Annotated in this window: 51 protein-coding genes and 1 pseudogene (2 of these 52 only partly in view); 23 read left to right on the forward strand and 29 right to left on the reverse strand. The window is 65.7% G+C overall.

Annotated features, from left to right (window positions below):
* The 5 genes from AC6CHL_RS14325 to AC6CHL_RS14345 form a co-directional block, all read right to left on the reverse strand.
* On the reverse strand, positions 1-186 hold the beginning of the coding sequence (locus AC6CHL_RS14325; protein WP_498294960.1) for a GAD-like domain-containing protein. The gene continues 486 nt to the left of window position 1, outside the view; only the first 186 of its 672 coding nucleotides appear in the window; it begins with the start codon at positions 184-186; its stop codon lies beyond the left edge, outside the window.
* Positions 187-191: 5 nt separating this feature from the next.
* Positions 192-2,045: a PAAR domain-containing protein gene (locus tag AC6CHL_RS14330; RefSeq protein WP_498294962.1), complete on the reverse strand. Its 1,854-nt coding sequence runs from the start codon at positions 2,043-2,045 to the stop codon at positions 192-194.
* Between the two features lie 236 nt (positions 2,046-2,281).
* A complete protein-coding gene (locus AC6CHL_RS14335) occupies positions 2,282-2,929 on the reverse strand; it encodes a DUF6988 family protein (RefSeq protein WP_498294963.1) in 648 nt (215 codons plus the stop codon).
* Between the two features lie 226 nt (positions 2,930-3,155).
* On the reverse strand, positions 3,156-3,488 hold the full coding sequence (locus AC6CHL_RS14340) for a hypothetical protein (RefSeq protein ID WP_498294965.1): 333 nt from the start codon (positions 3,486-3,488) through the stop codon (positions 3,156-3,158).
* 201 nt (positions 3,489-3,689) lie between these two features.
* Complete coding sequence (locus AC6CHL_RS14345) at positions 3,690-3,989, reverse strand: SymE family type I addiction module toxin (RefSeq protein ID WP_137191215.1); 300 nt, start codon at positions 3,987-3,989, stop codon at positions 3,690-3,692.
* 333 nt (positions 3,990-4,322) lie between these two features.
* Between AC6CHL_RS14345 and AC6CHL_RS14350 the strand changes: the two genes are divergently transcribed.
* Entirely contained in the window at positions 4,323-4,499 is a 177-nt protein-coding gene (locus AC6CHL_RS14350; RefSeq protein ID WP_498294967.1) for a hypothetical protein, read from the forward strand.
* Between the two features lie 106 nt (positions 4,500-4,605).
* Here the strand turns inward: AC6CHL_RS14350 and AC6CHL_RS14355 are convergent, their stop codons facing one another.
* On the reverse strand, positions 4,606-5,529 hold the full coding sequence (locus AC6CHL_RS14355; protein ID WP_498294969.1) for an HNH endonuclease: 924 nt from the start codon (positions 5,527-5,529) through the stop codon (positions 4,606-4,608).
* Positions 5,530-6,679: 1,150 nt separating this feature from the next.
* Here AC6CHL_RS14355 and AC6CHL_RS14360 point away from each other — a divergent pair.
* From AC6CHL_RS14360 to AC6CHL_RS14370, 3 genes and pseudogenes are all read left to right on the forward strand, one after another.
* Positions 6,680-7,243, forward strand: a complete 564-nt coding sequence (locus AC6CHL_RS14360; protein ID WP_498294971.1) for a hypothetical protein — start codon at positions 6,680-6,682, stop codon at positions 7,241-7,243.
* Positions 7,240-7,623 carry a hypothetical protein gene (locus AC6CHL_RS14365; RefSeq protein ID WP_498294973.1) on the forward strand — a complete coding sequence of 128 codons (384 nt, stop codon included), beginning with the start codon at positions 7,240-7,242 and terminating at the stop codon, positions 7,621-7,623. Before AC6CHL_RS14360 ends, AC6CHL_RS14365 begins: the two co-directional genes overlap by 4 nt.
* A gap of 186 nt (positions 7,624-7,809) precedes the next feature.
* Positions 7,810-7,953 (forward strand): annotated as a pseudogene (locus AC6CHL_RS14370) (integrase core domain-containing protein); the annotation flags it as partial.
* 283 nt (positions 7,954-8,236) lie between these two features.
* Here the strand turns inward: AC6CHL_RS14370 and AC6CHL_RS14375 are convergent.
* The 3 genes from AC6CHL_RS14375 to aceE all read right to left on the reverse strand — a co-directional run bounded on the left by AC6CHL_RS14375 (position 8,237) and on the right by aceE (position 14,197).
* Entirely contained in the window at positions 8,237-10,990 is a 2,754-nt protein-coding gene (locus AC6CHL_RS14375) for a KGGVGR-motif variant AAA ATPase (RefSeq protein WP_498294975.1), read from the reverse strand.
* A complete protein-coding gene (locus AC6CHL_RS14380) occupies positions 10,990-11,403 on the reverse strand; it encodes a hypothetical protein (protein WP_498294977.1) in 414 nt (137 codons plus the stop codon). Before AC6CHL_RS14380 ends, AC6CHL_RS14375 begins: the two co-directional genes overlap by 1 nt.
* A 106-nt stretch (positions 11,404-11,509) precedes the next feature.
* Complete coding sequence (gene aceE, locus AC6CHL_RS14385; protein WP_159495571.1) at positions 11,510-14,197, reverse strand: pyruvate dehydrogenase (acetyl-transferring), homodimeric type; 2,688 nt, start codon at positions 14,195-14,197, stop codon at positions 11,510-11,512.
* A 459-nt stretch (positions 14,198-14,656) separates the two neighbouring features.
* Between aceE and AC6CHL_RS14390 the strand changes: the two genes are divergently transcribed.
* Together AC6CHL_RS14390 and AC6CHL_RS14395 are read left to right on the forward strand one after the other, a co-directional pair.
* Complete coding sequence (locus AC6CHL_RS14390) at positions 14,657-15,160, forward strand: PadR family transcriptional regulator (RefSeq protein WP_141058573.1); 504 nt, start codon at positions 14,657-14,659, stop codon at positions 15,158-15,160.
* Positions 15,161-15,262: 102 nt separating this feature from the next.
* Complete coding sequence (locus AC6CHL_RS14395; RefSeq protein WP_313246081.1) at positions 15,263-16,060, forward strand: siderophore-interacting protein; 798 nt, start codon at positions 15,263-15,265, stop codon at positions 16,058-16,060.
* An 80-nt stretch (positions 16,061-16,140) separates the two neighbouring features.
* Here AC6CHL_RS14395 and AC6CHL_RS14400 read toward each other — a convergent pair whose 3' ends face one another.
* Positions 16,141-16,617, reverse strand: a complete 477-nt coding sequence (locus tag AC6CHL_RS14400; RefSeq protein WP_498294980.1) for a hypothetical protein — start codon at positions 16,615-16,617, stop codon at positions 16,141-16,143.
* Positions 16,618-16,848: 231 nt separating this feature from the next.
* On the opposite strand from AC6CHL_RS14400, the gene AC6CHL_RS14405 reads away from it, so the two are divergent.
* On the forward strand, positions 16,849-17,286 hold the full coding sequence (locus AC6CHL_RS14405; RefSeq protein ID WP_448135153.1) for a hypothetical protein: 438 nt from the start codon (positions 16,849-16,851) through the stop codon (positions 17,284-17,286).
* A gap of 153 nt (positions 17,287-17,439) precedes the next feature.
* Here AC6CHL_RS14405 and AC6CHL_RS14410 read toward each other — a convergent pair whose 3' ends face one another.
* The 3 genes from AC6CHL_RS14410 to AC6CHL_RS14420 all read right to left on the reverse strand — a co-directional run bounded on the left by AC6CHL_RS14410 (position 17,440) and on the right by AC6CHL_RS14420 (position 19,898).
* Positions 17,440-18,243 carry a hypothetical protein gene (locus AC6CHL_RS14410; protein ID WP_498294982.1) on the reverse strand — a complete coding sequence of 268 codons (804 nt, stop codon included), beginning with the start codon at positions 18,241-18,243 and terminating at the stop codon, positions 17,440-17,442.
* Positions 18,244-18,510: 267 nt separating this feature from the next.
* Complete coding sequence (locus AC6CHL_RS14415; protein WP_137191224.1) at positions 18,511-19,218, reverse strand: YceI family protein; 708 nt, start codon at positions 19,216-19,218, stop codon at positions 18,511-18,513.
* 89 nt (positions 19,219-19,307) lie between these two features.
* Complete coding sequence (locus AC6CHL_RS14420; RefSeq protein WP_038690839.1) at positions 19,308-19,898, reverse strand: malonic semialdehyde reductase; 591 nt, start codon at positions 19,896-19,898, stop codon at positions 19,308-19,310.
* Positions 19,899-20,028: 130 nt separating this feature from the next.
* Here AC6CHL_RS14420 and AC6CHL_RS14425 point away from each other — a divergent pair, with 130 nt between their 5' ends.
* The 6 genes from AC6CHL_RS14425 to AC6CHL_RS14450 all read left to right on the forward strand — a co-directional run bounded on the left by AC6CHL_RS14425 (position 20,029) and on the right by AC6CHL_RS14450 (position 24,355).
* The gene (locus tag AC6CHL_RS14425) at positions 20,029-20,997 is read left to right on the forward strand and encodes a mitochondrial fission ELM1 family protein (protein ID WP_498294984.1); all 969 of its coding nucleotides are present in this window, start codon (positions 20,029-20,031) and stop codon (positions 20,995-20,997) included.
* 37 nt (positions 20,998-21,034) lie between these two features.
* Positions 21,035-21,898 carry a DUF2145 domain-containing protein gene (locus tag AC6CHL_RS14430; RefSeq protein WP_428710799.1) on the forward strand — a complete coding sequence of 288 codons (864 nt, stop codon included), beginning with the start codon at positions 21,035-21,037 and terminating at the stop codon, positions 21,896-21,898.
* Positions 21,899-21,966: 68 nt separating this feature from the next.
* Positions 21,967-22,485: a hypothetical protein gene (locus AC6CHL_RS14435; protein WP_038690842.1), complete on the forward strand. Its 519-nt coding sequence runs from the start codon at positions 21,967-21,969 to the stop codon at positions 22,483-22,485.
* Between the two features lie 37 nt (positions 22,486-22,522).
* Positions 22,523-23,038, forward strand: a complete 516-nt coding sequence (locus AC6CHL_RS14440; RefSeq protein WP_498294986.1) for a hypothetical protein — start codon at positions 22,523-22,525, stop codon at positions 23,036-23,038.
* A 76-nt stretch (positions 23,039-23,114) separates the two neighbouring features.
* The gene (locus tag AC6CHL_RS14445) at positions 23,115-23,669 is read left to right on the forward strand and encodes a queuosine precursor transporter (RefSeq protein WP_038690846.1); all 555 of its coding nucleotides are present in this window, start codon (positions 23,115-23,117) and stop codon (positions 23,667-23,669) included.
* 59 nt (positions 23,670-23,728) lie between these two features.
* On the forward strand, positions 23,729-24,355 hold the full coding sequence (locus AC6CHL_RS14450; protein WP_498294988.1) for a hypothetical protein: 627 nt from the start codon (positions 23,729-23,731) through the stop codon (positions 24,353-24,355).
* 134 nt (positions 24,356-24,489) lie between these two features.
* On the opposite strand, the gene glnE is transcribed toward AC6CHL_RS14450, so the two are convergent.
* On the reverse strand, positions 24,490-27,312 hold the full coding sequence (glnE, locus tag AC6CHL_RS14455) for a bifunctional [glutamate--ammonia ligase]-adenylyl-L-tyrosine phosphorylase/[glutamate--ammonia-ligase] adenylyltransferase (protein WP_498294989.1): 2,823 nt from the start codon (positions 27,310-27,312) through the stop codon (positions 24,490-24,492).
* Positions 27,313-27,866: 554 nt separating this feature from the next.
* On the opposite strand from glnE, the gene scpC reads away from it, so the two are divergent.
* A complete protein-coding gene (gene scpC / locus AC6CHL_RS14460; protein ID WP_498294991.1) occupies positions 27,867-29,381 on the forward strand; it encodes a succinyl-CoA:acetate CoA-transferase ScpC in 1,515 nt (504 codons plus the stop codon).
* 1,481 nt (positions 29,382-30,862) lie between these two features.
* Here scpC and hglS read toward each other — a convergent pair.
* The 10 genes from hglS to AC6CHL_RS14510 form a co-directional block, all read right to left on the reverse strand.
* Entirely contained in the window at positions 30,863-32,224 is a 1,362-nt protein-coding gene (gene hglS, locus AC6CHL_RS14465) for a 2-oxoadipate dioxygenase/decarboxylase HglS (RefSeq protein ID WP_498294992.1), read from the reverse strand.
* 280 nt (positions 32,225-32,504) lie between these two features.
* Positions 32,505-33,053 (reverse strand): hypothetical protein, encoded by a 549-nt coding sequence (locus tag AC6CHL_RS14470; protein WP_498294994.1) that lies wholly within the window; start codon positions 33,051-33,053, stop codon positions 32,505-32,507.
* 31 nt (positions 33,054-33,084) lie between these two features.
* Positions 33,085-33,834 (reverse strand): HAD family hydrolase, encoded by a 750-nt coding sequence (locus AC6CHL_RS14475; RefSeq protein ID WP_498294996.1) that lies wholly within the window; start codon positions 33,832-33,834, stop codon positions 33,085-33,087.
* A 48-nt stretch (positions 33,835-33,882) separates the two neighbouring features.
* On the reverse strand, positions 33,883-34,296 hold the full coding sequence (locus AC6CHL_RS14480) for a hypothetical protein (RefSeq protein WP_498294998.1): 414 nt from the start codon (positions 34,294-34,296) through the stop codon (positions 33,883-33,885).
* Between the two features lie 112 nt (positions 34,297-34,408).
* A complete protein-coding gene (locus tag AC6CHL_RS14485; protein ID WP_038690861.1) occupies positions 34,409-34,825 on the reverse strand; it encodes an EF-hand domain-containing protein in 417 nt (138 codons plus the stop codon).
* Between the two features lie 221 nt (positions 34,826-35,046).
* On the reverse strand, positions 35,047-35,424 hold the full coding sequence (locus AC6CHL_RS14490) for a hypothetical protein (RefSeq protein ID WP_038690862.1): 378 nt from the start codon (positions 35,422-35,424) through the stop codon (positions 35,047-35,049).
* Positions 35,425-35,482: 58 nt separating this feature from the next.
* Positions 35,483-36,157: a M15 family metallopeptidase gene (locus AC6CHL_RS14495; protein ID WP_498295000.1), complete on the reverse strand. Its 675-nt coding sequence runs from the start codon at positions 36,155-36,157 to the stop codon at positions 35,483-35,485.
* Between the two features lie 10 nt (positions 36,158-36,167).
* On the reverse strand, positions 36,168-37,715 hold the full coding sequence (locus AC6CHL_RS14500; RefSeq protein ID WP_498295001.1) for a serine hydrolase: 1,548 nt from the start codon (positions 37,713-37,715) through the stop codon (positions 36,168-36,170).
* A 13-nt stretch (positions 37,716-37,728) separates the two neighbouring features.
* Entirely contained in the window at positions 37,729-40,728 is a 3,000-nt protein-coding gene (locus AC6CHL_RS14505; RefSeq protein ID WP_498295003.1) for a TonB-dependent receptor, read from the reverse strand.
* A 43-nt stretch (positions 40,729-40,771) separates the two neighbouring features.
* On the reverse strand, positions 40,772-42,274 hold the full coding sequence (locus AC6CHL_RS14510; RefSeq protein ID WP_448132882.1) for a transglutaminase-like domain-containing protein: 1,503 nt from the start codon (positions 42,272-42,274) through the stop codon (positions 40,772-40,774).
* 135 nt (positions 42,275-42,409) lie between these two features.
* Between AC6CHL_RS14510 and AC6CHL_RS14515 the strand changes: the two genes are divergently transcribed.
* The 7 genes from AC6CHL_RS14515 to AC6CHL_RS14545 all read left to right on the forward strand — a co-directional run bounded on the left by AC6CHL_RS14515 (position 42,410) and on the right by AC6CHL_RS14545 (position 49,019).
* On the forward strand, positions 42,410-42,856 hold the full coding sequence (locus AC6CHL_RS14515) for a hypothetical protein (RefSeq protein ID WP_498295005.1): 447 nt from the start codon (positions 42,410-42,412) through the stop codon (positions 42,854-42,856).
* A gap of 44 nt (positions 42,857-42,900) precedes the next feature.
* A complete protein-coding gene (locus AC6CHL_RS14520; protein ID WP_498295048.1) occupies positions 42,901-44,349 on the forward strand; it encodes a C40 family peptidase in 1,449 nt (482 codons plus the stop codon).
* Positions 44,346-45,452 carry a dipeptide epimerase gene (locus AC6CHL_RS14525; protein WP_463600243.1) on the forward strand — a complete coding sequence of 369 codons (1,107 nt, stop codon included), beginning with the start codon at positions 44,346-44,348 and terminating at the stop codon, positions 45,450-45,452. The genes AC6CHL_RS14520 and AC6CHL_RS14525 overlap by 4 nt, the downstream gene beginning before the upstream one ends.
* A gap of 139 nt (positions 45,453-45,591) precedes the next feature.
* Positions 45,592-46,440, forward strand: coding sequence for a MurR/RpiR family transcriptional regulator (locus AC6CHL_RS14530; protein WP_038690872.1), 849 nt, complete (start codon positions 45,592-45,594; stop codon positions 46,438-46,440).
* Positions 46,441-46,459: 19 nt separating this feature from the next.
* Positions 46,460-47,269: a L,D-transpeptidase family protein gene (locus tag AC6CHL_RS14535; RefSeq protein WP_498295007.1), complete on the forward strand. Its 810-nt coding sequence runs from the start codon at positions 46,460-46,462 to the stop codon at positions 47,267-47,269.
* Positions 47,266-48,564: an APC family permease gene (locus AC6CHL_RS14540; protein ID WP_038690877.1), complete on the forward strand. Its 1,299-nt coding sequence runs from the start codon at positions 47,266-47,268 to the stop codon at positions 48,562-48,564. Before AC6CHL_RS14535 ends, AC6CHL_RS14540 begins: the two co-directional genes overlap by 4 nt.
* A 107-nt stretch (positions 48,565-48,671) precedes the next feature.
* Complete coding sequence (locus tag AC6CHL_RS14545; protein WP_038690880.1) at positions 48,672-49,019, forward strand: hypothetical protein; 348 nt, start codon at positions 48,672-48,674, stop codon at positions 49,017-49,019.
* A 25-nt stretch (positions 49,020-49,044) separates the two neighbouring features.
* Here the strand turns inward: AC6CHL_RS14545 and yiaA are convergent, their stop codons facing one another.
* Positions 49,045-49,482 carry an inner membrane protein YiaA gene (gene yiaA, locus AC6CHL_RS14550; protein WP_038690881.1) on the reverse strand — a complete coding sequence of 146 codons (438 nt, stop codon included), beginning with the start codon at positions 49,480-49,482 and terminating at the stop codon, positions 49,045-49,047.
* A 177-nt stretch (positions 49,483-49,659) separates the two neighbouring features.
* Between yiaA and AC6CHL_RS14555 the strand changes: the two genes are divergently transcribed.
* Positions 49,660-50,808 (forward strand): PQQ-dependent sugar dehydrogenase, encoded by a 1,149-nt coding sequence (locus AC6CHL_RS14555; protein WP_498295009.1) that lies wholly within the window; start codon positions 49,660-49,662, stop codon positions 50,806-50,808.
* A 161-nt stretch (positions 50,809-50,969) separates the two neighbouring features.
* Here AC6CHL_RS14555 and AC6CHL_RS14560 read toward each other — a convergent pair whose 3' ends face one another.
* The 4 genes from AC6CHL_RS14560 to folB form a co-directional block, all read right to left on the reverse strand.
* The gene (locus tag AC6CHL_RS14560) at positions 50,970-51,578 is read right to left on the reverse strand and encodes a hypothetical protein (protein WP_498295011.1); all 609 of its coding nucleotides are present in this window, start codon (positions 51,576-51,578) and stop codon (positions 50,970-50,972) included.
* 266 nt (positions 51,579-51,844) lie between these two features.
* Positions 51,845-54,019, reverse strand: a complete 2,175-nt coding sequence (bglX, locus tag AC6CHL_RS14565) for a beta-glucosidase BglX (RefSeq protein WP_498295013.1) — start codon at positions 54,017-54,019, stop codon at positions 51,845-51,847.
* 137 nt (positions 54,020-54,156) lie between these two features.
* Positions 54,157-55,434 (reverse strand): mechanosensitive ion channel family protein, encoded by a 1,278-nt coding sequence (locus AC6CHL_RS14570; protein WP_498295015.1) that lies wholly within the window; start codon positions 55,432-55,434, stop codon positions 54,157-54,159.
* Positions 55,435-55,535: 101 nt separating this feature from the next.
* Complete coding sequence (gene folB, locus AC6CHL_RS14575) at positions 55,536-55,889, reverse strand: dihydroneopterin aldolase (RefSeq protein ID WP_038690891.1); 354 nt, start codon at positions 55,887-55,889, stop codon at positions 55,536-55,538.
* A gap of 371 nt (positions 55,890-56,260) precedes the next feature.
* On the opposite strand from folB, the gene AC6CHL_RS14580 reads away from it, so the two are divergent.
* Positions 56,261-56,422: the 5' end (the start) of a hypothetical protein gene (locus AC6CHL_RS14580; RefSeq protein WP_498295017.1), read on the forward strand. Its footprint extends 489 nt past the window's final position; 162 of the gene's 651 nt are visible here — the first part of the coding sequence; it begins with the start codon at positions 56,261-56,263; the stop codon falls past the right edge of the window.

Consider the following 56,422-nt stretch of genomic DNA (forward strand, 5'->3'; position numbering starts at 1 on the left):
GGGATCGGTCATCCAGAACAGCCCCTCGCCGTAACCGGCGAAACCATACTCCCGCCAATACTCCAACAGACGCGAAGGCAGCTTGCTCTCGTAGCGACGGAGCTTTGAATCATCGACAGCTCTCTGGTCCATGGATGGACCAAAGCCCTCATCCCGATAGAAGTACTCGTAATTCTTATCGACCATTTTTATCACTTGCAACGCTCCAAGCCGCCATTCATTTTTGTCTTGCCGCGCTCGCCCACTGGAATCCTCGCTGCGGCGGCGTCGAGTTCGTCTACACGAGAGGACTGCCCCTTCTTGGGGTTGTTCCACTGCCGACCGATTGTCTGATTCACCTCTGCATCACCAAAATCAGTGATCTTGTCTGGCCCACCGGCTACCAAGTCGGGAGTATGAAGGCCATTCATTACCTTGCGTGCGTTCTCAGCATCCTGCTTTGCCATACGTTTTGCTTCGGCCGTGCTTGTTCCGGCACGCTCATACTCTTGAGTCTTCCTCTCAATAAGCTCATTTTTGTACTCCGTCCACGCCCTTCTCGCGGCATTTCGATCGCGGTTATCGGGATCGAATGCTTCGCGAGCCTTCAGGTAGTCCTCAACACTCATATCATTGAGTCCAGCCTCCTGGCCCTTCAGCTGCCTGTCCATCTCAGGGAACTTTGACTCAGGCAGACTGTGCGTATTGAAACAAGGCAGCTTCTTCCGCGGCATCCGCTTCGGCAACCGCGTGGTCTCGATCTTCCTGCCACCATCCGGCGTGCGGTTGCCATCGGCCTGCCGCCGCTTGCGCGTCTTCAGCACCTTGGCCAGGCCCTTGAACGCGTCCTCCACCTCTTCCATCAGGTGCAGCAGCTTCTTGCCCACGCGGGCGGCCGTGTTGCCCGCCTTGGCCGCAGCATAGCCAAAGCCGCCGGCGCCGCCCAATTCCACGGTGACGGCGGCCAGCAGGATGGACACCACCACGTCCACCATGATCTGTGAGCTGAAGCGGGCCTCGATGCGCTCCTGTTCGTCGGGCGGTACGGCCTCCCACCAGGCTACGCCGAAGGATGGCAGCATCTCGGTGATGCCGGGGTCCTCGATCAGCAGGTTGAACAGCTCCTTGGCCTCGCTGGCGGCGTCCATGACCTTGCCGCCGGTGGCGCGCAGCGCGGCGATCTTGCGGTCCAGGCCGTCGCGGTCGCCGGTGAGCAGCAGGCGGGTCCACTCTTTAAGCTCGCGGTCGGCCTTGTACATGAGCACGGCCATGTCCACCGCTGTTTCCACGGTGCCGGCCACGTAGTCCCACGTGCCCTGCCCCATGCCCAGCGCCTGGTTGCCGCGCTGCAGGCCCCAGCGGAAGGCGTTGCCGGCCTTGTCCCACTGCTGCCATTCCGGCGCCATGTCGGTGCGGGTCTGCACGACGATGGCGTCCAGGGCCGCCTTCAGTCGCGCGCGTGCGGCCAGAATGGGGGCGTTGTCTTCGTCGGGCTCATCAGGCTGGAACAGCACCTGCACCATCTGTACCGGGCCAACGGTGACCTCGGGTATACGCGCGTGGCCCTCGTCGTCCAGGTGGCCGGTGCGGATGCTGTCGTCGGGCAGCATCACCTGGTAGGCCACACCGCGCACCGGGGTGCGGTCGAGGTCACCGTAGTGGTAATGCAGCAGGATGTCCTGCTTGACCGGCGGACTTGCAGGCGCCTTGGCGGTGGTGCCTAGGGCGACGAAACCGGCGGCGGGCGCCACCGGGCTTGCCGCGGCTGCGCCACCACCCTTGGCCGCGCCACCGCCACCCGACTCCACCGACACCGTGCTCTGCTTCACCGCCAGCACCTTGCACCCGCAGGCCAGCGCGTCGCCATGTCTGGCCAGCGCCTGGCCATCCACGATGAACGTGGGATCGCCGGTAACGATGGGGAACGCACCTTTGTGCTTCGGGCAGAAAGCCTTGTCGCCTACACGAGCGACGGCCATACCGTTGATGTCGGTGAAGGGCGAGCCCGTGAGGACTGTGCCGCCACTGCTGGTGCTATCGCCTACGACAATTGCAATGCGCCCCACGCCGGGTCCTTGGCTTTTGATGTGGGGAGCAGGCTAGCAATGGGTTGTTGGGGGACTGGTGACGGCGGTCACGTAACGGGCGTGTTGGCGCTCACGCTTTTCGTACTATCGGAGAATTCCTACCTTCGAAGAGGGAGTCTCGGAAGGTGGAAAGTTGGGTGTCGATCTTGCGGAAATCAGGCCGTCGGCAGGTGGGCAAACCTGCGCCCGCCACATAACGGTCTAACGCTGCACAACTAACCCTGGGCTTGGGACAAAGAACTCTCCCCGGTCTTGATGGGAAGGCAATCACCGTAGGCATCATTCAGAGGAAGTAGCAGCCGCTGCAGCTTTGGCACGCCAGTGAGCGCCGCAAGCTGCATCACCGCCAGCATGGACAGGCCATTGCTCAGCTTGAGAATGGATATGGCAAGCTCAGGAGGAAACCCTTCTCGTGTCCTGTGCATGGCATGGACCCCACCGTGCACGTAGGAGTTCATGGCCTTCCATCCGCTGGCTTTCAATTCGTCAAGCAGCTCCAGCGGGTGGGCTACAACGGGCACCTGACGCAGCTGGCGCATCATGTCGGTCGCCATGGGAAGGCGCGCCTCCGACGTCATCCCCTCCATCGCCGTGGTCATGATGAATTCCACCTGCTCGTCAGTCGCGCAGTGGAGCAACCAAAGTGAGCGCGTTAGCGCTTCGAACTGGCAACGCAGCATCGCGGGAGCTGACGTGCCAAAGCGACCTTCCAGGAGCGAGCGCAACGCACCGCCATGGTCAATCGCCAACTGGCAGGCGTCCGCACTGGCTACGGTGCGCTGCGAGTCGTTGTAGAGAGGATGGTTGATCAGATCAAGAGCGCTCTGCAACAGCAAGGATGATCGACGGAACAGCTGGTCCATAGCTTGTCTTCCTTGTTCGGTACCGGGCGTAGGCCGCAGTTTTCGCTCAGGGCTCGCAGGGGGCCAGAGCCTTAACGGCGCCATCTCCGGCGGAGCATGCAGGGGCCAGGCGTGCTCCGTCCAGCCTTACGCCCGCTCTGGTCCCACTGAAGGGGCGGAGCTGGGCTTCCATCATCAGCGCTCACCTTTTGATGAAAGCCTAGCTCTTCCCCCACAGCGCGGCCCCTCAACCCATCCCAAATGGCGAACACCGCCACCCAAGCTGCCGGGCCGCCATCGCCTCCAGATCCCGGTCACCGCTTTCAAAGCACGGCGCCGCCTCCGGCTCACACGCGGCCACCGTCACCCCCTCCAAAGCCACCGCGCCTGCCGCCCGCTCGGCCGGGTCGAAGGCGCCGGCCTCTGCGTCGGCATCCACACACGATTGCCGCACCACATACTCCCGCATCAACCGCTGGAGCACCTGTGCGGCGGGGCGGTGTTCGCGCGCCGCCGCGTGCTGAAAGCTGGCGCGCAGGCCAGCGGCCATTTCCAACTGCATGAAGACACTCTTGCTCATGCGTTCCTCCCACTGCTGGGTTATGAAACAGGTTGTGCATCCACACTGCACCGGGCGTGCAGTGACGTGCTGGCGTTTGCGCCTGCCACAGCGCAGCGCTGCCGAAACGGGGCAGGCACTGCGGCTGTGCGGCCAGGCCGCCCGCAAGGGCTGGCGGGCACTGACCGTGCAGCGGCCCACCCGGCAGGTGGGCGCGGGCGCTCAACCGGTGCGGCGCTGCAACTTGCGGGGGATCTTCTTGACCACCGGCACGGGCCGCTCCACCACCGTAAGGGTGATGATGCCGTGCGTGGCCTCCACCTTCAGGCGGGCGCCTACGTCGAAGCCGAGCTTGTCCAGCCAGCGGCCGCGCAGCTTGAGGTAGGGAACAATCTCGGTGGGACCGCACTCTTCGCGGTCTGGGTACGTCAGCGCGCCTACGCGATAGCTGCGTGCGGGGCGGGCGTAGGGTTTGCGCTTGGGGCGCGCGTCATCGGGTTCGTCTTCCCACGGCGTCAACATGTTGGACCTCCTGCAGGGCTTGCCCTTGCCGGGATGGCAAGGGCGTCGGGAGGTTAGAAACCGTCTAGCAGGAACCGGCGGGCGTATTTCCACGAGGGTGTTGTATTAGCCACCCTCCCGACAAAGAGACGTCCAACATTTTCCTGCTAGAGGAGTTTCTACGCTCCGATGAACACCATGCGCGTTGGTGCGGAGGATGGGAAATCGCTTGTTCCTGTTGATCTGGAGGGGGTTGGTTGGCGGCGTCTACGGTGCGACGCAACTGGCCCGGTTCAGTCGCAGGCATTGGGACGGCGTGGCGGCATGCTCTCTGACTCATCTAGAGGGAAGCAGATGATCCGGATCGATCCGGACTGGTTAGAGGCCTTTGATGAGGCAATGCTGACGTTCTTTGCCATCGACCATGCGGATGCTGGGATTGATGATTTTCTGCTGGAGTGCCACCAAGATCTGGAGGCCCGCAAGGCGGCACTGGCATATGGGGGAAGCACTATGACCTGTGCCGGGTAGATACGTCTTGGCAGCCTCCTGGATTGATGCGTCACAGCTACGACTCACACTAATCTACACTTTGCCTCCACCTGCCACGTGGCTGCAGGAAGCCAGCCTTTGTGCTTTACTTGAAAACCACATCGCGGTGGTACTCCATGTAGCGTCGCTGACCGCGTGTCAGTGCTGTCAGAAGGCCATCTACTTTCTCAAGCCACGCAAGTTGCACCTGCTCCGGAAGGTGTGGGCTAATCCGCATTACTCCGTCATCTTCGAAGGTCAGATACCCCTTATCGAACAAGCGATCGATATGGGGCGTAAGCAGAAGTCCGTTATTCCCGTCGAGGCGTTCGTCATTACTGCTCTTCGACCATGGCTTGATATGACTGGCGACCAGGAAGCGCTCGTCACTAATACCGGTGACGCGACAGCGAAGCTCGATTTCGGCAACCCGAGACCTGAAGAGCCCCTGGCCAATTCGAGCCTGTATCACCTGACTGCGTTGCGTAGCGGTCAGCTGGGCGTCTGCGAGCACCTGAGCGATAGCGGCGCTATCGCTGTGCCTCCCTGACTTTTCGGCTTGAGCCAATATCTCAGAGGCATCGTGACCAAGCCGAGCGATTAACGCGTTCGCTAGTGACTCTGGAAGAGCGGCAAGGTAGACACCCTGGTTCCCATTGCCATTTGACTGCAGCGGGGAGTACTTCACTGGCAGATGCGGGACAAGCTCTGGCATGAAATCCTTCGGACGGATCGGATGACGCAGTTGGTGGAATACGGTTGGCACAAACCAGCCCTCCACTCCCCACCCCTGGCCGACACTGCCAAACTCGGCAGGCTTGGGCGCAGAGACGTGATGCCCTTCGACTATGCCGATGGCCTTAATGTACGTATCAACGAAGGACAGCACCACATCGCCTGGTGCAACCAGTTGCATGTTGTCGTAGAAAACGTTTTTTCTATTGTCTGTGGTGCGCTTTGGAGACCAAAGATAGCTTCCATGCACCTCATGCCTATACGTCAAGTTTTGGTTTACCCACCAGTACTTCATTCGGCCCCCTTAGGCACTTCATCTGAAGCGCCTATGCCAGGCGCCACAGGGATAGTACCCGCCTATGGCATGGCAGGCCATGACTTGTACTGACGCGGTTCGGGTGCTTGATCGCAGCCGAGCGCTTCAATTGGCAGATATCTTCGCAGTAAGCGATGGCCCATAGTCAATTTTCGAGTTACTGGGAACACATCTGCAATGGTGAGGCGGCAATCTCCCGCAGTAGCCAGAGACCGATAAATGGAGCTTTCCGGTATTTTCCAGCCACGAATTTTCGTCGTCGCATTAGAGCTCACCAAGCCACAGATAATCACGACTCTCAAACAGGGTAATACTTGGCGCGCGCGGAAGAATCCACGTCGCCAGGCCGCTATCAGTTCGACGAAGCACTGCCAGTCGGAGAGCAGATACGGCGGACTTGAAGCATCTGAACCTCGCCAGTTGAAGCAGTGCGCGGCATACCATCCAGTTAACAACGTACGTGTCTAACGGGCACTCCCCCAAATGCACTTCCGTAACCCCAAGGCCGGGACTAGATAATGCCGGAAACCTCCCAGGTACTGGACCAGCGTAAAGAGCTATGCTTTTCAGGCCTTCGCCCTGCCACCGACGTATGCTCCGAAGTCGCCAGCGAGCTGCTTGAGCTGCTGGGCTCCTCGCCACGATTTGGAAGTGCAACCGCTACAGCGGTAAGAACGTGAGTTCAGGTTCAGGCAGAGCGGAGGGAGGCATCTCCCCATTGTTCGCCGTCAAGATCAATGCCAGTTCCGCAGCCTACAGCTCGAAGCCTACAGCGGAAAACACGCGAGCACAGGATAAAAAGCTGTGGATGCGTTGGAAGCAGCGCACGTTTATCCTTACAGCGGAACTACTGCGGTCTTTACTCCATCAGCGTAGATGGCTAAAAGAAAGACTTATGGGAGCCCCACCTGAATTGACGGAGCTCGAGTACGGCAAGCTGGAAGGAGTCGGACCTATCACCCCTCTTCCGCGTCATCTTTCGGTGAGTTCTAAGCAGCTGTTATAGTAGAGGTCACGATGCGACTCGAGATACGCGCCAAACAAATCGAACGCGTCTCTCCAAATTTTGTTATAAGCAATGCCAACTTGGTTTTATGATTAGTGTTGCGGAAATAGGGATCTGAGCAAAGTGGCCCCGCACAGGGATAGAGTTGGAAGTAAAGGCACTTACCTTCAGGAAGGCTCCGTCATTTCGGCCACTTCCAAAAAAATAGCGAGGTCGTCAATGGAATGGCTTGGATCAGCGTTTGAAGTGCTACTCAGAATTATTGAAGTAATCGCAGATATTGGAACCATTGGTGCAGCATGCGTCGCCATTCTAGTTTTCTTCAGAAACGGCCCAGAGTTGAAGTCGCTCATTAGGACGCTCAATAACTTTGCGCATCGAGACAGCATGTCAGAGCTTAGAATTAAAATTGAGCTAGTGTCTAGCCTGCATGCTTCGGATCAATCAAACTCAACCGAGATTGCAAGCCTATTTCTGGAGATTTGCGGTCAGATTGATGGAAGTCCATTCCTCAGACACGACCTATCCGAAATTTCCAGTCGAATTAAGAACGCAGCCTCCTCTAGAAGATCAATATCAGAGCCGCAGAAGCGAGCAATATTGAGTGAACTCCGAGAAATTGTCAGACATTTAGACTACGCAAACTTCGAAGAACTTACGAATAACACGAAGGGAAGTAAACAATGAAAATTGTAGCCGCAGTTAATGCGATGATCTCAAGGCCGGAATTGATTACAAACTCCATCCAAGGGTCTTCATCGAATGAGATCTTCTTTGTTTACAACGATAAGTTCAAGTGGTCAATACTAGACAACGCCGAGGGCATTGCTGTTTTTATCTATACAGGCCCTGAAGCCATAGAAGAACTCGCCAGCATCGACAGCGACTCCGGGTATGATCGATGGGAGTCCATCACTTTCGTACGGTATTCCGCCAAAGATATTGGCACTAAAGAGGCCACGGAAACATTCACCGAGTTACTTAAAGTAGTTAAGGAGAAGAAATTTGGCGTAGGCGACGCACTCGACGAAATAATTAAGACTGCCAGTTGGCAGCAGTTGCTTTAAATGGGCGACGCCACCTCCCTAGATCGATTAGTGCCACTATTTATAGCCAAATCCTCAACTACGAGTAAATTGGACACGAATAGGCACTATTCATAAATCATGGATCATCGGCTTCCTGTGCGACACCGAGGCGAGTATGCGAATCAGGGAACACTGCCCCGAGCATTGCCCCCCCCCCACACACACACGTTGCTCCATGCTAGAACAAGTATCGAAAGTTGGCGACGCAACTACAACGAGGAAAAACCTAAACGAACGCTTGGTGAGCTGAAGCCCGCCCACCAGACCGCGCAGTTGGCGTCCAAGGTAGACAAGATTAGCAGCGAACTCTACACCCGCTCGCCACTTAAGACGGGGGCAAATCGGCATGGTCAAAGAATGTCCATGACCCAAAGCCCCCGGCGTCATGAATAGGGACCTCCCTCTACGTCGACTGAGAGAGGAATCAAAGGAAATTAAATGACGCTCATCCCAAATTATCCAAAATAACCCCGCACGCGCGGCTTCCCCGATCGCGCCATTAATATTGGAGTGCGACAGGGCGGCTCACATCACCCTGCGGATGCAATCATTAGTAATTTCATTTTTTGAAAATACCCCCAAGAATGCCTGGTCATTTCTGGCGTGCTTTTCTATAGAGATTCACTACGCTTTGACGTGCCCCGGCGTGACGCAAACCGAGGCCACGGCGGTAGAGTTCCGGAACCTCATAAGGAGGCGCGTCTCCATAGACGATGCCGTGACGCACAAGAATGCCAATCTCTTCTGGATTAAGTCCTATCTTTTGAATAGCATCCGCACCTAGCGGTGCTGCGACCTGGTCCCGGCTTGCTGCGAATTTCTTGAAGATAGGACCAAGCTCTCTGATTTCCTCTTCCGTCTCTTTGACCTTCTCTGTGCTCGTAGATTCCACAGCGCCTTTAAGCGACCTGGGTGACAGCAGGCGAGTCGCAAAATTACTGACATCCTCCTGATCAACCGGCTGTTTCGCTGCACCGGCAAGGAATCTCACAAGGTCACGTGGGACTAAGCGACCACGAAGGTCAGAAAGAACGGCAACAATCCAGGCTGCAGTGTATGCCTCTCGGGTTCGGCGCCCGGGCAGATCATCCGGCCCGAGCTTTCTCCCCCAAAGCACGTCCAGTTTCGCAACCATAGATTCGTAAGATTCTGTATTAAACCCGGAAGTCCATAGTCCTGGGATCGCCCCAGATTGCGTCGCCAGCCATGCAGCCAGCTCAAGTACATCTGACTCGCCCCAAGACAAGGCGAACTGAGCGTACTCGCGCCTGTACTGGTCAAGATTCTGTTTCACCGCTGACTCTACTGTGTCGCGCCGCGCAAAAACTATGATTCCCATTGGGCGTTTTGATTCAGACCGCAGCCTCTGCGGAAGCGAGACAAGCACCGCGCGCATAGCCACTTCAATACCCGGGTCGTCAGTGGTGGCGTAAAGCTCTTCCAGCCCTTCAATCAGCGCGACTATTGACTGCTTTTTATCTCGAAGATGATGGAGGAACCGCTCTCCAGCACCAATGACTTCGGCTTCAAAGCCGCTACACCAGGCGATGACATCTAACCATCGCTCGGTCCATTCTCGTTCGGTGCAGGGAACTGCCAGCTGTTCCTTGAGCCAGGCCGTTGACGAATGCACTTTCATGGGCTGAGGGAGCGACAACGACTCCGCGCAAAGAGCTCGGGCCTCGTCTACCTCAGCCTGAAACTTCGATGACGATTGAATGGACGCGCAGACTGGCACTATTGCTGAGGATACGGCGCCCTCTCCACCGAGCAACTGGGAAACGGCCGTTTCCCACCTCCCCTGAGACACCAGGTATCGAGCCGCCAACGTTTTCCCCGTACCCTTCCCACCCTCACTCACAGCGATCGGGACTTCCGATTTAAAGCGACCTGTCAGTGCGGCGAGGGGCTGGGTGACGAGAGGCTTGGGAACTTGACCTTCGGCGTTCTCTGCTGCAATTAGCTGCTCAGCATAGACCTCCAAGAGTTTTCTAGCCTGATCTGGCGCAAGGGGAGCGCTGGAGAGTGCGCCATCGGAACCTTGCCCAATGTCGTTCTCCGCTTGAAGTTCAGCTCTGATCCAACTCTCAAAAGTTTGACTCAGATGGCGGTCAAATCCACTACCAGCCATCTGCTGCCTATACGCCCCCCACTCAGATGATGACACCTGGAGATCTATTAGTTCCGGAACTACGATTTGAGTGAATGGCTCAAGATCCTTGACGCCATCGTAGACATCATCTTTCGACGACACGTCCTCGACTTGGTCCTGGATTAGGCTTGCGACAAGATCGGCCGCGAGAGGTTCGATGAGCTTTGAATCGAGCCCACTGGCGATAAATATCGATGGCACGCGATTCACAATAAGCAACGGCTTCCGGAGATGCCCTCCTGCGCGCCTGATCTCCCTCGATACAAACTTTATAAGCGAGGACGTTGCGCGCAACGACTGATCAGACAGCGTAGTAACCACGATTGGAGAAACACTGGGATCCATAGCCAAGTGGACGCCCAGCGGAACCATGCCGGCCCTCACGTCAATGACCACACCTGCACATCCTAGCTTCTGGCCAATACTTGAAAGCATCTCTCCCAATGCAAATGGACTTTCAGTGCTCGACAGGTGCTCGGGCCTAAGCGACGGACTGGTAAGATCCTCAAGATTACGCCTAATGGGTAACACAAAGATGTTTCCCGATACTCTGTGATCTCGCAGTCGCTCTGCGACAAAGGCGATGGTTTCTGGCGATCCAAGCGTGTCCTCTGCGTGTGCGAGAACGACTAAGTCCTCGAGAGATACCTTCGGAGTGCCCATCGACTTTTCAAAGAGGAAGCTAACGCCAGGCGCTTCTATGTCAGCATCGACAATTAGGACTGGCTTTTCCGTTAGCTCAGCCCAGCTTGATGCAAATGAGATCGCCGAGGCAGTTCGGCCCGTCCCCCCCTTGACACTCAGCGCGGCAACGACCGGACATCTTCTAATAATACCGTCGTAATTACTAACAGGTGCGCGGAAGTCAATCACCCCGTCAATGACTCCGAGAGATTGACGATAATGAAAAGGCTCTTCGATAACTTCCAGCTCAATTACAAGCTCTTGGCTCTGAGGCGGCCCTTCAAGCGAAAGCCTTAGTGGCTCCTCCAATATTCTCGAAGGAAACATACTGTTTAGCCAAGAGACAATATCACCCCTGGAAAATCCAGAAGCGGACTCGATGGTTACACCATACCATCCAATACGAACACGAATAACTGACGGTGGCACGAAGGAAGGAGCATATGATGCCTCCGCAAACCTGCGAGAGACATCCATCCAAGTCAAAGGGGACTGCGTTGTTATATTCATCACTGCTCCTTGCACCAATTGACAATTGAGACCAGCCATTTGCAGAGATCCTCGGTCGGAGTCAACTTCTCTCCGTATCTCCACGCCTCATGCAACGCGACCACTGCAACGGGAGCGCTGACCCTCACAGTCTTGGCAGTCGGCGGCGGCCCAACCTTGGATGCAGGAACATTCAGTATCTTCACTAGCGCCATCAAGTTATGGCCGAAGCTGCGTGCACTGCCCGCAGCGATTGTAGCTGAGCTAGTATCTCGCAAATTGTTTCTTTCCATATAAATACTCTTCAGGCCACATTCCGCCGAGTAAAATAGAAGCAGCGCTGCCGAATCTAGGTTGGACGACTCTTCCCGACCGTATGACTCATGCAGCTCTCGTGATCTTCTTTTTAAAGCCTTCAAGTTCAGATCAACCACGCGGCACTCCTGTCGCCGAAACAATTGCTTGAACACATCCATACAAGAAAGGGGACGGCCAACTGGCCGCCCCCTCTCCTCACATCGAAGATTGAATATACAACGATCAAACCCCGACAGGATTAGCCTTCTCAGGATCAATCTTGTACTGCTTGATAGCCCGAGCCACATCCTTGGCCGTCATCTTCCCTTCCTTAGCCAGCGCCGCAATCGCGGCATGCGCGATGTAGTACCGGTCAACCTCGAAGAAGCGACGCAGGTTGGCACGCGTGTCCGAACGGCCGAAGCCATCGGTACCCAGCACCGTGTACGACATCGGCACGAACGAGCGGATCTGGTCCGCGTACGCACGCACGTAGTCGGTGGCGGCAATGGCCGGACCCTGGCGACCTTCCAGCAGCTCGGTCACGAACGCCTTGCGCTGCTCGCCTTCCGGGTGGAAGCGGTTGTAGCGCTCCACGTCGAAGCCGTCGCGGCGCAGTTCGTTGAAGCTCGGGCAGCTCCAGATGTCGGCGGTCACGCCGAAGTCCTTGTCCAGCAGCTCGGCCGCGGCAATGGCTTCGCGCAGGATGGTGCCCGAACCCAGCAGCTGCACGCGCAGCTCGCCCTTCTTCGGCTTGCCGGCGTCGGTGAGCAGGTACATGCCCTTGACGATGCCGTCGGCCGCGCCTTCCGGCATTTCCGGGTGGGTGTAGTTTTCGTTCATCAGGGTGATGTAGTAGTACTCATCAATCTGATCTTCCATCATGGCCTTGGTGCCGTGCTGCAGGATCACCGTCACTTCGAAGCCGAAGGTCGGGTCATAGCTGCGCACGTTCGGGATGCCACCGGCCACGATGTGGCTGAAGCCATCTTCGTGCTGTAGGCCTTCACCGTTCAGCGTGGTGCGGCCGGCGGTGCCGCCCAGCAGGAAGCCACGGGTGCGCATGTCGGCGGCCTGCCAGGCAAGGTCGCCCACGCGCTGGAAGCCGAACATGCTGTAGTAGATGTAGAACGGCAGCATCGGCACGTTGCTGACCGAGTAGCTGGTACCGGCGGCCATCCACGAGGCGATGGCGCCCGGCTCGCTGATGCCCTGCTGCAGCACCTGGCCGCTCTGGTCTTCGCGGTAGAACATGAGCTGGTCGGCGTCGACCGGCTTGTACTTCTGGCCGAACGGCGCGTAGATGCCGATCTGGCGGAACAGGCCTTCCATGCCGAAGGTACGGGCTTCGTCGGCCACGATCGGCACGATGTGCGGGCCCAGTTCCTTGTCGCGCAGGGTGATGTTCAGGCTCTGCACGAAGGCCATGGTGGTGGAGTAGCTGCGCTCGCCGCTGCTCTTGAGCAGGCGCTCGTAGCTTTCCAGTTTGGGCGCCACGAAGCTCTTTTCGGCCTTGCGACGGCGCTGCGGCAGGTAACCCCCCAGGGCGGCGCGGCGTTCCTGCAGGTACTTCACTTCCGGCGAATCCGGGCCCGGGTGGTAGAACGGCACCTGGCCGTCGGCCAGCTGGGCGTCGGTCACCGGGATGTTGAAGCGGTCGCGGAAGTGGCGAACGGCGTCGTCGTCCAGCTTCTTGGTCTGGTGGGTCGGGTTGAGTGCTTCGCCTGCGCTGCCCATGCCGTAGCCCTTGACCGTCTTGGCCAGGATCACGGTCGGCATGCCCTTGGTGTTCACGGCTTCGTGGTACGCGGCATACACCTTGTGCGGGTCGTGGCCGCCACGGTTGAGGCGCCAGATGTCATCGTCGCTCAGGCCGGCCACCATCGCGGCGGTCTCCGGGTACTTGCCGAAGAAATGCTCGCGGGTATACGCGCCGCCGAAGGCCTTGCAGTTCTGGTATTCGCCGTCGACGGTTTCCATCATCAGCTTGCGCAGGACGCCATTGGTGTCCTTGGCCAGCAGGGCATCCCAGTAACCGCCCCACAGCAGCTTGATGACGTTCCAGCCGCCGCCACGGAAGACACCTTCCAGTTCCTGGATGATCTTGCCGTTGCCACGCACCGGGCCGTCGAGGCGCTGCAGGTTGCAGTTGACCACGAAGATCAGGTTGTCCAGGCCTTCGCGGCCGGCCAGCGCGATCGCGCCGAGGGTTTCCGGCTCATCGCTCTCGCCGTCGCCGATGAAGCACCACACCTTGCGGTCGGACTTCTCGATCAGGCCACGGTTTTCCAGGTAACGCAGGAACTGCGCCTGGTAGATGGCGGCCAGCGGGCCCAGGCCCATCGACACGGTGGGGGTCTGCCAGTAATCGGGCATCAGCCACGGGTGCGGGTAGCTGGAGAGGCCACCGCCGTCCACTTCCATGCGGAACTTGTCCAGCTGGGCTTCGTCGATGCGGCCTTCCAGGAAGGAACGCGCATAGATGCCCGGGGCGCTGTGGCCCTGGATGAAGAGCAAGTCGCCGGGGTGGTTGTCGCTGGGGGCGCGCCAGAAGTGGTTGAAGCCCACGTCATACAGCGTGGCGCCGGAGGCGAAGCTGGCGATGTGGCCGCCCAGGTCGCCCGGCTTGCGGTTGGCGCGCACCACGGTGGCCATCGCGTTCCAGCGGATGATGGAACGAATGCGCCATTCCAGTTCGGCGTTGCCCGGGCTCTTGGCCTCCAGGGTCGGCGCGATGGTGTTCACGTATTCGGTGGTGGGAGAGAACGGCAGGTACGCGCCCGAACGACGGGTGAGTTCAACCATGCCTTCCAACAGTTGATGCGCGCGCTCGGGGCCCTCGACATCAATTACGGCCTTCAGCGACTCGATCCATTCCTGGGTTTCCACAGGATTCGGGTCGTTGTTCAGCACCTCGTTCAACCAGTTCATTTGCGCTCCCATGACCGCACGCACGCGCGCGACTGTTTTAGATTTCTAGCCGCAAAGTGTAGCGCACCCTAGGGTTTGCTTACTTCGCTACGGGTGCGTATGGACGATGGGGCGGTGTCCTTGGGGACAGCTTGGGCCACGGTTTTGGCCCGCCGCCACGGTTCCACGCGCGCGTTAAGCATGGGCGGGCGCGATGACGCCGGCAGGTCAGAAGGACAGCGCTGGACAAGCCGATGTAGCTGGCGCGGGCGCTGCGGGCGGTTGGCGCTGCCACGTGCGGCGCTGGTGCGCGCTTCGGGCAGGGCTGTGCGGTGTCGGCGAGGAGGCGAATTGTTCCACCACAGGCACGCACCGTCGCAGCCGGGATGCACCTGAACGCATGCCTGCCGTGCGCGCGCCGTTGCTGGCGGCGGGCGAGATTTCGATATATCGTTCCGCCATCGCATTCGATATATCGAAATGACCGCTCCGCGTGACCTCGACCGCCCTGCCCGCCCGCTGACCGCACGCCCGCTCAGCCGTGGCGACCTGCGCCTGCTGATGCTGGCGCTGCTGGGCGAGCAGCCGCGCCATGGCTACGAGTTGATCCAGCTGATCAGCGATATGTTCGTGCGGGTGTACACGCCCAGCGCGGGCTCGATCTACCCGGTGCTGGCGCAGTTCGAGGCGGCCGGCTGGGTGGGCGCCATCGAGGACGGCGGGCGCAAGCGCTACCAGCTGAGCGCGCTGGGGGCGGCCGAGCTGGCCGCGCAGCGCGAAGAGGTGGACGCGGCGCTGCGCCGGGTGCGCGACAGCGCACGCACGATCACCAAGGCCAATCTGCCGCCGAGCGTGCGCGATGCCCTGCGCGAGCTCAAAACCGCGTTGGGCCTGTGCCACGGCCGCTGGAACGAGACCAACGCCAGCAGCGTGGCGCAGGCCCTGCGTGACGCCGCCGCCCATATCCGCGGGCAAGGACGCTGAGCATGCCGTTGCCCCCTTCCACGTATTCGACCCAGCCAGCCCCGGCCAGCCAGGTCTTCCCCCTACGCCGCGCTGCGGCGCATTTGATTACAGGTGTTCCCCATGGCTGTGCATGAAAACAAACTGCTGCGTCATACCGTGAAGTTCCGCCCGCTGCAGGTGTTGCGCACCGAAGAGATCAGCCCGTGCATGCGCCGGGTGATAGTGGGCGGGCCGGCGCTGGAAGGCTTCGATTCGCCCTCGCCCGACGACCACGTGAAGCTGTTCTTCCCCAATGCCGAGGGGCAGTTCGTGGTGCCCACGATGACCCCGGAAGGCCCGCGCTACCCGGAAGGCCAGCAGCCCTCGCCCGCCCGTGACTACACGCCGCGCTGGTGGGACCTGGAGGCCGGTGAGCTGGCGCTGGATTTCGTCATGCATGGGCATGGCGTGGCGTCGAGCTGGGCCGCCAACGCGCAGCCGGGCGACGCGATCGCGGTGGGCGGCCCGCGCGGGTCGCACATGACCGCACCGGACTACGACACCTACGTGCTGATTGGCGATGAAACCGCGCTGCCGGCGATTGGCCGCTGGCTGGAGACGCTGCCGGAAGGCGCGCAGGCCGATGTGTATATCGAAATTCCCGAGTCGGGTGACCGCCAGGAACTGCCGGACGATGACCGCATCCGGGTGTCGTGGCTGGAGCGCAACGGCTTCGATGCGGCCAGCAGCACGCTGCTGGAAGACGTGCTGACCGATTTCGAGGAGCCCGACGGCGATACGTTCTACTGGATCGCCACCGAGTCGCGCCGGGCGCGGATGATGCGCAAGTACATCGAAGGCCACCTGGGCGTGCCCAAGGACTGGATCCGGTCGACCGGCTACTGGAAAGCCCACGCCGACGAGCACGACGGGGATTGAGCCAGGCCGGGGCGGCTTCTGACGCAGGCAAGGTCAGCGGAGAACGCTTGGGCAGCGCCTGGTGGCCGTTGCCCCGGATACTATCGCTGGTGGAAGCACATGACGGCCGTTCGCCCGCCACGTTCGTAAATGGAAGCGCCTGACAGCGGGATACCCTGTAGGGCGCCGGGCATCGCGCCGCGGGTAACAAGCAGCCCCTTGAGGGTGCGCCTGCCGACGAAGATGGCCGACACACCGTCTTGGCGCTCGTGCAGAATGCGCACCTCGCTACCCGCCAGCCCGCCTGGAGGCTGTTGCAGCCCCACTACGCGCTTTTCGCCAGGCCCCACCAATAGCCCGCTGGTCACTTTGAATGTGGCCGAGTTGCGACCGAGTATCTGGCTGTCCGCCCACGCAACTACCTCGGCGGCTTTTTCCTTGTCATCCACGAACGGGTAGTACGCACCGCATTCGATGTAATTGCAGCCTGTCAGGCCGGCAAGGAGCAGTGCCATGACGGCCCCGCGCCCCTTGCGCCAGCGCACCGCGGCGCTGACCGTCACGTCCGTGTTGTTCATCGTGGCAATACCCCTGTTGGCCAGGACCAGGCACCGGGCGAGAGTGGCCCAGCGGCCGGCAATACACAACCGCCTGTCCAGCCAGCGGCCGGGGGCCGTTCGAGAGGCGGCGCTGCGCCTGCACGGCGATGGCAACCCGGCGGAGGGCACCGGAGGGTCCTCGACTGGAATGCGCCCGCGACGGGCACCGGCTGCGAATGCGACAATCGCGTTTTGGGCCGGTGCTTTTCCATGCAAGCAGTTTCTTCTTCGGCGCTGGCCGACCTGATCGCCCGCGCCGAGCGCGCCGACCCCGCCCTGGATGCCGCGCTGACCGCGCTGGCGCCGTCGGTGGGCGGCAACGTGGCCCCGCTGCGGGCGGCACTGGTGCCGTTGGCCCAGGCGCAGGCGGCGCTGGTACAGGCCAACGCGGATATCGGCCTGGTGGCCGACGAGCTGCGCCGGTATCAGAAGTTTGCCGCGCCCGGTAAGCCGAGCCTGCAGATCGTGCAGCTGCGCAAGCAGCAGGCCACGGTGAAGCAGGCTGCGCTGATTGCCCGGCAGAATTTCGCCCAGGCCACGCACGCCTTCCTGCGCGACGGCGGTTTGACCGCTCCGGCCCGCCGGCTGCCCACCGACTTTGCCACGGCCTGGCTGGGCAAGGTGGCCGCGGCGGTTGCGGCGGGCTGAAGGGCGCCGCGGTAGTGCCGGCCGCTGGCCGGCTCCTGGTGATGCCGGTTGGCTGGGGAGCCGGCCAGCGGCCGGCACTACCGGTTACGTGGTTGGCGACAGTCCGGTTACGTGGTGGGTGGCAGTCCGATTCCGTGGTTGGCGCCAGTCTGCTTACGTAGTTGCCGAGGGTGGTGACGCGGCCACGCGGCGCCAGCCATAGCGCTTGGCCAGGCCGGCCTCGATCAGCACCAGCGCCATGATGATCAACAGCGGCAGCAGCAGGCCGAAATAGATGCCGGGCATCATGCTGGTGAGCTGCGCCTTGAGCAGGCGGATGACGCCTTTGGTGTGCAGCAGCTCGTTCATGCGCATGCCCAGCGCTTCGCGGAAGACCTTCTTGTCCACGCCGCTGTAGCCGGCCACTTCCTTGGACACGCTGTCTTCCACCCATTGCGACATCAGCGCGCTGCGCACGTGTTCGACCCCGCTGCGGGTCCAGCGCGTGAGCGTGCCTTCGCCCTGCAGGTAGCTGGCCCCGGGCAACGGGTGCTCGGCCAGGTAGGCGTCCACCACCTGGCGGGTGGCGTCGTGCACGGTGGCGTCGCTGCGCATCAACGTGGCGAGGGCGGGATCGTCGAGGGACTGTTCGAAGTCCACCATCCAGCTGGCCACCAGGGTCTGCAGGTGCGGCTGGAAATGGTCGATCTGCTTGTACAGCGCGCGCTGCGCGCCGGCGGCAAAGCCCAGCTGCAGGCCGGTGAAGGCGAACAGCAGCGGCAGCAGCACCACGTAGGTGGCCAGGGTGTAATGGTGCCAGCGGTTGCGGCGGGCGAACCAGCGGCGGCGGTGCATGGCCAGCCAGGTGGCGATGCCCAAGCCCAGGCCGACCAGCGTGCCGATGAGGCTGCCGCCCATCAGGTCGAGCAGGCTCAGGCCGGTCCAGAATTCCATCATCCAGAATTGTGCGTCTTGCACGGGTGTGCTCCTGTTGTGCGTGAAGCGGGGGAGTGTAGGCGATGCGGATCAGCCCCGCCGGGGGCATTGCGACACGACCGGGGTAGAGCCGACCGTTGGTCGGCTGTCGCGGCAATGGGCGCATCGATGTCATGCAACGGCAGCCGACCAACGGTCGGCTCTACCCGGGTTGGGCCGCGCAAACAACTGCGGGACCACGCCCCCCACCCACCCAAACAAAAAGCCCGCCTTTCGGCGGGCTTTCTGCAGTTCTACATCAGCAACCGATCAAGCAGCCGGCTTTTCGCCGGTGGCTTCGGTGGTGATGCGGATGTTCACTTCATCGCTGACGTTCGGGGCATACGCGCCCACGCCGAAATCGCTGCGCTTGATGGTGGTGGTGGCGTCGAAGCCGGCGGCCGGCACCTTGGCCATCGGGTGCTCGCCACCGCCGTTGATCGTCACATCCAGGGTCACTGGCTTGGTGATGTCCTTGATGGTCAGGTCGCCGGTGACGGTGAGCTTGTTGGTGCCGTTGGCTTCCACCTTGGTGCTCTTGAACGAAGCCGCCGGGAACTTGGCAGCGTCGAAGAAGTCGGCGCTCTTCAGGTGCTCGTCGAACTTGGCGGTGAAGCTGTTGAGGCCGGTCAGCGGCAGCTTCACTTCCACGGTGGACTTGGTCACGTCGGCCGCGTCATACACCAGGGTGCCTTCGGCTGCGCCGAAGTGGGCGGTCGGGTGCGAGAAGCCGAAGTGGCTCCACTGGACCAGCACGTCGGTGTGGGTCGGGTCGAGCTTGTAGGTGCCCGAGGCGATCTGGATGGCTTCAGCAGCCGGGGCGGCCGGGGCAGCAGCGGTGTCGGCAGCCGGGGTGGTGGCGGCAGCGGCCGGCGCAGCGTCGGCGGCCGGGGCAGCGGCTTCGTCGGCCGGCTTGGAGCAGGCGGCGATGGCCAGGGTGAGGGCCAGCGGCAACAGCAGTTTGCGGGTCATGGTCATGTCAGGTCTCTCTCGAATGCGAAGGGAAAAGTACAAAGGTGAGACAAACAGCCCGTCCGCTCAGACGGGCCGGGGTCTGGCGGAAACGCTTATGCGATGCGCGCTGCTTCGTCGAAGCTCAGGCGGGGCAGCCGCGGGAACAGGCCCGAAGAATCACCGTACCCCAAGTTGACCAGGAAATTCGACTTGATCGCGGTGCCCTTGAAGAAGGCTTCGTCGACCTTGGCATTGTCGAAGCCGGACATCGGGCCGGCATCCAGACCCAGCGCGCGGGCGGCCAGGATCAGGTAGGCGCCCTGCAGGCTGCCGTTGCGGAATGCGCCTTCGGTACGGGCTTCACGCGGGCCGTCGAACCACGCCTTGGCGTCGGTGTGCGGGAACAGGTAGGGCAGCTTTTCGTGGAAGTCTTCGTCGAAGGCGACGATCACCGTGACCGGCGCGGCCAGGGTCTTGTCGTGGTTGCCTTCAGACAGCGCCGGGGCGAGCTTGGCCTTGGCTTCCGGGCTCTTCACGAACACAAAGCGCGCCGGGCTGCCGTTGGCTGCGGTGGGGCCCCACTTCAGCAGTTCGTACAGGGCCTGCAGCTGGCTGTCGTCGACGGGCGTGTCGAGGAAGGCGTTCTGGGTGCGGGCGGTACGGAACAGCTGGTCAAGCGCAGCATCGTTGAGCACGTGGGACATGGAGCCTCCAGAAAAGGGGGAAAACCTTGGCGTCGCCTGCCGGCCGGTCGGGGTGACCGTGGGAGGGGCGAAGGCTGGCAGTGTAGAGTGTCGTGACAGTTGCAACACCCAGCCTGACTGAAACGAATTAATGCCATACGTGAAACGATGGAGTCCGCCCTGGACGATCACTGACGGCCGTGCCGGCAATGTGCGGCAGGCGGTGGCGCTGGCGTCGGCACTGAAACTGGGGGCGCATCAACCGCTGGTGCTGAGCCCGCGCGCGCCATGGCGCTGGCTGGCGCCACGCTGGCTGCCGGGCGCGGCACGCGGCTTCGGCCCGGCCTTCCAGCAGCTGGCTGCCGCGCACCCGCAGCTGGCCATTGGCTGTGGCCGCCAGGCGGCCGGGGCGCTGCGCGAACTGCGCCGGGGTGGCACCAAGGTGGTGCAGATCCTGGACCCACGGATCAGCGCGCGGCACTGGGACCTGCTGGTGGTACCCGAACACGATCGCCTGCGCGGCAGCAACGTCCTGACCCTGCTGGGCAGCCTGAACCCGGTCAACGATGACTGGCTGGCCTGGGGGCGCGCCGCGTTCGCTGCCTTCGGCGCGTTGCCCGGCCCACGCACCGCATTGCTGGTGGGTGGCCCTACCCCGCACGCGCCGTGGCACGAGCCGCACATGGTGCAGGTGTTCCAGCAGTTGGCCGCGCAGCTGCGTGCCGAAGGCGGCAGCCTGCTGGCCACCACGTCGCGGCGCACGCCGCCGGCGCTGGTGGGCGCGCTGCGCAGTGCCTTCGCCGATGTTCCGCATGTGATCTGGGGCGACGGCGGCGACGGCGTCAATCCGTATGCGGGGCTGCTGGGCTGGGCCAACCGCGTGGTGGTGTCGCCGGATTCGGTGAACCTGCTGTCCGAGGCGTGCGCCACGCGCATGCCGGTGGCGGTGGCGCTGGCCGACCAGGCGCAGGCACGGCTGGCGCAGTTCCAAGAGGCGCTGCGCGAACGCGGTCGGTTGCAACCGCGCTGGCTCGACTGGCACACCGACGGGCGCATCACGCCGCTGCGCGAAACCACGCGCATTGCCGCCGAAGTACAGGCGCGCCTGCTGCCGGTATGATGCGCCGGCGGCACCGTGCCGTGGGAGAACACGCCTCATGGAAGACCGCCGTCCTGCGATGATCACGCGCCTGCGCCAGGCGGTGCTGTGCGGGCTGCTGCTGGGCACCGCCGCCATCGCCCAGGCCGAACCGCAGTGCGTGGAACGCTATCCCACGCCGGCTGCGCTGGCATCGATGTTCGATGTGGCGCTGGCCACCACCGACGCGTTGGATGCGCTGGAGGGCGTGGACGTGGTGCTGGTGGCACGCGGCGGCCAGGACCTGAGCAAGTACGGGTTGCGCCACAGCCACGTGGCGTTCCTGCTGCGCGAAGACGACGGCCAGTGGCGCGCGGTGCACCTGCTCAATCCGTGCAAGACGGCGCAGTCGCACCTGTTCCGCGAAGGTGTGGCCACCTTCATTGGCGAAACGTCCGCGCATACCGACCTGCGCATCGGCGTGCCCACGCCGGCGCTGCGCGCGACGTTGAAGACGATGCTGACCCAGCCCGCCATCCAGGCGCGCGCACTGCACGAGGCACGCTACAGCGTGGTGGCCTACCCGTTCAGTACCGAATACCAGAACTCCAACCAATGGATACTGGAAGTGCTGGCGGCTGCATTGGCGCAGAACGAAGACGGCACGCTCATCGTCAACCGCACCCAGGTGCAGGACTGGCTGAAGCAGCACCACTACCGGCCCAGCACGCTGCACATCGGCGTGGCCAAGCGCTTGGGCGCACGCTTCTTCGTGCCCAATGCGGCGGTCACCGACCACCCGGCCAGCGAGCGCATCTCGGGCAACTACTCGGTGGTGACGGTGGAGTCGGTGTTCGACTTCGTGCAGCAGCAGAAGGCGCTGCAGATGGAACTGCCGATCGCGCACGTGGCGGTGGACGGCATTACCGCGCCCAAGCCGTGAGTCAGCTGCGGGCAGCACGATTGCAGGCATACTGCCGGCCTTACAGGGATGCCCCCAAGGAAACGCCGATGACACGGATTGCCCGCCTTGCCGTTTCGCCACTGCTGGCCGTTGCGCTGTGCGCCACCAGCCTGCCCGCCTCGGCGCAGATGTTGACGGGGAACAAGCACCCGGTGGCCAGCAGCGTCATCGTGACCTCGATCGTGAGCGTGGTCGTGATCACCGCGCCGATCTGGATGGTCTCGGCCGGGGTGAGCAAGGCCAGCGACGGGTCGGCCCGGCGCAGCCGCGCTGCCAAAGCCCGCAAGGCCCAGCCGTTGCCGCCGCTGACCGTGGAAAAAGTGGAGCACACCGCCGATGGCGGCATCCAGCTGGCCCTGCAGAACCCGCAGGCGCCCGACGACCTGGCCGTGCTGCAGTGGCCGAACCAGGCCGACAGCCCGGTAACCGCCGTGGCCGTGGGCGACGTGCTGGCCTTCACCCCCACCGAGGGCGGCGCCGGCTGGAACGTGGCCAACGCGCAGGGCACCACGCTGGCGTTCCTGCCTACCGACCCCGACGCGGCGCAGCCGAGTGCGCGCTGGTAAGCGCAGTGCGCGGGTTGTTCACCTGAGGAATGGCGGCATGAAACGAACGGTTGCACTCTCTTTGCTGGCGGTGGCACTGCTGGCCACCGGCCTGCCCGCGTCGGCGCAGGACCTGAGCCGCGCCTCGCCGGTGACCAGCAGCGTGCTGGCCACCTCGGTGGTGAGCCTGGCGGTGATCACCGCGCCGGTGTGGTTGAGCGCGCTGGGGGTCAGTGAGCTGCACGACGCCTCGATGCCGCACAACCGGGCCGCCCGGGCCGCCGCGAAGAAAGCCGGCCCGCTGCCGCCGCTCACCGTGGAACGCGTGGTCCAGCAGCCCGATGGCGGCTACCGGGTGGACCTGCGCAACCCGGAGGCGCCGCAGGATCTGGCGGTGGTGGAATGGCCGGCCCGTGCCGACAACCCCGCCGCCGGCGTGAAGGTGGGCGACGTGCTGGACTTCAAACCGACCCCGGCCGGTGCCGGCTGGACCGTCGCCAACGCCAACGGCGCGGCGCTGGCGTTCCTGCCGACGACCACCGCGGCGGCCACCAGCATGAGCGAACGCTTCTAGATGAACCGGCCCGGGGTGGCCCCGCGCCGCCCAAGCCCGGATAATCCGCCGCTTCCCTGACTTCCCCCGGTGCGCCATGTCTGTGCGTCCTTCGATCACCTTTGCCCCGTTGACCCCGCGCGCGCTGTTGCTGGCGGTGCTGGCCATGGGCGCGGTGGTGCTGGGCAGCAACGTGCTGGTGCAGTACCCGATCAACGACTGGCTGACCTGGGGCGCCTTCAGCTACCCGGTGGCGTTCCTGGTGAGCAACCTGATCAACCGGCGCTTCGGGCCGCAGGCCGCGCGCAAGGTGGCCTGGGCCGGGTTCGCGCTGGCGGTGGTGTTGTCGATCTGGATCGCCACGCCGCGCATCGCGGTGGCCTCGTGCCTGGCCTTCATTGCCGCGCAGCTGCTGGACATCACCGTGTTCGACCGGCTGCGCCGCGGGCACTGGTGGCGCGCGCCGATGGTGGCCACCACCTGTAGCGCCACGCTGGACACGACGATCTTCTGGAGCATCGCGTTTGCCGGCTCCAGCTTGCCGTGGGTGAGCTGGGCCGCGGGCGACCTGGCGGTGAAGCTGACCATCGGCGTGTTTCTGCTGGCGCCGTTCCGCGCGTTGCTGTGGAAGATGGCGCCGCGCGCGGCGTAACCCCGCGGCGGCCGTGCACTGGCTGGACAGTGCACACGTGGGTGCAGCAGGCTGTGGCCATGGAAACCGATGCCACCTACAAGAGTGCCGTGGAGCGCCAGGTGCGCGTACGCATGGCCGAGCGTGCTGCCACCTGCACCGGCGTGCGTACGCGCGGGCTGGACTGGGTGGTGCGTGAGGGGAAGACCGAACTGGCCAGCGCCGGGCTGTACCCGCTGCGTGCGGCAGGGGGCTGGGCGGCAACGTTGACCGTGCACTGCCCCACGGCATTGGCGTTCTGCAGGACGTGGGCCGATGGCACCGCTTCGGCGTTGCCCAACCCGGACATGCTGATGGCGGTGATGTCCACGGCCGGCGGCATGCCCGACTTCGCCGGCCACAGCGGCGTGATCGTGCGGGCCGGTACCCACGATGCGGATGCGTTGGCCCAGCAGCTGGTCGACCGCCTGGCCGATGCCGCGCTGACGCGCGCGTTGGCCTGGCGCACGGTGCCGGTGGCGCTGATCGACGACGTGGTGGCGCACAGCGCGTTCTACGCGTGGCCGCTGCAGACGGTGCTGTACATCGCCCACCGCAATGGCCTGGCGGCCGACGACCCCCGGCTGCACGACGCGCTGCAACGCCGCGCGATCCTGCGCCGTGGCGAACGCGACCGGGCCCTGGTGCAGCGCGTGTTGCCGGGGTAGCGCCACCCCATGGGTGGCTGCGCAGTGCCGAGGTAGAGCCACCCCATGGGTGGCTGCGCGGTGCCGGGCGAAGAGCAGCCGGGCAGAGCCCGGCTCTACGCGGGGACCTGATGCCGGCCGGGCAGCGCCCGGCGCTACGCGGGGTGCGGGGTCTGGAACGGGAGGCCGGCTGCGTCGCAGGCGGCGCTGATGACCGCGCGGGCTTCTTCGAGTGCGGGTGTGGGCGCGGCCAGGCGCGGGCGGCGGTCGAGGGTGCAGGCCAGGCCGACGTCCAGCAGCGCGGCGTGCGCGTCATGCAGGCCCTGGCGGGTGCCGCCGGGTAGCCAGGCGATGCTGGCCAGGGCGTCGATCAGGCGCGGGGTGTCGCGCGGTTCCAGTACCTGCGGGTGCGCGCCGGCGCTGTCGAGGACGCCGGTCTGCAGCAGGAATTCGAGGTCGACAATGCCACCGGCGCCCTGCTTCAGGTCCAGCCGCGCGGCGTCGCTGCGGTCCAGTTCGGTGCGCATGCGTGCGCGCATTTTTATGACGTCGGCGTAGAGCACGTCGGCATCGCGGGGGCGGGCGAGTGTCTGCGCGCGCACGCGTTCGAAATCGGCCAGCAGAGTGGCGTCGCCGGCGATGCCGCGTGCGCGTACCAATGCCTGGTGTTCCCAAGTCCAGGCGCGCTCACGCTGGTACTCGGTGTAGCTGGCCAGCGAGGACACCAGCGCGCCCTTGCCGCCGTCCGGGCGCAGGCGCACGTCGATGTCGTAGAGCCGACCCGCGGCGGTGACCGCGCCCAGCAGGGCCATCACCTTCTGTGCCAGGCGTGCATACCAGCGGCCCGGATCGAGCGGGCGCTTGCCGTCGCTGCTGTCCTGGTCAGCCGGGTGGTCGTGCAGGAACACCAGGTCCAGGTCCGATCCAAAGCCCAGTTCCAGCCCCCCCAGGCTGCCGTAGCCGATGATCGCAAACCGCCCGCCGGGAATGCCGCCGTGGGCGGCGTGCATGTCGGCAGCGGCCATGGCATGCACGGTCACCACCACTGCCTGAGCCAGCTCGGCCAGCTGGCGGGTGCTGTCCACGGCGCGCTGGCGGCCGTCGAGGGTGGCCAGCGCCATGCGGAAACTCAGGGCAAGGCGGGTTTCGTTGAGCAGGCGCAGCGCCGCTTCGGGGTCGTCCACGGCCAGCGCGGCATCGCACTCGGCCTGCATCGCGTCGGCGTCGGGCATCGGCCCGGACACGCGTACGTCCAACAGCTCGTCCAGCAGCAGCGGGTAGGCGGCCAGCCGTTCGGCCAGCAACGCGCTGCGCGCCAGTACGTCCACCAGCCGCGCCAGCGCGCTGGGCTGTTCGTCCAGCAGCGCCAGGTAGCTGGTGCGGCGCAGGATGGCCTGCAGCAGGCCGAGCACGCGCTTGAGCGCGGCGTCGGGCTGGGGCGAACGGGTGGCGGCGTGCAGCAGCGCCGGCAACACGCGGTCCAGGCGCGCGCGGGCGCTGTCGGACAGCGACTTCACGCCCAGCGACTGGGCGAAATCGCGCAGCGACTGGTCGGCGCTGTGCGGGTCGTGGAAGCCGGCGTCGGCGAGGATCTCGGCGCTGCCGTTGTCGGGCAGGCCGCGCCAGTAGTTGGACAGCGCATCGGGCGCGGCCTGGCCCTTGCGTGGGGCCAGCAGTGCGCCGAATTCGGTGCTGACCCGGGTGCGTTGCGCGTCGAGCGCGGCGATCAGCGCGTCCCAGTCGGGGTAGCCCAGGCCGGTGGCGATGCGCAGGCGGTCGGTGGGGTCGGTAGGCAGCGCGTGGGTCTGCGCATCGCGCAGCATCTGCAGGCGGTTTTCCAGCCGGCGCAGGAAGCCGTACGCGTGCAGCAGGTCCTCACCGTCCTGCGCGGCCATCTGCCCACAGGCCACCAGCGCGGGCAGCGCATGCAGCAGGCGGCGTTCGCGCAGGCTGGCCTCGCGGCCGCCGCGGATCAGCTGCAGGGCCTGGCACAGGAATTCAATTTCGCGGATGCCGCCGGGGCCGCGTTTGATGTCGTCGAACATTTCCCGGCGCGAGACTTCGGCGGTGATCGCCGCCTTCATCTCGCGCAGGCCATCGAGCGCGGTGAAATCGAGGTAGCGGCGGTACACGAACGGGCGCAGGGTCTGCAGCCACGCTTCACCGGCGGCGATGTCGCCGGCCACCGCGCGCGCCTTGAGCCAGGCGTAGCGTTCCCAGTCGCGGCCTTCGCGCTGGAAGTACTGGTCCATGCCGGCGAACGACAGCGCTACCCGGCCGGCACTGCCGAACGGGCGCAGGCGCAGGTCGACGCGGTGGCTGAAGCCGTCCACGGTGGTTTCGTCCAGCAGCCGCGCCAGGCGCTGGCCGAGCCGGGCGAAGTATTCCTCGGCGGCCAGCGGGCGCGCGCCGTCGGATTCACCGCCTTGCGGGTAGGCGTAGACCAGGTCGACGTCGGAGCTGAAATTGAGTTCGCCGCCGCCCAGCTTGCCCAGCCCGAACACCACCAGCTGCTGGGCGCTGCCGTCGGCGGCGCGGACCACGCCGTGGCGGGTGGCAAATTCCTGCTCGAGCGCGGCCAGGCCGATGCCCAGGCAGTCTTCGGCCAAGGCGGTGGCGCCGGCCAGGGTGGCGGGCACGTCGTCGAGCCCGGCCAGGTCGCGCCAGATCAGCCGGGTGGAGGCGGCAGTGCGGTAGCGGCGCAGGCGCTGCGGCCAGTCGCTGGGGTGCTGGGGGTCCAGCTCGGGGCGCGCCAGCGGGGGACAGCCGGGCTGGATGAGGTGGGCCAGCAGCGCCGGTTGGCGGCACAGGGTGTCGATGGCGAAATCGCTGGTGATGGCCAGCAGGCGTACCTGGTCCAGAACCTCGGGCGGCGGTGGCCAGCTGCCGCTGTCGGCCAGCGACAGGGACAGGCGCGCCAGGGCGCGGTCGACGAGGGGAACGAGGGCGGCGGGGACAGCGTCGGCGGGAATCGGCATGCAGGGATTATGCAGGGCGCTGGGGGCGCCTACGTATTGCCGGGTGCGCGAAACGGGACGGTGGCGATACCTGCGTCCGGCATTCTTCGGCCGAGGTCATGCGTTCGCCGCGGTGATGGGCTGGGTCGGCGGTCGATGGGGATCCGACCCTACCGGGTGGGTGTGTCGGCCCCTGACGTGTCTGCGGCCGTGGAGCGTCCGTAGCGCCGGGCTCTGCCCGGCTTGGGTCGGGCGTTCATGACGTTAGAGCGTAGAGCAGCCGGGCAGAGCCCGGCTCTACGGGGCGCCATTCCCGAATTTCAGGCAATAAAAAGCCCGCTTGCAGCGAACTGCCAGCGGGCTCTGCTCCCTCCCCCACGTCGGGATGCAGGTCGATCTTCTAGGGTCCTCGGAAAAGTTGCACGCTGCACTGCAAAACAATACTTGCGGGTACAGAAGTCCTTGCAAAACTGAACAGGGGGTGCCGATAGCCCGGAGCGCCATCCCACCTTGGTCGCACACCCCGTTCGACGTGGATCGCCGATAATGCAGATCCCCCCAGAAACGTTGTCGTCATGTCTGTCGATCGCATTGCCAACGCGCGTCTGCGTGACCGCGTTGTATCCGCTGAAGCTGCCGCCGCCCTGATCCAGCCGGGTGAAACCGTCGCCATGAGCGGCTTTACCGGTTCAGGTTATCCCAAGGCGGTGCCGGTGGCGCTGGCCCAGCGCATCGAGGCGGTGCATGGCCAGGGGCTGCCCTTCCAGATCAGTCTGATGACCGGCGCGTCCACTGCCCCGGAGCTGGACGGTGCGCTGGCCAAGGCCGACGGCATCGCCATGCGCATGCCGTTCCAGAGCGACCCGGATGCGCGCAACCGCATCAACGCGGGCAAGCTGGATTACATCGACATCCACCTCAGCCACGTGGCCCAGCATGTGTGGTTCGGGTTCTATGGCGACATCGACACGGCCGTGGTGGAAGTGTCGGCGATCCGCGAGGACGGCTCGCTGGTCCCGTCCACGTCGGTGGGCAACAACAAGACCTGGCTGGATCTGGCCAAGAAGGTGATCATCGAGGTCAACGAGTGGCAGCCGGCCGGCGTGGACGGCATGCACGACATCTACTACGGCACGGCGCTGCCGCCGCACCGCAAGCCGATTCCGCTGGTGCACGCCAACGACCGCATCGGCGAGACCTCGCTGCGCTGCGACCCGGACAAGATCGTGGCGGTGGTGCGCACCAACGGCCCGGACCGCAACAGCCCGTTCAGCCCGATCGACGCCACCAGCGAGCAGATCGCCGCGCACCTGATCGACTTCCTGAAGCACGAAGTGGCCAAGGGCCGGCTGCCGGCCAACCTGCTGCCGCTGCAGAGCGGCGTGGGCAACATTCCCAACGCGGTGCTGGCCGGGCTGGCCAAGAGCGGCTTCCGCGATCTGGCCGCGTTCACCGAGGTCATCCAGGACGGCATGCTGGACCTGCTGCGCGACGGAGTGCTGAGCTACGCCTCGTGCACCGGGTTCGCGCTGAGCCCGCAGGCCAATGAGACCTTCAAGGCGAACATCGATTTCTACCGCGAGCGCATCATCATGCGCACGCAGGAAATCTCGAACCATCCGGAACTGGTGCGCCGCCTGGGCTGCATCGGCATGAACGGGATGATCGAAGCGGACCTGTACGGCAACGTCAATTCCACCCATGTGATGGGCACGCGGATCATGAACGGCATTGGCGGCTCGGGCGATTTCGCGCGCAACGGTTTCCTGTCCGCGTTCCTGAGTCCTTCGACGGCGAAGAACGGCAGCATCTCGGCGATCGTGCCGATGGTGAGCCACGTGGACCACACCGAGCACGACGTGTCGGTGATCGTGACCGAACAGGGCCTGGCCGACCTGCGCGGGCTGACCCCGCGCAAGCGCGCGCGGGTGGTGATCGACACCTGCGCGCATCCTGATTTCCGCGATCAGTTGAACGATTACTTCGACCGCGCCAGCCGCGACAGTTACGGCAAGCACACCCCGCATCTGCTGCCCGAAGCGTTGTCGTGGCACCAGCGGTGGTTGGATACGGGCACGATGAAGGCGTGATCCAGAAAGGCCGGGCAAATGCCCGGCTTTTTCTTTATGCACTGCATCGGTTGCATCCGCATGTCGGAACGAAGCGCCCCCTCCTTGGCGCGATACTGCCGGTAGGGTCGGTTCCCAAACGACTGCCGTGAAACGATCAGCGTCCGGTAACGCATGACCCCGGAGCGCAGCAAATGCCCTCCCCGGACAAGGTCATGCCATCACCGAACGCGGCAGATGCCACGGCGGTCGATCGGGATGCGACCCTACCTTGGCGTCGCGCATACCACGCGTGCTGCCCCTCCCGCGGAAGGCGCGGGTCACAGCGGTAGGGTCGGTTCCCAAACGACCGCCGTGAAACGATCAGCGTCCGGTAACGCATGACCCCGGAGCGCAGCAAATGCCCTCCCCGGCCAAGGTCATGCCATCACCGAACGCGGCAGATGCCACGGCGGTCGATCGGGATGCGACCCTACCTTGGCGTCGCGCATACCACGCGTGCTGCCCCTCCCGCGGAAGGCGCGGGTCACAGCGGTAGGGTCGGTTCCCAAACGACCGCCGTGAAACGATCAGCGTCCGGTAACGCATGACCCCGGAGCGCAGCAAATGCCCTCCCCGGCCAAGGTCATGCCATCACCGAACGCGGCAGATGCCACGGCGGTCGATCGGGATGCGACCCTACCTTGGCGTCGCGCATACCACCCGTGCTGCCCCTCCCGCGAAAGGCGCGGGTCACAGCGGTAGAGTCGGTTCCCAAACGACCGCCGTGAACCGATCAGCATCCGGTAACGCATGACCCCGGAACGCAGCAAACGCCTTCCCCGGCCAGCGTCATGCCATCACCGAACGCGGCAGCTGCCACGGCGGTCGATCGGGATGCGACCCTACCTTGGCGTCGCGCATACCACGCGTGCTGCCCCTCCCGCGGAAGGCGCGGGTCACAGCGGTAGGGTCGGTTCCCAAACGACCGCCGTGAACCGATCAGCATCCGGTAACGCATGACCCCGGAACGCAGCAAACGCCTTCCCCGGCCAGCGTCATGCCATCACCGAACGCGGCAGATGCCACGGCGGTCGATCGGGATGCGACCCTACCTTGGCGTCGCGCATACCACCCGTGCTGCCCCTCCCGCGGAAGGCGCGGGTCACAGCGGTAGGGTCGGTTCCCAAACGACCGCCGTGAACCGATCAGCATCCGGTAACGCATGACCCCGGAGCGCAGCAAATGCCCTCCCCGGCCAAGGTCATGCCATCACCGAACGCGGCAGATGCCACGGCGGTCGATCGGGATGCGACCCTACCTTGGCGTCGCGCACACCACGCGTGCTGCCCCTCCCGCGAAAGGCGCGGGTCACAGCGGTAGGGTCGGTTCCCAAACGACCGCCGTGAACCGATCAGCATCCGGTAACGCATGACCCCGGAACGCAGCAAACGCCTTCCCCGGCCAGCGTCATGCCATCACCGAACGCGGCAGATGCCACGGCGGTCGATCGGGATGCGACCCTAACGCAGCGTCGCCAGCGATTCGGCCTGCAGGCGTTCGTAAATTGCAAATTCGTCTTCCACCTGCATGCCCAGCGCCTGCTCGAATGCCTCACGGTTGGCGTGGGCGGCATACGCGCGCTGCTCTTCACCGCCCAGGTTGGACTGGAAGATGCCCGCGGCACTGACCGGCAGGAAATCCTCGTAGACGATCGGGTCGGCGCTGGCCAGACCGGCGGCGATCAGGGCCTCGGCCGGCAGGTCGCCGATGGCAGCCGGATCGGCGCGGCCGGCGTCGGTGAGGGCGTAGCGGTAATAGCCCAGGCCCTCGCGGCGCAGGGTGGCGTGGTCGTCCGGGAACGCGGTGAACGCGGCGGCCAAGCGGGTCGGGTAGTCCTGCCCGGTGCTGCCGGCACCGCCACTGTCGCGTGCCTGGGCCAGCAGCTGGTCGTACAGCGCGCGGCCCTTGGGCGTCAGTGCCAGGCCACGCTGTTCGATCTCGCCGAAACGCGCGGTGTGGGTGCCGGCATCGGCCGCCTCGCCAGACGGAAAGTGCACCGTTTCCTGCAGCGCCTTGAAGCTGGTCTGGCGCAGCAGGATCGGGCAGCGACGCGGCGGCGGGCCTTCAACCACGGCCTTGGCGTCGATGCCGCGCGCGAGCATGGCGGCCTGGGCGGCGTCGATGTCCAGCGTGCGCGGGGTGAGATGGTTGATGTGCGGGCCACGGAAGCTGACCACGTCGGCAATCAGGCGGTGCGCATCGTGCAGCGCGTGGTAGGTGGCCAGCGACACGGTGGCATCGCCGTGCCAGCGGAACGTCTCCAGCGATTCGATGACGAAGCGGCGGGCGTCTTCCTGGCGGAGGCCACCGTCGCGCTCGGCCTGGTCGATCAGGGCCAGCGCGGTGTCGGTGAAGATGCGGCGCCGGGCCAGGATGCGCGCCGATTCGTCACGCAGCGCGGCGTCTTCGATCAACTCCAGCCGCAGCAGCGAGGTGAACACCCGGAACGGATTGTGCGCCAGCGCCTTGGCGGTGCGCGGGCGGAACGCAGTGGAGTGCACCGGCACGCCGGCCACCGACAGGTCGTAATAACCCACCGGGTGCATGCCCATCACCGCGAACAGGCGGCCCAGCGTGGCCAGTTCCTCGGCGGTGCCCACGCGGATGGCGCCGTGGCGCTCCTGGTCCAGGCGGGTGCGTTCGTCGGTGCGGTCCAGCTGCTCGGCCAGTGCCGGGTTGGCGGTGAGCACGGCATCGTTGATCTCGGCCACCAGGTCCACCAGCGTGCCGTACAACGGCACCTCGGTGCGGTACATGGTGGACATGGCCTGGGCGAACAGGCTGCGGATATCGTCGGGTGAAACGAAACGGTCGGCGCTCATTACGTACTCGGCAACGGATCACGGGGGAAGGTGCAGCAATCGCGCATTGTCGCCGAGCGCGGGGGTTACCGCGATCTGCACAGCAGCAAAGGGGCGTTGCGGGTAGAGCCACCCCATGGGTGGCTGCCCTTCGCGACCATGGCATTCCGTGCAGCCACCCATGGGGTGGCTCTACCCCGTGCGGGCGTGCGCAGATCCGTGCAGCCACCGGTGCGGGCGGGCGCGGATCCGTGCAGCCACCCATGGGGTGGCTCTACCCCGTGCGGGCGTGCGCAGAGATCTAGCGCCCGGAAGGCGTGGGATTGCTCGCCGCACGCTGTCGCTGGGCGCGGTCGCCGAGCTGGCGCTGCAGGGTGGCGTCAAGCTTGATCGGGCGGTCCCAATGGTCGTGGCTGGCCACGATGGCGTGGCGCAGCGCGCGCCAGTGCAGGTGGGTCGGCGTGACCGGCAGCGCGGCCACCACGTCCTCCCAGCGCTTGGGCTGGCCCTCTTCCGGCACCGCACGGCTCCAGGCCTGCACGCTGTCGCGGCACCCGCGCTCGATGGCGTGTGCCCAGAAACAGGCGAAGTAGATGTCACCGGCCTGCCAGCCGTGGGTGTACATCAGCGCGGCGATGTAGCCGCGCGATACGCCCGCATAACGCGCCACCTCGTCCAGGAAACTGTCCGGGTAGCGTTCGGCGTAGTGGTTGATGTCCTGCAGCTGGGCGTCCACCCAGGCATCGCCGGTATCGACGACATAGGCTTCGGACTTCTCCGCGGTCTGCTGCGCCGATGCCGCCCACGGCAGCATCAGCACCAGCAGCACCAGCACCGTGCGCAGGGTCATGGGACGACACCGCCGCAGCGCTGCATGCCGGTCAGGCCTGCGTTGCCTTGGCTTCGATGGCGCGCAGGGCCTGCGGCCAGTCGAAGGCGGTCGGGGCGTCGACCATGCGCGGCTCGTCGTCGGCCACGCCGTGCTGGGTTTCATGCGCCCAGGTCACCGCGTACGGGGTGTGGATGCCCCAGCCGCCCAGGGTGATCACCGGTTCGATGTCCGAGCGCAGCGAGTTGCCGACCATGCAGAAGCGCTCGATCGGCAGATCGAATTCTTCCAGCACGCGCGCGTAGGTTTCCGGGTCTTTCTCGGACACGATCTCGATGCGCGGGAACAGGTCGCGCAGGTTGGCCAGCTTGATCTTGGCCTCCTGGTGGAACAGGTCGCCCTTGGTGATCAGCACTACCGGGTAGTCACGCGCGATCTCGGTCACCGACTCGCGCACGCCGTCGATCAGCTCGACCGGGTGGCGCAGGGTGTCATGGCCGATATCCAGGATCTGCTGCAGGTCGCGTGCGGTGATCATCTGCTGGGTGATCTCGATGGCCGCTTCGACCATCGACAGGGTCATGCCCTTCACCCCGTAGCCGAACACGCCGAGATTGCGCTGCTGCACTTCCAGCAGGTGGCGTGCGGTCTGGGTGTCGTGCACGTCGATGTAGCGCGACAGGATGTCGAGGTAATCCTGCTCGGCCTTGCGGTAATAGTCTTCGCTCTTCCACAGCGTGTCGTCACCGTCAAAACCGACCAGGCCGATGGCGCCGGTGGGCGCGGGCGAGGAGGTCATCATCGGGCAAGGATAGCAACAGCGCCGCGCCAGCCCAATGACATCATCGGCTCACTGGCCGAACGGCCGCGGGCCGTCCCAGCCCAGCACGCCAAGCTGCGGCAGCTCGATGCGGGTGAGCAGCCACTGGCCCGGACCCTGCCAGCTGAATTGGCGGTAGCTGCTGGCCAGCTGCCCGGTCTCCTGCCACCACGCCATGAGCGCGGCCGGGCCTTCGGGATCATGCGGCTGGTGCTGGAATGGCAGGCCGCGGGTGTTGAGCTCGCCCAGCACCTGTTGCAGGGCCGCGTTGGCCCAGCGCGGGCCGTGGTCGTCGAAGACGATCGATTCGGCGCAGCCGCCCGGGGAGGCACCGGTCACCACCACCACTTCGCCGGGTGCCAGGTGCGACACCCGCTGCGGCGGCGGTTCGCCCGGAACGGGCAGGTAGACGTCGAAGGGAGGCCGGCGGCCGGGATGATCCATGCTGTCCATCATAAAAAAAGGGCGGCCGAAGCCGCCCAACCCCTCACTGCCGTTCACCGGTGTCCAGCGGTGTTCAGCCCTTGCGCTCAGTGCACTGCATGCTGCACGTGGATCAGTTGCCCGGCTGTGCGCCGCTGCCACTGGCGGCCTTGCCCTGCTGGGCCGCCACGTACGCCTTGTACTCGTCCGGCGAAAGCTCGCCGTCCTTGCTGCTGTCGGCCTGGTCGAACACCTGGGCCAGACCCGCATTGACCTGTGCTTCGGTCTTGCTGATGGTGCCGTTGCCGTCGGTATCCACACTGGCCCACGTCTGGCCACCACCACTGGCCTGCTGCGACGCCTGCGCGGCGGCACCGGCGGCCGAATCTGCCGCCTGGCCGGCCTGCGCCGCTGCCTGCTGGGCCTGCGCGGCCTGGTTCTGTGCCTGCGCGGCGCTCTGCTGCGCGGACTGGGCCATCGCCGGAATGGCCAGCACACTGCCTGCGGCGACGATCAGGGCGATCAGGGGCTTGCGGTTGCGAATAGTCATTGGGTGGTCTCCTGCTATTGGGGTGTTGCACGGTTCGTTGTTTCCGCACGGCCCCACACTGCCACCCCGTTTGTGAATCAACTTTGCGTCGCAACCGGCCTGCGCACGCGGTCTTAACCACGTGCCCACGCGCGTCGTTTACCGCACAGGTTATGTGCAGGTGAGCAGGTAGTAAGCAGAGCATTCAACCGGCGCGGATTTAACCGGATGCAAACGGAATGTCAGCCTTCGCTGGCGCTTTTTTCGCCTGAGCGCGAACTGAATATCATCCAGCCCAGTGCAACGCCGCCGAGGGCGCCGGCCACTTCCAGTACCACCCGTGAGCCCAGTTCGTTGGGATCGTGGATGCCGGCCAGGAACAACCGCGCGTACAGCGGCGACTCCAACCGCATCATGCCCATGTAGAACAGCTTCCACGCATCGATGCCGGCCGATACCACCACCGCCATCACGCAGGCCCAGCCGATGGCGTGTCCGGCGGTCCAGCCCAGCGCGCGGCACAGGCGGTGCCACAGCGCATACACCAGCAGGCCGACCAGCAGCGCGATCAGCCCTGCTTCCAGGGTTCCGAGCAATCCAAAGTGCAGCGGCAGGTTCATCGTGGTCCGGGCGGCAGGTCAGGCCACAGTGTAGCGGCGCGGCCCGCGCCCCCGGCGTTCAGCGCACCGGCACGTCGTAGGCGGTGTGCGGGTCCGGCTCGGGACTGAGGGTGTAGTGCCACCACTCCAACGGATAGTTGGCAAAGCCGTGCCGGGCCATCGCCTGCACCAGCCGCTGCCGGTTGGCGCGCTGGAGGGCGCTGATGTCCGCCGCATCGGTATGCGCACGCGGGCCGAAGAAGTCGAAGTCGGTGCCCATGTCCAGCGCGGTGCAGGGGCCTGCGCGGCAATCGAGCAGGGTCAGGTCGACGGTGGCGGCGCGGCTGTGGCCGGAGGTCTCGGCGATGTAGCCGCCCAGCAGCGCCGGCTTGTCCAGGTCGGGGTACTGCAGCGCCTTGCGCGACTGTTCGGCCGGGTCGTGGGCCCAGGCCACGAATGCAGTGACCGACTGCGCGGGCCGGTAGCAGTCGAACACGCGCAGCCGGTAGCCTTCGGCCCGCAGGTCCGCTTCCACCGAAGCCAGTGCGGTGGCTGCCGGCGCCAGCAGCAGGCACTTGGGCGCGTCGTAGCCGGGCACGGGGCGGGCGGTGAAGTTGTTGCTGCCGGCGTAGCGGATGTCCAGTGCGATGCCGGGCACCAGGCGGGCAAGGTCGACCAGCCCGGCCTGCTCGACGGTGCGCGCGGGGGATACCTGTACCGGCTGCGCCTGCGCACCGCCGACGACGGCCAGCATCAGCAAGGCGCTACGGGCAATCGCCGATGCGGGTGAACTGCAGGTCCTGGTAGTCATAGCTGAAGTCGATATCCGGGTCGATGGCGCGCAGTGCAAGCGTGGGCGGCGTGCCCGGCTGCAGTTGCAGCCAGGGCTCGGCATCGGCCCCGAGCGTATCCCACTGCACCAGCCAGCGCGCACCCAGCTGCATCACCGTGCCCTGCAGCTGCGGCGACTTCTCCGCCTGGAAACGCAGCCGGCCATTGTGCGGGCACACACGCGCCGGCCCCAGCCACGGGTCGCGGTAGCGGCCCTGCCAGGCGGCCGTGGTCTGCAGACTGGCCGGTGCGCGCGCACGCGTGTCCGGGCGCACGTGGCCGCTGTTCCGGCGTTGCTGCTGTTCGTCGCGTAGCAGGCGTGCGTAGTCCAGCACGCCCCGGGTGTCATCGGGCGCGGTGTAGTGCCGCAGCGCGGCCTGCATCAAGGCGGTGCGGGCGTCTTCGGCATCGCCGTTGATCAACAGCACCACGCCCACGCGCCGGTCCGGCAGCAACGCCAGCGAGGAGTACATGCCCGACAGCGTGCCGGTGTGGGCCACCCTCCACTGGCCGTCCAGGTCCGACAGGCGCCAGCCGTAACCATACGCAGCGAAGTGCGCGTTGTCCCACTGGCGCTGGCGCGCACCGATCGGCATCGGCATGTGCGCCGTCCACAGCGCGCGGCGCTGGGCATCGCTGAGCCAGCCCGGCACCTGCGCCGGGTCCAGCAGCACCTGCATCCAGCGGGTCATGTCCTTGAGGCTGCAGCGGATGCCGCCGGCGGCCATGGACGCCAGGTCCGGGCTGGTGTCGGCATCGGGCTGGGTGACCACGTTGCGGCCATCGCGGCGTGCGTGCGGCTGGGCCACGTTGCCCACCGCCGCCACCGACCACGCCCCCACCTGGCAGCGCTGCATGCCCAACGGCACGAATACTTCCTCGCGCAGCAACTGGTCGTACGGCTTGCCGCCCGCGCGCGCGGCAACCTCCCCGGCCACCACGTACATCAGGTTGTCGTAGGCGTAGCCACTGCGGAAGCTGGTGACCGGTTTCAGATGCGCCAGCCCGGCGATGATGTCCTGCCGGGTGAAGGCATTGGGTTCGGGCCACAGCATCAGGTCACCGGCGCCCAGGCCCAGCCCGCTGTTGTGGATGAGCAGGTCGCGGACCTGCATGTGCTCGGTCACCCACGGGTCGTGCATGCGGAACTGCGGCAGGTATCGAATCACCGGGTCGTCCCAGCGCAACGCACCGCGGTCGACCAGCCGTGCCAGCAGCGCGGCGGTCATCGCCTTGCTGTTGGAGGCGATCTTGAACAACGTGTTCTCATCGATGGCCTCACCCGTGCCGATGCGGCGCTCGCCGGCGGTGTGCTGGTAGACCACCTGCCCGTCTTCCACCACGGCCATGGCCAGGCCCGGCAGCGCGTAGTGCTGCCGGGCCTGGTCGAACATCGGCTGGAAGGGCGGTGCGGGCGCCGCAGTGGCGCTGGCTGAAACAGCCAGCGCCACCACCAGGGCACGCCACCGGTGCAGCGTCATCGCGGTCATCCCATCAGTAGTTCCAGGTCACCGTGAGCTGCGCATAGCGCGGCGACTGGAACCCGGTGCCGTAGCCGTACATCGGGTTCAGCGTACCGATGCTGTCCTGCGGTTCGTAGTCCTGGTCCACCGACACGATGCGCTGCTGGTTGAGCACGTTGTACACGGCCAGCTTCAGGTTGATGTCCTGCGGCACCGGCACCTTGTAGGCAATGCTCATGTCCAGGTCGTAGGTCCATGGCGTGCGCCCATCGCCGCCGCGCGGGGAATGCACGAACACCCGTTCGGACGGCACGGTGGCCTGGCAGTTGGACACGCACACGTAATAGCTGTGGAAGTCGGTGTCGTCGAACGGGTTGCCGGCGCCGAAGCGGGTGATCGGGCTGCCCGACTGGATGCCCAGGGTGGCGGCCACGGTGAGGTTCTCGGTCAGCGCGTAGCTGCCGCGGAACTTGAACTGGTGGCGGCGGTCGTTGGCCAGGTAGCCGTAGCCGCGGTAGTTCACCCACGGGTTGTCGAAGTTTTCGGTACGCCCGGAATCAGCGAAGTCGGTGTCGGAGTTGACCGGGCCTTCGGCGTTGCCGCGCCCATAAGCCAGCGTATAGGACGCATTGAAGCCCCAGGTGCCGTCCCAGGCGCGGTCCACCTGCAGTTCCAGCGCCTTGTAGTCGCGCTTGGGCTTGACCCAGCCGCGCTGGCCCACGTAGTTGCCGTCATCGTCGTACAGCGCCCAGCCTTCGCGCGAGGTGTCGATATCGATCCAGGCATCATTGCTGCCGTCGCAGTTGCTGTCGCCCCACACGGTGTTGGTGCGGCCGGGGTTGCCCATGATCCACACACCGTCAATGGCACCGCACTGGCCGGTGGCGGTGATGTTCATGTCGTCGATGGCGTTGTGCAGGCGGCGGTAGGTGACGCTGGCGGCCAGCGACCACGATTCGCTCAGCATGTGCTGGAAGCCCAGGATCGCTTCATCCTGGTACACCGGGTCCATCTCGCGGTTCACCTCGGCGCGCAGGTCCGGCACGCTGCCGTCGCCCTGCGAGTTGTCCACCGGACCGATCTGTCCGCCAAGCCCGGGCACGTTGTTGGCCGCGCCGGAGTAGCCCAGGAATTCATACCAGGTGCGCTCGTCCAGGAAGCCGCCGGCCTGCTTGATGTTGATCACGTTGGCCACGGGCAGGAAGTAGCGCCCCAGGTTGCCGAACAGCTTGGTGGTGCCGTCGCCGCGCATGTCCCAGGAGAAGCCCAGGCGCGGGGCGATCATGTTGTCGATCTTGATGTAGCTGTTGCCGTCGCCGCCCTTGTTGTCGAAGCCTTCCACGCGCGCGCCGATGTTCAGCAGGAAGTTCGGGGTGACCTGCCAGTTGTCTTCCAGGTAGTAGGCCGAGTTGATGGTCTCGAACGAACCGGCCACTTCATAGCGGCGGGTGCGCGCCACGAGCCCGCTGGCCGGCACGATGCCGCCGTTGAGCGAGCTGCCCGGGGTGCGGTAGTACACGTCGTAGCGCAGCCCACCCGGACCGGGGTAGGCGCGTTCGTAGTCGGAGGTGTTCTCTTCGCGGTCCAGGCCGAAGCGCAGCAGGTGGTCGCCGATGGACCATTCAAAATCCGCACGCGCGGCCTTGCGGGTATCCAGCGCCGATTCCAGCTGCGAGCTGCTGGTGCAGCTGCGGTCGCCCTGCAGCGCGGTGGGTACACCCTGGCTGGCGGTGCGGTTGTCGAACACGCGGTTGCAGTTCTGGTCCATGAGGCTGCTTTGCGAGCGGTTGCGCTTGTTCTCGCCGTACATCAGCTTCATGGTCAGGTCGTTGTTGACCTGCCAGCTGTAGGTGCCCGACCAGTTCTTGCCACCCACGGTGTTGTAGATCTGGTTGGTGCTGTCACCCACCGCACGACCACTGGCGTAGTCGTAGCGGTACACGTCGGTGATGGTGTCGCTCTTGTCGGAGAAGCCGAACAGCGACAGCATCTGGTTGTCGGTGATCTGCCAGTCCAGCTTGCCGCCCCAGAAGGGGTCGTCGGCCTTGCCGGCGTTGAACACGGTGCCGGCGTCGTTGGTGGAATGGGGCGTGTAGTCGCGCGCTTCGTACATGCCGAAGAAGAACAGCTTGTCCTGCACCAGCGCGCCGGAAGCGAACACGTTGAGTGCGCTGCGGCTGTAGTCGTCGCGGCTGGCGGTGATATAGCGGCTGCCATCGGCGGTGTAGCGGTCGCGTGCCTGCGACTGCCAGGCGCGCGGTTCGAACACCAGCTGCGCGCCGGCCTGGAAGTCGTTGCTGCCCGAACGGGTCACCGCGTTGATCACACCACCGGTGCTGCGCCCGAACTCCACCGAGTAGCCGCCGGTCTTGACCTGGAATTCCTGGTAGAAGCCGAACGGCACCGAGGAGAAGCCCACCCGGTTGTAGAAGTCGGTGACGTTCAGGCCGTTGATGTAGACGGTGTTCTCGGCGACCGACGAGCCGCCGAAGGAAATGCCCTGCCCGCCCAGCGAACCCTTGCCCTTGACCGCGCCGGGCGCAAGCAGCGCGACGGCGGTGATATCACGGTCCACCGGCAGCCGCGACAGTTCTTCGCGGGTGATGTTGGTGGCCGACTCGGTGGACTTCACATCCACCATCGACACCACCTGCGGCGCGCGCACTTCCACCGCCCCCAGCGTGCTCACACCGCTCACCGGCACGTTGACCGTGGTGGCGCTGCCCAGGCCCACGTTGATCTGGCCCACGCGGGTGGGCGCGCCACCGGCAACGGCTACCTCCAGCTCGTACGTGCCCACCGGCAGCAGCGGAATGCGGTAGCTGCCATTGGCCTCGGCGCGTACCGAGCGCACAAAGCCGGTGGACGGGTTGCGCACCGTCACCGTAGCGTTGTCCAGGCGTTGGCCCGGGTCGGTGAGCAGCTTGCCCACCACCGCGCCGTCCTGCGCCATCGCCACCGGCGCCAACGTGCCCAGGCACGCCCCCAACGCGACGCACAGCGCCGCCCGCTTCAACCTGTTCGTGTTCATTCCCTGCTCTCTCCTGCAGATATGGAATCGTGGATGGTGCCGTTTACCGCTTCACCGCCAGTGGCACGATGTGCGACTGGAAGTCGTAGTTCCATTGATCGAAGTACAGGTTGCCGCCGTCCCACTCGACCTCGCCGCGCTGCGAATCCACGGTGTCCGAGCGCGGGAAGCGCTTGGCCGGGACCAGCGGCTGGCTGACGGCGTCGTTGAAGGCGATGCGGTAGGCATCAAGCCCGCCGAAGTAGAAGTCGCGCAGCGCCGGCTGCGGGCTGTCCAGGCGGCCGGTGGTGACATCCATCGGCACCCACCCATACGGGGCCAGGTACAGCGCGCCCCAGTCGTGCAGGTTGGTGTAGCCCACCGCGTCGTCGGCGTAGACCATGCCCGACTGCCAGCGCGCGGGAATGCCGTTCATGCGCAGCAGGGTGATCAGCAGCAGGGTTTGCTGGCCGCAGTCGGCGTGGCCGGCGTGCAGCGCGTAGTCGCTGATGTTGGTCAGGGTGGAATACTCGCGCGCGCCGGCCCACGGAATGCGGTCGACCGCATCGAACAGCCGGCGGGCCACCTCGTAGGGGCGGGTTTCGCCCTGCAGCACCTGGTCGGAGAACAACCGCAGGGCCGGGGTGAAGCGCACGTGCGGCGGCTGTTCGGCCAGGTACGGGGCCAGCGCCGGGTCGGTGGGCGTGGCCCGCACCACGGCCGGGTCGATGCGGGTGTGCCGGGCCTGCACGGTGAGCGCGTAGCGGATTTCGAAACGGGTGGGCTGCCCGGCCACGGCGGTGCCTTCCAGGTAGGCGGTGCGTTGCAGCGCGCTGGCCGGGGCAATGCGCGCCTGGCCGGGCGTGCTGCCGCGCCACTGGATCTGTTCCTGCTGGCCGACGATGGCCCGCGGATACGGAATCCACGCGCGCAGCGTGGTGCCGGCGGGCACCGCATCGGCCTTCACCGTCAGCGACTGGGTCACCTCCACCCGCTGCGGCAGCACCGACGATTTCCCCGATGCCGTGGCCGCCTCCACCACGTTGGCGTGGTACGGGGTGAGGTGTTCGAACGGACCGTCGCTGGGCAGTGGCGCGTCGGCACGGCGGCGCGCACGTGCTTCATCGCTCAGTCGGAACAGATTGGACGGCGCGCGCTTGAAGTAGAAGCGGGTGCCGTCGATGTCCAGATGCTCCAGCAGCCCCTGCCGATCCCAGCGCTCGAACTCGTCGTCGCGCAGGTCCGGAATCGAACGCCGCACGGCGTCTTTGGCCGCGGCGGTGTCCAGGCTGAAATCCAGCCGGATCCGCCGCATGCGCTCGCGCTGGAAGGCGAGCGTGTGTTCGTCGTACGCCGCTGGCGGCGTGCTGCCGTGCGCGGCGATGCGCTGCTCGGCGCGGGCGAAGTACCCGGCATCGATGAGATCGGCGACACGCGCGCGCTCTGCCGCGTCGTCTGCCGTGCCGGTGTCGGCGCGCCCCGCCTGGGCCGACGGCACCGACAGCAGCGCCGCCACCAGCAGGCTGGCGGCAACAGGCACAAGCGGTTTGCGAACGGCACGATCCACAGCGACACTTCCCCAGCGCGGGTGGTAAGGGCTGTGTAACACGGGCCGTGACGCCGGTCAATAATTTATTCTTGCATTCCACAGCGAAAGGAATAAGTATTCCATGACACCCGCCGCCGCTGGAGGACGTGCCCCATGAATCATCCAGAGCTGCGCTGCGACCATTGCCAGGCCGGTTTCGTGCCGACCGGGGCGCAGGCCGTGCTGTTCGATACCTCCCGCGCCAAGGGCATGCGCCTGGTGATGCTGGACTGCCCGCACTGCTATCACGGCACCGCCGTGGACCCTACCCAGCCCGGCGCCGCGCGCCCGGCCGACCCCACGCCCTCCCTGCCCTGCCCGGAACGCGCCTGCACCGGCGATGCCTGCTGGGTCGATACGCTGCACCCGCCGGTATGGGGCTGCGGCAGCTGCGGCACCACCTGGGCCGAGCTGGCGGCGCTGGAAGCCAGCATTGCGACCGCCATCGCGCAGTTCCCCTGGCGCGCGCACGCCTACGTTCGCATGGGCACCCACTACCGCGCGGCGCCTTCGCTACCGGCGCGCTATGCGGCCGATGTGGCCACGGAGTGGGCGGCATGACCCGCGCCGCCGCCACCTGCGCGCCCACCGAGGACAGTGCCGCCATGACCCGTTTCCGCCCTGCCCCCTGGCCCGCCGCCAAACGCGTGCTGGCACTGTTGCTGGCGGTGGCCGGCGCGCCGGCGTGGGCTGCCGACGGCAGCGCGCCCGGCACCCCCGACCCGGGCGCGCCGCTGCCGTATGTGGTGGACCTGCATGAGGCCTACCTCACCCCGCAGTACTGGGCCGCACGCCTGCCCACTGCCGATGCGGTGATCCTGGACCGCGCCCAGATCGACGCGCAGAACGCGCGCATGCGCGCCGAAGATGCCTCCATCCACGACCTGCGCGCACTGCCCGCACAGCTGCCGCGTGCACAGGTACTGGCCGCGGTGCAGGCACTGTCGAAGTGGCCGGAGAAAACCCTGTACGGTGTGGATGGCAAGCCGCTCGGTGCTGCGCAGCGCAGCGCCAGCCTGGACAACCTGGCGCTGTCGGCCATTCCCGCACAACGCGCGCTGCAGTACGGCCTGGTCACCCATCGCGCCGCACTGCGCGCCTTCCCCACCGCGCTGCGGGTGTTCACCACCCAGGGCGACACCGATATCGACCGCTTCCAGGAATCGGCGCTGTTCCCCGGCGACGCGGTAGCGGTGATGCATGAAAGCGCCGATGGCCAATGGCTGTTCGTCACCAGCGAGCGCTATGCGGCGTGGATCGAGAAACGCTTCGTCGGCATCGGCGATGCGGCCACGGTACTCGGCTACGGCCAGCGCGGGCCGTACCGGGTGATCACCGGCGCGACCGCCTTCACCGCCTACACGCCGGAAGAACCGCGCGTGTCGCGCCTGCAGCTGGACATGGGCGTGCGCCTGCCGGTGCTGGCCGACTGGCCGCCGGGCACGCCGGTGAACGGCCAGCAGGCGCATGCTGGTTACGTGCTGCAGCTGCCGGTGCGCAATGACGATGGTCGCCTGGCGCTGGTACCGGCGCTGCTGCCGCGCTCGCAGGACAGTGCGGCCGACTACCTGCCGCTGACCCCGCGCACCCTGCTCACCCAGGCCTTCAAGTTCCTCGGCGAGCGCTACGGCTGGGGCCACGACTACGACACCCGCGACTGCAGCGGCTTCGTGTCGGAAATCTACCGCAGCGTGGGCGTGCTGATGCCGCGCAACACCAGCGCGCAGGCGGTGAGCCCGGCGCTGGACCGCATCGCCTTCACCGGCAAGGACGGCAACGCCCGGCGCACCGCGGCGGTGAACCAGCTGCAGGTGGGCGACCTGGTCTACATCCCCGGCCACGTCATGGTCGCCATCGGCCATGTGGACGGCCGCACCTGGGTGATCCACGACACCGCCGGCGGCAGCTGGTTCGGCGCCGACGGCACCCGCGTGCAGGCGCACCTCAACGGTGTGTCGGTGACCCCGCTGGAGCCGATGATGGCCAGCGACACCGTGCGCTACATCGACCGCATCACCAACATCCAGCGCCTTCGAGCCCAGACTCCTGAATGAAGATCACCGATATCGAACTTGGCATGCTGCGCGTGCCGCTGAAGACCCCGTTCAAGACCGCGCTGCGCACCGTGGATACGGTGGAAGACGTGGTGGTGCTGGTGCGCACCGACACCGGCCATACCGGCTACGGTGAAGCGCCGGCCACCGCGGTCATCACCGGTGATACCCACGGCTCGATCGTCGAGGCCATCAACAGCTTCATCAAGCCGCGCCTGATCGGCCAGGACGTGGCCAACCTCAACCATGTGTGCGCGCTGATCCAGGGCGCGATGGAGCGCAATACCAGCGCCAAGGCGGCGGTGGAGATCGCGGTGTACGACCTGTGGGCGCAGCTGCACAAGGCGCCGCTGTACCAGATGCTGGGCGGTGGCGACCCGGTGATCACCACCGACATCACCATCAGCGTGGACTACATCGACAAGATGGTGGCCGATTCGCTGTCGGCGATCGAACGCGGCTTCGAGTCGCTGAAGATCAAGGTGGGCAAGGACATCGGCCTGGACATCGAACGGGTCAAGGCGATCCACGCCGCCGTGCAGGGGCGTGCGCTGCTGCGCCTGGACGCCAACCAGGGCTGGACCGCCAAGCAGGCGGTGCACGCGATGCGCACGCTGGAAGAAGCCGGGGTCGTGCTGGAGCTGCTGGAACAACCGGTGAAGGCCGCCGACATCAGCGGGATGAAGTACGTCACCGACCGGGTCAACACGCCGGTGATGGCCGATGAGAGCGTGTTCAACCCCGGCCAGGTGGTCGACCTGATCCAGCAGCGCGCCGCGGACATCATCAATATCAAGCTGATGAAGACCGGCGGGCTGTCCAACGCGATCCGCATCGCCGACATCGCCGCCATCTACGGGGTACCGTGCATGATCGGCTGCATGATCGAGTCGAGCATCAGCGTGGCGGCGGCCGTGCACCTGGCGGTGGCCAAGAGCGATGTGATCACCAAGGTGGACCTGGACGGACCGTCGCTGGGGCAGTTCAACCCGGTCAGCGGCGGGGTGAATTTCAACGAATCGGAGATCACCATCAGCGACGCGCCCGGGCTGGGCATCACCGAGGTGCGGGGGTTGGAGATGATCACGCCGCCGCGGTGGTGACGCTGCCTGCACCACCTGCGGGTAGAGCCACCCCATGGGTGGCTGCTGTTCGCGCGATTCCGGTGTGCGTAGCCGACCAACGGTCGGCTCTACCCGGTGCTTTGCGTATTCTCTCCTTTCCGGACCTGATGCCCCACCCATGCCCCCTCTGGTGAAAATCCGCTCCGAGCGTGACCACATGTCGGCGATCGAACGCCGCATCGCCGACTTCATCCTCGACAATGCCCACCTGCTGCGCGACTACTCGTCCCAGCAGCTGGCCAGCGCGCTGGGGATCAGCCAGTCCAGCGTGGTCAAGTTCAGCCAGAAGCTGGGCTTCAAGGGCTACCCGGACCTGAAGTACTCCATCGGCGAAGCGGTGGCCCGCGCCGGCAACGGCACCCAGGCCCAGGCGCCTGCCGCGGCAGACAGCAACGCCTACACCAGCCTCGCCGAGCGCCTGCGCCTGAGCAAGGCCGCCGCCGAGGAAGAGACCCGGGTGGCCAACCCGCAGGCCGACGTCGAGGCCATCGTGCAGCTGATCGACGCCGCGCCCAAGGTGTTCGTCTACGGTCTGGGCGACGATGGCCTGTATGCGCGCGAGTTCGCCATGCGGCTGTCGCTGCTGGGCATGCTCACCGTGCACCACGCCGACCCGATCCTGATGATGGCCAACCTGTCGGCGGCGCGCGCCAACGACGTGATGCTGGTGTTTTCCGAGTTCGGCAAGCTGCCGCAGCTGTTCCAGCTGTCGCGCCAGTTCCAGGACGTGGGCGGCAAGGTGGTGTCGATCACCCGGCACAGCGCCAACCCGCTGCGCGCGCACGCCGATGCGTCCCTGGTGCTGTGCGCGCACGACCCGGCGCCGCACCTGGCCCAGCTGCTGTACCGTGCCTCATTGCAGTCCCTGCTGGATTTTGTCTTCGTGCTGCTGTGCCATGCCAACCCGGACCGCCACCGCCAGCTCGGGGTGAACCTGGAACGGATCGAACACCTGATCGACACCTGATCTTCTGGAGTCCGCCACGATGCTGCCGTTGTTCCGATCCGTCTTCGCCGTCGTGCTGGTCGCCAGCGCCCTGCCCGCCGCCGCGCTCACCCCGGCGGTGGGACCCTTGCAGGACCACCACCAGATGATCGTGGTCGTCACCGACGGCTGGGATGCCACCCATGGCCGGCTGCAGGCCTATACGCGCACCCCGCAGGGATGGGCGCCACAGGGCGGCGCATTCGAGGTGGCCGTGGGCCGCAACGGCAGCGCCTGGGGCGTGGGCGTGGTGCCGACGCAAGGCGTGGCCCCGCACCAGCCCGGTGACCCGGTGAAGCCCGGCGATCCGGTAAAGAAGGAAGGCGATGGCCGCAGCCCGGCCGGCTTCTTCAACATCGGCCCGGCCTTCGGCTACGCCCCGACGATCACCACCGCCCTGCCGTACCAGCCGATGCTGGCCAGCAGTTACTGCATGGACGTGCCCGACTCGCCGTACTACAACCGCATCGTGGATGCCGAGGTGGTGGGTAGCGATGCGGTGGAAGGCTCCACCGAGCCGATGCGCCTGGACCTGCACAACAAGGGGGATGTGCGCTATCGCGAGGGCTTTGTGATCGAGCACAACCCGAAGGGCGAAGCCCGCCGCGGCAGCTGCATCTTCGCCCACCTGTGGCGCACCCCCGGTGAGGCCACCGCAGGCTGCACCGCCATGCAGCCCGAACACATGCAGCGCCTGCTGGCCTGGCTGGATCCGGCCAAGCGGCCGCTGTTCGTGCTGCTGCCGCGCGCGCAGTACCAGCAGATGCAGCACGACTGGAACCTGCCGGCGGCACTGGAAAACACGCCATGAGCGCCCCGGCCGATCCCCAACTGGAACGCGCGGTCAGCCGCTGGCAGATCGTCGGGCTGTCGATCAACGATGTGATCGGCAGCGGCATCTACCTGCTGCCCGCCGCCACCGTCGCCCTGCTCGGTCCCTTCAGCCTGTGGGGCGTGGTCGCCGCCGGCATCGTGGTGGCGCTGCTGGTGCTGTGTTACGCGCAGGCCGCCAGCTACTTCGACGAGCCCGGTGGCAGCTACCTGTATGCCCGCGAGGCGTTCGGCCGGTTTGCCGGGTTCGAGATCGGCTGGATGATCTGGCTCACCCGGATCAGCTCGGCCGCCGCGCTCAGCAACGCGCTGGCCGACGCGGTGGCGCGGTTCTGGCCATGGGCCGGGCATGATCTCGGCCGCGTGCTGATCATCGTGGTGTCGCTGGGCTTCCTTACCGCGGTCAACGTGGCCGGGGTGCGTTCGGCTGCGCGCACCGGGGTGATCCTGGTGATCGGCAAGCTGCTGCCGCTGCTGCTGTTCGTGGCGATCGGCGCGTTCTACGTCGACATGGATCTGGCCTTCTCCGGGGTCCGCCCGGACCCGCACGACCTGCAGCGCATGGGCGAGGCCGCGTTGCTGCTGCTGTACGCCTATGCCGGCTTCGAGAACATTCCGGCTGCCGCGGGCGAGTACAAGAACCCACGCCGCGATATTCCGTTCGCACTGATCACCATGATCGTCAGCGTCACCGTCATCTACGGCGCGGTGCAGCTGGTGGCGCAGGGCACGCTGGCCAACCTGGCCGCGTCGCCCACGCCGCTAGCCGACGCGGCCTCCCGCTTCGGTGGCGAGGCGCTGGCGCTGATCCTCACCGTGGGCGCCACCATTTCCATCTTGGGCACCAACAGCAACACCATGATGATGGGCCCGCGCTTCCTGTTCGCCCTGGCCCGCGATGGCTACGGGCCGAAGGTGCTGGCCAACGTGCACCCGCGCTTCCGCACGCCGGCGGCGGCCATCGTGACCCAGGGCGTGATCGCGCTGGCGCTGGCGCTCTCCGGTTCGTTCGTGCAGTTGGCGCTGCTGTCGATGACCACGCGCCTGTTCGCCTATATCGGCACGGCCGCGGCGGTGCTGGTGCTGGCGCGTCGTTTCCGCGACCGCCCCGGTGCGTTGAAGTTGCCCGGCGGCCCGGTGATTCCGGTGCTGGCACTGGTGCTGTGCGTGGCGCTGTTCGTGAGTGCCAGCTGGCAGAACATCGCGGCAGCCGGCATCGCGTTCGTGGTGGGCGCGGTGATCTACCAACTGCCGCGCAAGGATCGACCGGCCTGAACCGCAGCCACGCGGTGGATGACGCTTGATGTGTCATTCACCTCGTCGGCCCACGGCGTTAACCGGCATCTGGGTAAGTTGGACCCTCACCCAACCGGAGCCACCACATGCCTACTGACTACCAGATTCCCGGCCGGGTGCCGGAAGACGGCGTGCCGCGCCAGGCGGTATCGGACTATTGGCGCGAACGCTTCCCGAGCGAGCCGTACTACGACAACAGCCAGTTCTACGACGATTACGAGCCGGCGTACCAGCTGGGGCACTACTCGCGCGCCGACGAGATGATCCGCGCCTACGAGCAGGTGGAAGCCGAACTGGAAACGCGCTGGGCGCAGGAGCGCGGCAAGAGCAAGCTGACGTGGGAACAGGCGCGCAATGCCGTGCGCCGTGGCTGGGATGAATCCACCGCCCTGCACCAGTCGCACCTGGACAAGGGCGTGCCGCGCGGCACCTGAGGCAGCGCGCGGCACCCGCCAGCGCTTAGTCGCCGCTGGGCAGCGGTGGGATCTCGCGCACATTGCCACCCGCGGCCATCAGGTCGCGGGTGTTCTTCTGCACCGCCACCGCGCCGAACAGGCTCAGGGCGAAGGCCATGCCGTAGAAGCCCTTCTCGCTGAGCAGCAGCGTGGCGTTCCACAGGCCCACCAGCAGCAACAGCAGCGAGGCCAGCAGGGCGAACCAGCACAGCGCGTAATACAGGCCGCTGACCGGAATGTCCTCCACGCGGTCGCGCACGCTCTTTTGCAGCGACACCGCCGCAAACAGGCCGAACAACAGCAGGGTGAGGTAATAGCCCTTCTCGTTGAGCGCCATCTCGGCGTTGAACAGACCAACCAGATAGGCCGCCGCGCCCAGCAGCAGCGCTGCCCACGAGGCGGCAATGAAGGCCGGGGACGGCTTGTGCACCTGTTGTTTCATGTGATCCAACTCCATTTGATGGCGGCAAGCCGCACGTGCCGCCCCACGGGCAGCCCGCGCCAACGGTAGCCGATCACGGCCCGCGCGCCTACGGGGTATGACGTATGGTGCACGCCGCGTTGATGGGCATGCTGTACAACCATGGCTGGCCATCGCATCCCCACCCGGAGATACCCCATGACCCGCAAGCTGCTGCTCTCGCTCGCCGTCACTCTTACCCTGCCCCTGTTCGCCACCGCCTGCGTGGCGGCTGACAAGGCGGCCGCCCCGGTCCTGAAGAAGGCCGAGTGGCCCTTCGCCGCCACCGACGCCGGCACCTTCAACGAACCGTGGGCGATGAGCTTCCTGCCCGATGGCAGCCTGCTGGTCAGTGAAAAGGCCGGCACCCTGCAGCATGTGGACCTGAAAACCGGCAAACGCGCCGCCATCAGCGGCGTGCCCAAGGTGGCCTATGCCGGCCAGGGCGGCTTCGGCGACGTGCTGCCGCACCCGGGCTTCGCCAAGAACCAGCTGGTGTATGTGAGCTATGCCGAGGCCGGCGAAGGCGACACCCGCGGCGCCGCCGTGGGCCGGGCACGCCTGGTGCTGGCCGCCGATGGCAGCGGCGCGCTGCAGGACTTCAAGGTGATCTGGCGCCAGACCCCCAAGGTGGAAGGCGGCGGCCATTACGGCCACCGGCTGGCGTTCGGCCCGGACGGCAAGTTGTGGATCACCTCCAGCGAACGCCAGAAGTTCGATCCGGCCCAGGACATGGGCGGCAACCTCGGCAAGATCGTGCGCCTGAACGACGACGGCAGCGTGCCGGCCGACAACCCGTTCGCCTCCCAGGGCGGCGTGGCCGCGCAGGTCTGGTCGCTGGGCCACCGCAATGCGCTGGGCATCGCCTTCGATGCGCGCGGCAAGCTGTGGGTGCACGAAATGGGCCCGGCCGGTGGCGACGAGCTCAACCTGATCGCGCGAGGCGCCAACTACGGCTACCCGATCGTGTCCAACGGCAACCATTACGACGGCCGCGACATTCCCGACCACAGCACGCGCCCGGAATTCGCCGCGCCCAAGGTGACCTGGACGCCGGTGATTTCGCCGGCCGGTTTCATCATCTACAACGGCACGCAGTTCCCGCAGTGGAAGGGCAGCGGCTTCATCGGCGGGCTGTCGTCCAAGTCACTGGTGCGGGTGGCCTTCGATGGCGACAACGCGCGCGAAGCCGAGCGTTTCGACATGGGCGAGCGCATCCGCGAAGTGGAACAGGGCCCGGATGGGGCGATCTGGCTGCTGGAAGACGGGAAGAACGGGCGGCTGTTGAAGCTCACCCCGAAGGGGTGAGCTGAGGGCGTACCGGCGCGATCGACGCGTACCGACCAACGGTCGGTACCTACCGGGTGGGGGCAATGCCCCATCACGGGGTGCCGAGCAACGTGTCGGTACCCACCGGTTCCGGGCAATGCCCCGTCATGGCGTGCCGACCAACGGTCGGTACGCACCGGTCAATCCTGCACGGTGACGATGCCGACCCTGGCCTTGGTGCAGTCGTTCGCCGGGCAGATGCCGTTGATCCAGATCTGGCCGTTGCCCAGCATCACGCCCTGCCAGTTGACGAACACGTCGTCGAATTTCTGTTCGGTGATGGTCCTGGCGATGTCGGCGGTGATGATGCGGTCGTACTCGCGCTCGAATGTCGCGGCATCGGCGACTTTGCGCTTCTTGCCGCCCACGTTGACGTTCACCGGGTACAGCGGCAGGGCGGCCACGGCCTTGGCATCGTGCGCGGCCACGCCCTTCTGCAGTGCAGTGAAGACGGCCTCATAACGGGGTGCATCGCCGAGCAGGCGTTCGATGCGCTGGCGGACGTCGCCGTCGCTGCTGTCGGCGGTGGCATCCGGTGCGTCGGTGGCAGGCGTGGTCTGCGCGGCCGCCTCGGCCGGTGTTGCCACCGCATCCGGCGACATGCCGGCCGTCGGCGCGTCCTCGCTGGGCGTGGTGGTCGTGGTGGGCGGCGAGGTGGGTGCAGCGGCGGCCGCATCGGCCGCCGGCGGTGCCGGCTGCGAGCATGCCGCCAGCAACAGGGTGGGAAGCAGGATTCGGATCGCGCGCATGCTGGCTCCATCGATGTGCAAGGCAGCCAGCCTAACCGCCCAAACGTCAGCCGCCGATGACGGCCACAGCCGCACCACAGGGGATGACGGCCACACCCAAAACAACCGGGGTGGAGCCGACTGTTGGTCGGCTACCGCCACAGGCGATCGACCCACACCGTAGAGCCGACCGTTGGTCGGCTGCCGTCAAGCGGAGACCGATGCGTTGGGGGCAGCCGACCAACGGTCGGCTCTACCGCCGGGGCGGCGGCGATGCCCCAACAGGGTCAACCCGCCAGCAACTCGAAGATCACCGGCTCACCACTCGCCGAAGACGCACACACCCACAGCTCAAACTGACCCGGCTCGGCGCGGAATACACCATCGCGACCCGTGAAGCCCAGCGCGTGGCGGTCCAGGGTGAACTGCACCTCGGTGCTCTGACCCGGCTGCAGCGCCACCTTGCGGAACGCCTTCAACTCACGCACTGGCCGCACGCGGCTGGCCACGCGGTCGTGGATATACAGCTGCACCACTTCCTCGCCCGCCATCGCACCGGTGTTGGTGAGCGTGGTGGTGATGGTCAGGGTGTCGTCCCAGCCCAGCGTCTCCGCGCTCAGCTGCGGCACGCCATAACCGAAGGTCGTGTAGCCCACGCCATGCCCGAACGGATACAGCGCCTCGTTCGGGATCTCGCGCCAGCGCGCCTTGAACTCGGACATGGTCGGCAGTTCCGGGCGACCGGTGCGCGGGTGGTTGTAGAAGAACGGCTGCTGGCCCGACACCTGCGGGAAGCTTACCGGCAGGCGGCCGGACGGGTTGTAGTCGCCGAACAGCACATCGGCCACGGCATGACCGGTCTGGGTGCCCAGGTACCAGGTAATCGCCACGGCCTGCGCATTGCGCACCGCGCCCTGCAGCGCCAGCGCGCGACCATTGCGCAGCAGCACCACCAGCGGCTTGCCGGTCATGGCCACCGCTTCGGCCAGCGCCTGCTGCGCCGGCGGCAGCGTGATTTCCACGCGCGACTGCGCTTCACCGCTGTAACGCTGCGGTTCGCCCAGCGCCAGCACCACCACGTCGGCGCGCAGTGCAGCGGCCACGGCCTGCTCGATGCCGTCCTGCACGGCCGCTTCCAGGTCGCAACCCGGCACGATTTCAAGCAGGGCTTCATCGCTGATCGCCGCGCGCACGCCGGTTTCCAGGCTCACATAGCGGGTCTTGTCGCCGAACAGGGTCCAGCACCCTTCAATGTTCTCGCGGTCCTGCACGAACGGGCCGATCAGCGCGATCTTCTGCCCGGTCTTCTTCAGCGGCAGCACCGCGTCGGTGTTCTTGAGCAGTACGATCGAACGGCGCGCGGCGTCGCGCGACAGTTCATCGTGCTCGGCGATATGCGCGGTGGAGGCTTCGCGGTCCAGATCCAGCGAACGGTAGGGATCGTCGAACAGGCCGATCGCATCCTTCAGGCGCAGAATGCGGCGCACCGACTCGTCCAGCGTGGCCATCGGCACCTCGCCACTCTCGATCAGGCCCGGCAGGTGTTCGGCATAGAAGCCGCTCTGCATGCTCAGGTCCAGGCCGGCGGTGAAGGCCTTGGCGGTGGCGTCGCGGTCATCGGCGGCATAGCCGTGCGCCACCAGCTCCATGTCGGCGGTGTAATCGGAGATCACCACGCCCGGGAACTTCCATTCGCCGCGCAGGATGTCGGTGAGCAGTTCGGCGTTGGCGCTGGCCGGCACGCCGTTGATGTCGTTGAAGGAGGACATCACGGTGAGCGCGCCGGCCTCGAAGGCGGCCTGGAACGGCGGCAGGTGCACGTCGCGCAGGGTCTGCGGCGAGATGTCGACCATGTTGTATTCCATGCCGGCCATCACCGCGCCGTAGGCGGCGAAATGCTTCGGCGTGGCCAGCAGCGCATCGGCGGCGCGCAGGTCCGGGCCCTGGAAGCCGCGCACGCGGGCGGCGGCGAAGGCACAGCCCAGCACCACGTCTTCACCGGCACCTTCGGCACCGCGGCCCCAGCGCTGGTCGCGGGCGATGTCCACCGCCGGTGCGTAGGTCCAGTGCAGGCCGGCCGCCGTGGCTTCCACCGCAGTGGCGCGCGCGGTGCGCTCGGCCAGGTCCGGCTCGAAGCTGGCGGCTTCGCCCAGCGGGATCGGGAACACGGTGCGCATGCCGTGGATGACATCGGCGGCCAGGATCACCGGGATGCCCAGGCGGCTTTCTTCCAGCGCCACCTGCTGGATGCGGCGGCCGGCTTCCACGCCCACGCCATTGAACAGCGACCCCACCTTGCCCTCGCGCACCTGCTGCAGCACCTGGTCGGCGTTGAGCACGTTGGCTTCCGGGTTCACGTCCGGGGCGAACGGCCGAACCATGTCGGCGAACACACCGAGCTGGCCGACTTTTTCTTCGACGGTCATCTTGGCAATGAGGGTTTCGATACGATCGGCGGCCACCGGCTGTCCTTATGAAAACGTTTACAAGGCCAGGATTCTAGCGTTCCCGGGCCCGTTGTGAATGATTTTGACGTTCATTTTTCTTCCCCGGGGGAAGAACCCCGCCACCGTGAGCGCGGTGGCGGGGGCACAGGAGCTTACTCCGCGGCGGCCAGGCGCTGCTGGCCGGCCATCAACATCGCATCACTGGAGGCCTGGAACACGCGCAGCCCGAAGGCCGGCAGCGTGGCCAGCAGGTGGTCGAACACGTCCGACTGGATGCCCTCGTACTCGCCCCACGCGGTGGTGCGGGTGAAGCAGTAGATCTCCAGCGGCAGGCCTTCGGTGGTCGGCTGCAGCTGCCGTACCAGCAGCGTCATGTCCGTATGGATACCCGGATGCTGGCGCAGGTAGCGCTCCACATACGCGCGGAACGTGCCCAGGTTGGTCACCCGCCGCGCATTCACCGCCGCCACGCCCTTGGCCTGCAGCTGCGCGTTCCACTGCTGCAGTTCGCTCTGCTTCTCGCGCAGGTATTCGCCCAGCACCGCGAACTGTTCCAGTTCGGCCAGCATCGGCGCATCGACGAAGCCCACGCTGTGCTGGTCCAGGTACAGCGCGCGCTTGATCCGGCGTCCGCCGGCCTCCTGCATGCCGCGCCAGTTCTTGAACGACTCGGTGACCAGCTTCTTGGTCGGGATGGTGGTGATGGTCTTGTCGAAGTTCTGCACGGTGATGGTGTGCAGGGCGATGTCGATGACGTCGCCGTCGGCATTCTGGCTGGGCATCTCGATCCAGTCGCCCAGCCGCACCCGGCCGTCGCCGCTGATCTGCACGCTGGCCACCAGCGACAGGATGGTGTCCTGGAAGATCAGCATCAGCACGGCGGTGGCCGCGCCCAGCCCGGTGACCAGGTAGCGCAGGTCCACCCCGGCCAGGGTGGCCACGATCGACAGCCCGGCGATGACGAAGATGACGATCTTGCCAACCTGGAGGTAGCCCTTGATCGGCTTGTTGCGCGCGTCGGGGCGGCGCTCGTAGATGTCGTTGGCCGCGTCCAGCGCGTGCGAGATCGCCAGCGCCACGGTCAGGATCGCCCAGGCCTGGCAGGCGCCGATGACGAAGGCCACCAGCGGCGCAGGCAGGTCGGGCACCACGGTGATGCCGGCGGCGATGACCTGGCTGGGCACCACATTGGACAACCGCGACACCACCCGCATCACGTTGCTGCCGCGCCCGCCATGGGCGGTCCCGCCGGGAAGCCGGTTGATCAACCCGCGCAGGCCGCGCAGCAGGATCTTCTTGGTGACGAAATTGGCCAGCCACGCGGCCAGCGCCAGCAGGCACAGCACCGAGGCGGTGTAGGCCCACGGCCAGGGTTCGAGGGTTCGCTGCAGGTCGTCCAGCCAACGGGTTGCTACTACCGCATCCAGCATCTTGTTGAAGTCTCCAGATTTGGGGGTTGCCGGGCAGCGCCCGGCACTACGGTGGTTCGGGTTGCCGGGCAGAGCCCGGCACTACGGTGGGCAGCGCCCGGTCAGGACGCGCTGCGTTCGATGATCACGCCCACCGCGCGTGCGCCGCGCACGGCGCCGGGCTTGCTCAGCTTGAGGCGCAGCCATTCCACCTTGAATTCACGCAGCACGATCTCGGCGATGCGCTCAGCCAGGGTTTCGACCAGGCCGAAATCGGACTCGCGCACGAACTGCTCGATGCGCTTGCTCACGGCCTTGTAGTTGAGGGTATCGGCGATGTCGTCGCTGGCCGCCGGGCGACGATTGTCGAAGCCCATTTCCAGGTCGAACCGCAGGGTCTGGCGGATCCGCCGTTCCCAGTCGTAGATGCCGATCAGGGCATCGATCTCGAGCCCTTCGATGAATACCTTGTCCATAGCCATGCCACGTGGAAGATGCCGAACATGGTAACGGCGCGGGCCGGAACGTGCCGGGAACCGGGTGCGGGAGAAAGACAAAAGGCCCCTTTCGGGACCCTTTGCTTACCGCCACTGTCCCCGGGGGAATTGGATTTCTCCAAAAGCTGGTCCCGGTGGCACACGCCTGTACCGTAGCGTCACCACTTCCCCGGGTCAACGTGGGAGGTGCGATTCTGGGACCGACCGCTCAGGGCTTAACCCCTAATAGATTGGGGTGATAAAGCTGATGCCGGATGATGGAATACATCAGTAGTCTTCGCGACGTTTCCTGATGCCGGAACCAGCACGCTGCCGCCTAGGATCAATCACTTCCTAGCGGATCCTTCCCGTTGCGCGACCTGCAACTCATTCATCGCTCGTTCTCGGCAGCGCGCATGCGTACGTTCGAACGGGCCATCGGTTCTGCTGCCGTCCACCCATTTACGCTCTATCAGTGGAACCTGCGCATCAGTGGCGCCTTCCTGCTACCGCTCCATGTCTGCGAGGTTGTC

The sequence above is a fragment of the Stenotrophomonas sp. GQ19 genome, assembly GCF_059758695.1.

Bases quoted from the DNA above. Each gene is read 5' to 3' on its own strand.
- AC6CHL_RS14470 (WP_498294994.1), bottom strand. From the start codon at position 33,053: ATGACCCTGCGCACGGTGCTGGTGCTGCTGGTGCTGATGCTGCCGTGG.
- AC6CHL_RS14500 (WP_498295001.1), bottom strand. From the start codon at position 37,715: ATGACGCTGCACCGGTGGCGTGCCCTGGTGGTGGCGCTGGCTGTTTCA.
- AC6CHL_RS14365 (WP_498294973.1), top strand. From the start codon at position 7,240: ATGAAAATTGTAGCCGCAGTTAATGCGATGATCTCAAGGCCGGAATTG.
- AC6CHL_RS14435 (WP_038690842.1), top strand. From the start codon at position 21,967: ATGACACGGATTGCCCGCCTTGCCGTTTCGCCACTGCTGGCCGTTGCG.
- AC6CHL_RS14355 (WP_498294969.1), bottom strand. From the start codon at position 5,529: ATGAAGTACTGGTGGGTAAACCAAAACTTGACGTATAGGCATGAGGTG.
- AC6CHL_RS14400 (WP_498294980.1), bottom strand. From the start codon at position 16,617: ATGAACAACACGGACGTGACGGTCAGCGCCGCGGTGCGCTGGCGCAAG.
- AC6CHL_RS14570 (WP_498295015.1), bottom strand. From the start codon at position 55,434: ATGCTGGATGCGGTAGTAGCAACCCGTTGGCTGGACGACCTGCAGCGA.
- AC6CHL_RS14545 (WP_038690880.1), top strand. From the start codon at position 48,672: ATGCCTACTGACTACCAGATTCCCGGCCGGGTGCCGGAAGACGGCGTG.
- AC6CHL_RS14335 (WP_498294963.1), bottom strand. From the start codon at position 2,929: ATGGACCAGCTGTTCCGTCGATCATCCTTGCTGTTGCAGAGCGCTCTT.
- AC6CHL_RS14395 (WP_313246081.1), top strand. From the start codon at position 15,263: ATGGCTGTGCATGAAAACAAACTGCTGCGTCATACCGTGAAGTTCCGC.
- AC6CHL_RS14495 (WP_498295000.1), bottom strand. From the start codon at position 36,157: ATGCTGGCCGTCGTCGGCGGTGCGCAGGCGCAGCCGGTACAGGTATCC.
- yiaA (WP_038690881.1), bottom strand. From the start codon at position 49,482: ATGAAACAACAGGTGCACAAGCCGTCCCCGGCCTTCATTGCCGCCTCG.
- folB (WP_038690891.1), bottom strand. From the start codon at position 55,889: ATGGACAAGGTATTCATCGAAGGGCTCGAGATCGATGCCCTGATCGGC.
- AC6CHL_RS14555 (WP_498295009.1), top strand. From the start codon at position 49,660: ATGACCCGCAAGCTGCTGCTCTCGCTCGCCGTCACTCTTACCCTGCCC.
- AC6CHL_RS14430 (WP_428710799.1), top strand. From the start codon at position 21,035: ATGGAAGACCGCCGTCCTGCGATGATCACGCGCCTGCGCCAGGCGGTG.
- AC6CHL_RS14480 (WP_498294998.1), bottom strand. From the start codon at position 34,296: ATGGATCATCCCGGCCGCCGGCCTCCCTTCGACGTCTACCTGCCCGTT.
- AC6CHL_RS14375 (WP_498294975.1), bottom strand. From the start codon at position 10,990: ATGAATATAACAACGCAGTCCCCTTTGACTTGGATGGATGTCTCTCGC.
- AC6CHL_RS14405 (WP_448135153.1), top strand. From the start codon at position 16,849: ATGCAAGCAGTTTCTTCTTCGGCGCTGGCCGACCTGATCGCCCGCGCC.
- AC6CHL_RS14490 (WP_038690862.1), bottom strand. From the start codon at position 35,424: ATGAACCTGCCGCTGCACTTTGGATTGCTCGGAACCCTGGAAGCAGGG.
- AC6CHL_RS14475 (WP_498294996.1), bottom strand. From the start codon at position 33,834: ATGATGACCTCCTCGCCCGCGCCCACCGGCGCCATCGGCCTGGTCGGT.
- AC6CHL_RS14515 (WP_498295005.1), top strand. From the start codon at position 42,410: ATGAATCATCCAGAGCTGCGCTGCGACCATTGCCAGGCCGGTTTCGTG.
- AC6CHL_RS14350 (WP_498294967.1), top strand. From the start codon at position 4,323: ATGATCCGGATCGATCCGGACTGGTTAGAGGCCTTTGATGAGGCAATG.
- glnE (WP_498294989.1), bottom strand. From the start codon at position 27,312: ATGCCGATTCCCGCCGACGCTGTCCCCGCCGCCCTCGTTCCCCTCGTC.
- AC6CHL_RS14340 (WP_498294965.1), bottom strand. From the start codon at position 3,488: ATGAGCAAGAGTGTCTTCATGCAGTTGGAAATGGCCGCTGGCCTGCGC.
- hglS (WP_498294992.1), bottom strand. From the start codon at position 32,224: ATGAGCGCCGACCGTTTCGTTTCACCCGACGATATCCGCAGCCTGTTC.
- AC6CHL_RS14450 (WP_498294988.1), top strand. From the start codon at position 23,729: ATGGAAACCGATGCCACCTACAAGAGTGCCGTGGAGCGCCAGGTGCGC.
- AC6CHL_RS14445 (WP_038690846.1), top strand. From the start codon at position 23,115: ATGTCTGTGCGTCCTTCGATCACCTTTGCCCCGTTGACCCCGCGCGCG.
- AC6CHL_RS14425 (WP_498294984.1), top strand. From the start codon at position 20,029: ATGCCATACGTGAAACGATGGAGTCCGCCCTGGACGATCACTGACGGC.
- AC6CHL_RS14485 (WP_038690861.1), bottom strand. From the start codon at position 34,825: ATGACTATTCGCAACCGCAAGCCCCTGATCGCCCTGATCGTCGCCGCA.
- AC6CHL_RS14440 (WP_498294986.1), top strand. From the start codon at position 22,523: ATGAAACGAACGGTTGCACTCTCTTTGCTGGCGGTGGCACTGCTGGCC.
- AC6CHL_RS14505 (WP_498295003.1), bottom strand. From the start codon at position 40,728: ATGAACACGAACAGGTTGAAGCGGGCGGCGCTGTGCGTCGCGTTGGGG.
- AC6CHL_RS14420 (WP_038690839.1), bottom strand. From the start codon at position 19,898: ATGTCCCACGTGCTCAACGATGCTGCGCTTGACCAGCTGTTCCGTACC.
- AC6CHL_RS14560 (WP_498295011.1), bottom strand. From the start codon at position 51,578: ATGCGCGCGATCCGAATCCTGCTTCCCACCCTGTTGCTGGCGGCATGC.
- AC6CHL_RS14390 (WP_141058573.1), top strand. From the start codon at position 14,657: ATGACCGCTCCGCGTGACCTCGACCGCCCTGCCCGCCCGCTGACCGCA.
- AC6CHL_RS14535 (WP_498295007.1), top strand. From the start codon at position 46,460: ATGCTGCCGTTGTTCCGATCCGTCTTCGCCGTCGTGCTGGTCGCCAGC.
- aceE (WP_159495571.1), bottom strand. From the start codon at position 14,197: ATGAACTGGTTGAACGAGGTGCTGAACAACGACCCGAATCCTGTGGAA.
- scpC (WP_498294991.1), top strand. From the start codon at position 27,867: ATGTCTGTCGATCGCATTGCCAACGCGCGTCTGCGTGACCGCGTTGTA.
- AC6CHL_RS14345 (WP_137191215.1), bottom strand. From the start codon at position 3,989: ATGTTGACGCCGTGGGAAGACGAACCCGATGACGCGCGCCCCAAGCGC.
- AC6CHL_RS14540 (WP_038690877.1), top strand. From the start codon at position 47,266: ATGAGCGCCCCGGCCGATCCCCAACTGGAACGCGCGGTCAGCCGCTGG.
- AC6CHL_RS14525 (WP_463600243.1), top strand. From the start codon at position 44,346: ATGAAGATCACCGATATCGAACTTGGCATGCTGCGCGTGCCGCTGAAG.
- AC6CHL_RS14520 (WP_498295048.1), top strand. From the start codon at position 42,901: ATGACCCGTTTCCGCCCTGCCCCCTGGCCCGCCGCCAAACGCGTGCTG.
- AC6CHL_RS14415 (WP_137191224.1), bottom strand. From the start codon at position 19,218: ATGACCATGACCCGCAAACTGCTGTTGCCGCTGGCCCTCACCCTGGCC.
- AC6CHL_RS14530 (WP_038690872.1), top strand. From the start codon at position 45,592: ATGCCCCCTCTGGTGAAAATCCGCTCCGAGCGTGACCACATGTCGGCG.